Raw genomic sequence first — 56,800 nt, forward strand, 5'->3', positions numbered from 1 at the left:
GGCGAAGCGCCCGTCCCCGCTGTTGTTGGACAGCAGGAGCAGGTCGCGCCCGTTCCAGTTCGGGTCGCTGCGGACCAGCGCCGCGAGGTCCGCCGCGTTCATCGGCCGGTCCCCGACGATCACGCCGTCGCGGTTGCCGTGCGCGTCGAGGACGAACCGGCCCGCCGGGTCGGGCGGCACCATCCCCGCCGCCCCACGCATGTGCGGCTCGTCGGGTCCGTAGAGGGCCCGTCCCGCCGGGGTCTCGGCGCTGTTCCGCCAGGCGTCGTGCAGATGGTCCGGCAGGCCGCTCGGCGCGTCGTGGCGCGGCCGCGGCCCGTCGGCGGGATCGTGCGGCTGCCCGTCCCGCGCCCGCGGCTGCCCTTCATCGGCGCGCGGTTGACCCTCGTTGTCGCTGCGCGGTCGGCCGTCGTCCGTGCGGGGCCGGCCGTCCTCGGTGCGGGGTCGCCCTTCGTCGTCGGTGCGCGGTCGGCCGTCGTCGGTGCGGGGCCGGCCCTCGTCGTCCGTGCGCGGCCGACCATCGTCGGTTCGAGGCTGGCCTTCGTTGTCCGTGCGGGGCCGGCCTTCGTCCGTACGTGGCCGGCCGTCGTCTGCTCGGGGCTGCTCCTCGTCGGTGCGGGGGCGGGTTTCGCCCTCTGCGGGCGTGCGTCCGTCCTCGCCGGGCGGGTTCTCGTCGGTGCGGCCCGGTCCCTCGTCGTTCCGCGTCTGGCCGCCGTTGTCCGCACCCGGCTGGCCTTCGTCCGGGCGGGGCTGAGCCTGGCTGTCCGGGCGCGGCCGTCCGTCCTCACCGAGAGGCTGGTTCTGGTCGGCGGGCGTCCGGCCTTCGTCGGGACGGGGCTGGGTCTCGTCCGAGCCCGGCTGGCTCTCCTTGGGGTGAGGCTGCCCGTCGTTCGTTGAGGTGTTGCCGTCGGGCGCGCCGCCGCCGTCCGGGTTCTGGGACGTGGTGGAGCCGCCACCGTTCGTCGTGCCGTTCGGCGCCTGGGTGCTGTTGGCCCCGAGGTGCTGGTCCATGACCTGGCCGATGGCCTGGGCGAGCGCGCGGGGGTTCTCGGCGAGGCGGTACTCGGTGAACGCCTCCGCCATCATCTCGTGGGGATCGCCGGACCCGTAGCCGGACAGGGCGTTCTCGACGCGCTGCTGCGTGGCCGCGTCGTGCGGCTGCGTCGCGTCGTAAGGGACGCCGAGCGCGTTGGAGACGGCCCGGTTCAGGTCCGCGAGCATCCTCGGGTCGTTGAGCAGCTGCTCCCCGAGGTGGTGCCCGAACTCGTGCGTGAAGACGCCCTCCGTCGAGCCGCCGCCGGGCACGGTGAACCCGGTCGCCTCCTCGTCGGCGCCGTCCTCGGCGCGCGCGGCGTTGTCCCCGAACGCGTCCTCGTTGAGGTAGATGCCGGGGCTGTTGGACTCGGGGGTCGCGTAGGCGAGGACGTCGTCGTTGCCCGGCCCGAGCGACTGGTTGAAGTCCTCCGAACCGATGTGGGTCAGGCCCCGCATCGTGCTCGGGTAGTCCGCCGCGAGCTGCTGGATGGCGTTGTTGACCTCGTGCACCGCGGCCGGGTCGATCGGGCTGGACGTGAAGTCCACGGTGGGCGCGTCGTCGCCGAACTGGGAGAGGATGTCCCGCGTCTGCCGCTCGGCGTCGGAGAGGTCCTGCGACTTGTCGGACGAGCCGTCCTCGTTGGACGAGCCGTCGCCGGAAGTGCCGTCGTCCGGCGTGCTCCCGTCGCCCGCCTCCTTCTTGTGCGGCGCTTCCTCGTCCGGCTGGGAGGTCTCGTCGTGCGGCGGAGTCTGCTCGTTGCGGACGACGCCCTGGTCGTCCACGTTCTCGATCGGCGCCGGCTTCGGCTGCGAGCCCGGATCCGAGGGGTCGTAGGACTCCTGCTTGGGACGCGGGGACTCCAGCGGCGGACCGCCGTCCCCGCCTGGACGCTCGGACGGCCGCGGCGACGACGGGGAGGAGGACGGAGACGAGGACGCGGGCGTCCGCCCCGTCCCACCGCCGCCCGAAGGCGGGCGCACGCCGCCCGGGGATGCCGTCCCGGCCGGTCCGCCCATCGTGCCCATCGGCATGATCGGCATGGCCACGAAGCCGGGCCCTCCGCTGGAACCGTCCTCAGGCCGCGCCATGGCGTCCTGCGGATCGGTGGACCCCTCGGAGGCGCGCGGGTCCGCGCCGGACGCGGTGTTCGTGCCCTCGCCACCGGGCGCCGGGCCATCGCCGGACGGTGTCGCGCCATCGCCGGGCGTCGCACCGCCGCTAGGCGTGGTGCCCTCATGGGGAACGGTGCCGTCGCCAGGTGTGGTGCCCCTCGCCGGGTCGCCGGACGCGGGGTCGCTGCCTGCGGGAGTGCGAGTCTCGCCGCCGGGCGTGCTCGCGTTCCCCTCGGTGCGGGTCGGCGACGGGGTCCCGGTAGGCGTCGGCGCGCTCCCGGCCGTCGGCTCGGGAGAAGCGGAGCTTCCGGAAGGCGGCGTAGGGGCGCCATCGCCAGGAGTGGGCGAGCCGGGAGGCGGCGTGGCCGTCCCGTCACCCGGGCTGGACGCCCCCGGCTGCGGAGTGGTGGAGCCGTCCCCAGGCGTGGAGGTGCCCTCGTGCGGGGTGGTGGAGCCGTCGCCGGGCGTGGGCGAGCCCTCGTGCGGGGTGGTCGAGCCGTCGCCGGGCGTGGATGTGCCGTCGTGCGGTGCTGACGTGCCGTCCCCAGGAGTGGTCGAACCGTCGTGCGGGGTGGTGGAGCCGTCCCCAGGTGTGGAAGTGCCGTCGTGTGGTGCCGACGTGCCGTCTTCGGGGGTGGGCGAGCCCTCGTGCGGAGCGGTCGAGCCGTCGCCGGGCGTGGAAGTGCCGTCGTGGGGTGCCGACGTGCCTTCCCCGGGAGTGGTCGAGGCGTCCCCAGGGGTGGTCGAGCCGTCGCCGGGGGGCGAAGAGGTGGTGTGGGGTGGTGCCGTGTTCTCGCCGGGGCTGGATGACCCGGGGTGCGGCGTGGGCTGCCCTTCACCTGGCGTCGACGAGCCCGCGTGCGGCGATGAACCGCCGTCCGAGGCGCCGCCGTGCAGGGTGGACGAGCCGCCGCCCGGAGAGGACGAGCCGCCGCTCGGGGGCGTGGTGCCGCCGCGGGTGCCGGAGCCCCCGCCCGGTGCGCCGCCCGAACCTGCGCCGCCGCCACTGCTCGAGGACGAGCCGCCGCCACTCGGCGAAGAAGACGAAGAGCCGCCGGCCGAGGAGGAACCGCCGCCGGTCGCGCCGCCGCCGGATGGGCCGCCTCCACCGGGGGACGCGCCGCCGGGAGCCGCGCCGCCCATGGGGGCACCGCCGCCCACGGGGGCCATGCCACCGGGCGCCGCGCCGCCGCCCGCGGGACCGCCGCCGACCGCACCGCCGCCTACAGGACCCCCGCCGGACGAGGACGAGCCGCCGAATCCGGACGGGTTGCCGCCGAGGCCGCCGCCCGAGCCGCCGCCGGGCCCGCCGCCCGAGGACGCCCCGCCGCCGTCGCCGCCGGCGGAGGCCAGGGAAGCCCCGCCGCCGCCTCCGCCGCCGGTGTCGCCGAGAAGCGTGGCGATGCGGTTGCCGCCGCCCCCGCCTCCGCCGCCATCGCCGCCGCCGTAGTGGGAGCCGCCGCCTCCGCCACCGCCGGAGTGCGACCCGCCGCCGCCTCCGCCACCGCCGGAGTGGGATCCACCACCGCCTCCGCCGCCGGAGTTGGAGCCGCCGCCCCCGCCGCCGGAGTTGGAGTGGGAACCGCCGGAGTTGGAGCCGCCGCCCCCGCCGCCGGAGTTGGAGTGGGAACCGCCGGAGTTGGAGCCGCCGTCGCCGCCTCCGCCGCCGTCACCGCCGCCGGTGGACGGCGAGGGGGTGTGGGAGGGCGTGGGGGCCGGGTCGTTCGTCGGGGTCGGCGGGGTGCTCGGGTTCGGCGGGTTGGCGCCGGGAACGTGCGAGTTGTACTCGTTGAGGCCGTCCTTGCCGCCGCCGACGGCGCCGCCGAACGCGCCGGACGTGGCGCCCTTGGCGATGGAGTCCCAGGTCAGCGGGTCGCCGTGCACGGCGGCGGTGGCGACCGTGCCGGCCACGCCGCTGACGGCCTCGGACACGCCGTCGCGCACCATGCCCTTGGCCATGCCGCCGAGCGCGGTGTCGGCGGGGCCGTTCAGGCCGGGGACCTTGCCCATGCCGTGGCCGATGCCGCCGGAGATGGCGCCGCCGATCGCGCCGTCGAGGGTGGCGGAGCCGGTCTTCTTCCAGTCGACGCCGTCGCGGTTGCCCTGCGCGATCTGGACGCCCTGGACGAGCAGGTCGAGCCCGCCGCCCTGGAGCGCGCCGACCACGGCGCCCTTGAGGACGGCGCCGAGGAACCGCTGGCTCAGCCACTCCAGCAGCCGCTGGAAGATGGTCCTGGACGCGACCTGGGCCCCGGCCTCCACGGCGGGGATGGCCGCGGTGGACGCACCGAACGTCGCGAACGCCGCCGCGATCAGGTAGGCGATCTCGATCGCCGTGATGATCAGCAGCGCGATGAACATGTACTTCGCGTACTCGATGTCGAGCGCGCCGCCGTCCAGCGTCTCGCCGAGCTGCCCGCACGACTCGACGAGCTTCGTCAGGATCTGCGGATCGGTGGAGACCCACTGGTCCCACTTCTTGCCGAACTCCTCGGCCGCGCCGCTGTCGAGCGCGGCGCGCACGTCGCCCGCCGTCTGGTTGAGGTCCTCGATCAGCTCGTTGATCTCGGTGCCGGCGGTGCGCCACGCCTCGGCGGCGCGGCGCATGGCCGTCTCGTCGCCCTCAGGCCAGTCGGAACCGATGATCCAGGACAGCCACTGGACCGGTTCTGGGATTTCAAGACCCACGATCAGCTCACTTCAGCCTCGAGGCGTCCTCTGCCTGCTTGTAGGTCTTGGCCATCTGGTCGACACCCTTCTTGATGCCTTCCAGGCCGTCCTTGAGCTTGGGGAACGACTCCAGGACGCTCGTACTCGGCTCCTTGTAGCCCTCGGCGAACGTCTTGCCGGTCTCGTCGGAGCCCCAGCACTCGCCCTCGGCCATCAGCGCGGAGTTGAGCCGGTCGTAGATCGCTTTGAGCTGCGTCGCGCCGTCGTGGAAGCCCTTGCCCGCGCGCTTGAGCTCCTCTGTGTCGACCTCGAGGTACTCGTAGGTCATCGCGGCGGGATTCCGAGCCGCTCGCGGATCGCGTCGAAGTCGTCCGGCCGCTCCGGCAGCAGCTTGCCGAAGTCGACGCCGCCCTCCGCGGCGCCCTCCGGCGCGAGTCCCTGCATCGCCGCGCGCATCTGCTCGACGACCTGCGCCTGCGCGTCCCGGGACGCCTCCATGATCGCTTCGGCGAGCTCCGCGGAGCCGAGCTTGCGCTGCACGCGCGGGTCGAGTTCGAGGGAGGTCAGCCGGCCCTGCCGGTCGACCTTCACCTTCACCATGCCGTCGGCGGCCTCCGCCTCGGCCTCGATCGCCTCCAGCTTGGACTGCATGTCCTGGATCTGCCGGCGCTTCTCCTGGTACGTCTGCAGGAGCTCGTCGATATGCGCCTGCCATTCAGCGCGCACAGGCACCCCTCTGTTCGTCGGGAGCTTGCAAGAGCCCGCGACCGCGCACGATCACAGGTACACACAGGGATTGATCATTTATAGGGGTTTCAATGTGGATTTCGCAACCTGTTCCGGACTGTCCGTGATTGCCATGCAGTGCTCGGACGTCGCACGATGCCGCCGGAAGCCGTCCGCCCTGTGGAACCCTGGCTTGTGGAACACTTCGGGGACCGCGCGGTGCGCCGCGCGATCCCAGAGGACGACCTTGGAGGGGTGTGGCGAACGATGCGCAGGAGGCCGAACATCTGTGACGCGTGCGTGCGCCTGCAGAAGAGGTCCAACCCTGGCGCGCAGACGTCGCTCGACCGCTGGATCCCCTACTGCGACGCCTTCCCCGAGCGGGTGCCGGACGAGATCTACCGCGGTGGGTTCGACCACCGGAACCCCTACGAGGGCGATCGGGGCATCCGGTTCGAGATGCGTCCCGGCGGGGAGCGGATGCTGGCCGCGTACGAGTCGTCCCTCGCCCGCAAGCAGGCGAGGGCCCAGCAGGCTCAGCAGGACGAGAAGGACGGCGAGGAGCCGGGGCAGGGCGGCTGACGCCGAGGCGCGCCGCCCGGCCCGCGATCAGTTGCTCCACAGCAGCGTGTTGGTGACCTCGACGCCGAGCTCCCCGGCGGTCGCGAAGACGCTGCCCGTGCGGCCGCCGGTCGGGCCGCCGTTGGACCAGTACGACTGGGCGTAGACGACCGTGGAGCCCTGCGCCCAGGTCCGCGTCCAGTACGCCGGGTCGGCCTTCGGCTGCGGAAGCCCGCTGGCGTCCGAGGGGGTCAGCAGCTTCGGCCAGCCCTCCTGGTTCGTGTAGCCCTTGACGATGGACGCGTCCGTCGAGGTGGCGAACTTCAGGATCGAGACCGACGTGATGATCTGCTTTGACGGGTTGGCGTAGACGGCCGAGTACATGCTCCCGACGCAGGGGTGCCGGCGCAGCGCGGGCAGCAGCACGGAGTTCGCGCGGGTGGTGCACGACTCGGTGCGGGTCCCCGCCTGCGTGAACACGTTGCCCTTCGCCGTCGTGATCGTCCGGCTCAGCACGCCGGACGGGTCGACCGCCCCGCCGCTGGAGCGGGTGGGCGTCGGCTGCGTCGTCGGTTCCGTCGTCGATTCGAGGGTCGGCAGGCGCGTCGTGGACGGCAGCGAGAGCGTCCTGGCCGGTTCCTTGTCATCGTCGCCGAACACGAGGACGGCGACCGTGCCCACGATGGCCACGGCCAGCACCGAGCCGACGAGGAGCAGCCACACGAGCGTGCTGGCGCCGCCGCGCGGCGGGGGCGGGGGAGGGAAGCCGGGGCCGCCGGGCATCGGCGGCGGGGGCGGGCCGACAGGCCCGCCCGGCGGCGGGTATCCCGGCCCGCCGGACGGCTGACCGGGCCAAGGTGGGGGGTTCATGCTCGCTCCGGGCGGTTCACGTGCGGGGTGCCGACTGAGATCCGGCCAGACTACGGGAGGGGCCTGGGGATTTCATGGCAGATTTCCCATATGCAGGTCTCCGTGCCGATGAAACCCTGATGAGGTATGGCTCCTAGGCTGAGACGGATGGGTCATGCATCCGGTCTCGGTGCGTGCGGTGACGAGTGTCTCGTAGGCTGGCCGGTGAGAGGGGAGGCAGGTGTCCGACTCCAGCTGGCAGCACGCGGTCCTGCGCGAGATCGGCGTATCGCGGCGGGGATTCCAGATGCTCGACGCGACGCCGAACAGCCCGGCCCAGGGGTCCTGGGGGGCGGAGGCGCCGCCCCGTCCCGCGCCTGAGCAGCAGCCGGCAGCCGCGCCCGTCCCGCAACCCGCTCCGCAGCCCGTGCAGGCGGCCTCACCGGCACCCCCCGAGGTGCCGCCGTTCGCCGCGCCCGTCGAGCTGGGGCAGGACGCGCCCGACGGCCCGGCCCCGCTGCTCCCGGAACCGCAGCCCCTGCTCCCGCAGCCGCCCGACCCGTCCCCGCAGCCCGCCGCCCAGCAGCCCGCGGCTCAGCCCGCCGCCCCGCAGCCCTTCGCCCAGCCGATGGCCGCCCAACAAGCGCCCCCTCAGCAAGCCGCTGAGCAAGCAGCCGCTGAGCGTGCGGCAGCCGAGCGTGCGGCAGCCGAGCGTGCGGCAGCCGAGCAGGCCGCTGCGCAACAGGCCGCCGCACAACAAGCGGCGGCGCAGCAAGCCGCTGAGCAAGCAGCGGCCGAGCGCGCCGCGGCCGAGCAGGCGGCGGCTCAGCAGGCCGCCGCGCAGCAAGCGGCAGCGCAACAGGCGGCGGCCCAGCAGGCCGCCGCGCAGCAGGCCGCGGCGGAGCAGCCGACGGCGGAAGGCCAGGGCCACGCCCAGCCCGAGCACCTCGAGCCCCTCATCGGTTCCGACTTCGACTGGGCGGCGGCGGTCAACCCCGTCCTCGGCGCGGTGCCGTCGTCCACCGACGCCGCCGGCCGGCAGGCGGACGCGAACGCCGCCGCTCCCGCACCCCAGGCGCCGGCCCACCCGGTCCCGGCCGAGCAGGCGGGCGGCGGTCACCAGATCCCGGCCCACGACCTCGTCCGCAAGAACCAGCACGGCGACCCCCTCGCCCGCCGCATGGGACGCGGCGTCCGCAACGCCATGGGCGGCGGCGGACGGGAGGCCCGGGAGCGGGCCGCGTTCGCCGACCTGATGCAGCGGCAGGTGCCGAGCTCCCGGCAGATCGCGGTGGCGAGCGTGCGCGGCGGCGCGGGCAAGACGACGATGGCGGCGATGGTCGCGACGGAGCTGGCCCGGCACCGCGTCGACCGGGTGCTGGCCGCCGACGCCGACGCCGAGCTGGGTTCGCTGCCGCTGCGTCTCGGCGTCCGCTCGCAGCTGTCGCTGTTCGACCTGGCGGCGCAGAACCCGCACACGTTCGAGGAGGCGGAGCGCTTCCTCACCCGCACCCCCGACGGCCTCTACGTGCTGTCGTCCACGCGCGACGGACGCATCGCGGGGGAGTTCACCCTGGAGACGTTCCAGACCGCCCTCAGCGCGGTGAGCCGGTACGTCTCCGCGACGGTCGTCGACTGCGGCGCGGGCATCCTCACCGAGGTGAACCGCGGCGTCATCGCGAGCTCGCACGGCCTCGTCCTTGTCACCCCGGGCACGGTCGACGGCGCCCTGAGCGCGCGCGGGGCGCTGGAGTGGTTCTCCTCCAACAACCAGCAGGCGCTGCTGCCGCGCACCGTCATCGCGATGGTGTCGCACGCGCCGCAGGTGGGCGCCGACCTGCAACGCGCGCACCAGATGCTCACCGCATGGGGGCTGCCCGTCGTGTCCGTCCCGTACGACCGGCAGCTCGCCACGGGCAGCTCGGTCGACATGTCCCGCATCTCCGCCGCCGCCCGCGCCGCGGTGACGCGCGTCGTGTACGAGGTGTTCTCGCGCTCGCTGACCGCGGGGGTGACGCGATGAGCAGCGACCTGGTCGCGCTGGTGCGCCGCCGTCCCGACGTGCACGCCGTCGCCGACGGCATGATCGCGATGGGCGAGCCGCTGGAGCTGCGCGGCGGCGAGCCCGAACCCACGCGCCTGCACGACGGCGAGGGACGCCTGCTCGTGTCGATCGAGGACGCCGTGCAGGTGTCGGTGCAGGGCGAGATCGGCCGGCTGCTCGGCCCCGAGTTCGCGGCGCGGGTGGTGGCCCCGGTCTGGTGGGTGGACATCCGCGCGGCCGCCGACGTGCCGGACGCGGTCCGCGTCGCGCGCAAGTTCGCCGACTCCCTCGTCCACTGGCTCGGCGGGATGGTGTACCCGGAGGGCGCGACCGACGCCCCGGCCCGCAGCTGGAAGGCGTCCGGCCAGGGAGGCGCCCAGCCCGGAGGCGGCGCCCAACCGGGAGGCGGCGCTGCGGGCGGCTTCCCGGGCCCGGCGGGCGACGCGGGCGGCGCCGCCTACCAGGGCGGCGTGATCGGCTAGTTCCGTCATCCGGGGCTGGGGCCGCTCCTCGGCGGATACCGCGGCGGTCAGGGCCAGTCGCGGGTGAGGTCCAGGTCCCAGGGGACGAGGTTCCACGGGCTGCGGGGGTCGGTGGCGAGCTCCTCGATGAGCTGCTCGTACTCGGCCTGCGCCTTGCCGCCGCCGCCCGACCACAGGAGCCGTCCCTGCAGGTAGCAGGTCGCCATGTCCCGCCAGGACGTGTACCGGCGCTGGATGTCGAGCGCCAGCGGGAGCATCCGGTCCCAGCAGTACTCCTCGGTCAGCCACCCCACGATGTGGCCCCACCGGTAGAGCATGAGTGCGCGCCCGTAGTCCCAGATGAGGAACCGTCCCACGTTGGCGCGCAGCGCCGGGTCGGCGAGGACCTTCAGCCGGTGCAGCTCCTCCGCCGCGTGGTTGCGGTCGTTGAAGAGCTGGTGGAGGAACAGGGCGAGCTCGGCGCCCTCCTCGCTCGCGTCCGCGCCGGGCTCGTCGCGCAGCAGCGGCGGGACGAGCCGCGCGTACGAGCCGCCCTCGTCCCCGTACCGGACGCGGACGAGCTCGATGAGCCGCTCCACGAACGGGGGCTCCAGCCGGTCGCCGGCGATGAGGCCGTCGACCTCGCGCAGCAGCGCCTCGTACTCGCGCTGCGCGGCGGGGGGCCGGGCGGCGAGGCGGGCGTCCTGCGTGAAGTCGGCGCGGTGCCCGTCCTGGACGAGCCAGTTGACGGCGCCGAGGAGCTGCTCCAGGTCGTAGGCGCCCCAGGGGTCCTGGAGCAAATCCTGCGCGGCGCGCCGGTCGGCGGCCGCGGCGGACGTGCCGGGCGCGGCGCCGAGCCGGTCCACCCGGAAGCCGTTGACGGCGCCGTAGGGGGCGCCCGCCGCGATGATCCAGCGCTGCACGGGCGTGAGGTCGCTGCCATGGGTGAGGACGCCGGTCAGGTCGGGCGCGGAGATCAGCTCCCAGAGCCGCCGCTGGAACTCCTCGGCCTGCCGCTCCTCGCTGCCGAAGAACCCGGCGAGCTGCTTGCGGAGCGCCGGGTGCCGGACGTAGAGGCGCCGGAAGAACCGCCCGTTCTTCCAGACCAGATGCTCGGGGCGCAGCTCGCCGAACGGGATCCGCGTCCGCCGGTGGACCACCGCCTGCTCGGCGAACCGCAGTTCCAGGTCCGACCAGAGCCCGGCCAGCGGGGTGAAGCGCAGCAGCAGGAGGAACCCCCCGATCAGGGCCAGCAGCGCGGCGCCGGGCGCGAGCGCCCACCGGGCGAGGTCCTGCAGGCCGGTCAGGGACAGGACGGCGCCGGTCAGCAGCAGCGACACCCCGCCCGCGCCGAGGCCGAGGAACCAGCTGGTCGTGAGGACGAGCGACCCCTCGATGCGGAGTACCGCCTCGTCGTCGTCGAACTCGAACGACCCCTCGGCGAGCGTCCCTTCGACGGCCCGCTCAAGCGCGTCGAGCTGGCCGGCCTCTCCCATGGGCAGGACCGTACAACATCCCTTACGGGTAGATCATCTCCTTGCTGCCCGGTATGTGGCGGCCTGTCACCACCCGAGGTGAATCAGCCCGATTGGAGGTGCTGCATGAGCATGGCGTGCCGCTGCCAGCCGTCCTGCGAGCGGCCGTCGCCGAGCGGGAAGAACGTCAGCGGCGCGCGCGGCGGGCCGACCTGCTGGCCGGGCAGCCCGTTCGGGCCGGCCACCGCGCCCGCGACGGCGAGCGCGACCGGGGCCGGCGCGCCCGTCCAGCGCGGCTCGGTGGTGAGGTCGGCGCGGCCCGGGGTGAGCTGGACGAAGATCGACGCCACCGGCTGGTCGGCGGCCAGCGCCCCGACCAGGGTCGGCAGGTGCTGCAGGGGCGGCGGGTCCTCCGGCGCGTAGCCGACGGTGACGGTGCTGACCTCGGCGACGCCGCCGCCCTCGCTGGCGGTGAAGTCGCAGATCGCCTGCGCGGGGCGGGGCCCGTCGCCGCCGACGATGAGCCGCGCGGTGGAGCGCCCGCGCGCGTACTCGGTGAGCCGGTCGCGCCGCCACGGGTGCTCCAGCGGCTCGGCCGGGCCGAGGCCCGCGGGGGGCTTGCCGGTGACGAGCTGCAGCAGCCGCTCGACGGGTCCGCCGAGGTCGCCCTCGGCGCCGTGCCTGATCCGGTAGACGAGGGTGAGCTGCGAGCCGACCGGCGCCGTCGGGCGGGTGGTGTAACCGGGCGCGTAGTCGCGGGCCTCCGGGACGGGCACGAACGTGCCGCCGCTCCACTTGAGCGGCCGTCCGGTCAGGCCCTCGTAGTAGCCGTCGCCGTTCCGCACGACCCACTGCACGTCGTTCCCGGACGCCGCGGTGCGCAGCGGCAGCGACAGCCGCGACTCCAGCGGCGTGACGAGCTGGAGGGTGCGGCCGCTGCCGGCGCATTCGCCGAGCGCCCTGTTCAGCCAGGCGCTCAGCGGCACCACCGGACGGTCCTGGAGGACGACCATCGCCTGGTCGGTCAGCGCGTCTACGGTGCTCATCTCGCCCCGGAGTCTAGTGCCGGCCGTCGTGCCCGGGTGCCCGGCGGGACCGGCGCCCGCCGTCCGGCCCGCCGCCCGCGGGCCTGCGTCTTTCCGGTGACGCCCGTGGCGCATGTCCAATCTGTGTTGAAATGTTCCGGATGCAGCGAGCCGTCGCCCCCTCTCCCGTGCTGTACGCGGACAGCGCCCCGCCGCCACCGGAACCGCCGGTGCGGGGGCGCCTGTGGCGCGTGCTCGGCTGGGTGTCGATCGGCCTGTCGGTCGTGCTCGTCGCGGGCAGCCTCACCGCCTACGGGTTCTGGCGGCGGCTGGACGGCCAGATCGACCGCGAGGACGTCGGCGGCAAGCTCGGCGACCACCGCCCGCCCAAGCTGAACAACTCGCTGAACATCCTGCTGATGGGCTCCGACAGCCGCGCCGGGGAGAACGCCCGCTACGGCGCCGAGGCCGGGCAGCGCTCGGACACCACGATCCTGCTGCACATCTCGCCCGGCGGGGAGAGCGCCATCGGCGTCAGCTTCCCGCGCGACTCGATGGTGCGGATGCCGCCGTGCAAGCGCCGCAACGGCACGACCGTCCCGGCCCAGTTCGGGATGATCAACGCGGCGTTCTCCAACGGCGGTCCGGCCTGCACCTGGAAGACGATCGAGTCGCTCACCAAGATCCACATCGACCACTACGTCGAGGTGGACTTCGCCGGGTTCAAGCGGGTCGTGGACGCGCTCGGCGGCGTGGAGATCTGCGTCCCCAAGCGGATCGACGACCCGAAGGCCGAACTGCACCTCAGGGCGGGCCGGCAGGTCGTCCACGGCGACCAGGCCCTCGGCTACGTCCGCACCCGCTACGTCCTCGGCGACGGCTCCGACCTCGACCGGATCAAGCGGCAGCAGGCGTTCATGGCGTCCGTCGTCAAGAAGGCCACGGACAAGGGCATGCTCACCGACCCCGGCCGGACCTACGACTTCCTCTCCGCCTCCACCAAGTCCATCAAGGCCGACAAGGGCCTGTCGCTGTCGGTGATGCAGAAGCTCGCGGGCTCCTTGCGCGGGATGAGCGCCGGCAAGGTTCGGTTCGTCACCGTTCCCGTGGAGGCGTACCCGCAGGACAGGAACCGCGTCCAGTTCGCCCAGGCCGCCGCCGAGCCGCTGTTCCGGTCCATCCGGGAGGACAACAAGCTCCCCGAGCCCGCGCCGGCGCCCGTGCCCGCGCAGAACAAGGTCCCGCCCGTCCCGCCCGCACAGGTCAGGCTCGGCGTCTTCAACGCGTCCGGCACCGGCGGCCTCGCCCAGCGGACCGCCGACCAGCTCGCCGAGCGCGGCTTCCAGATCGTCAAGGTCGGCACCGCCAAGAAGCACTTCGCCCGCACGCAGATCCTCTACGGCGCGGGCGCCGAGCGGCAGGCCGCCCGCCTCGCCATCGCGGTGCTCGGCGTCCAACCGCGCCCGTGGGCGTCCGCCAGACCCGGCTACGTCTACTTGGTCATCGGCAGGGAGGGCGCCAATCTCCGGATGATCAACCCGACGGTGCCGAAAATGGCGGGGGAGATACGCGCGGACCGCGATATCTGCGCACAGACCTGATGTGGCCGTTCCCCACCGGTATCTTGGCCCGCGCAAACCATTCATCGCATCAAAACGTCCCACCTAGGACGGCGCACCCCCGACCCCCCGACCAGGCCCGCCGCCCCGGCCCCCGCACGGTGCTCCACGGCCGCCACGCTCCCCCCGGAACGGACGCATGCAGCCTGAAGCCTTCACCCTGCTGATGACCGTCTACGGCGGTGATCGTGAAGCCCATGTCCGGGACGCCTTCCGCAGCGCCGTCCAACTCCAGACGCTCCGCCCCGACCAGGTCGTCCTCGTGCAGGACGGACCCGTCCCGCCCGCCCTCGCGGCCGTCCTCCACGAACTCGTGAGGACCAGCCCGGTCGAGGTCACCTTCGTGCACCTGGAGCACAACCGCGGTCTCGGTCCCGCCCTCGACGCCGGCCTGCACGCCTCGCGCCACGACATCGTCGCCCGCATGGACGCCGACGACTACTCGATGCCGCACCGCTTCCAGACCCAGGTCCCACTGGTCCGCGCGGGCGCCGACCTGGTGGGCGCGGGGCTGCTGGAGTTCGGCACCGACATCACCGACATCGTCGGCCGCCGCACCCCGCCGAGCGACCCCGCCGACATCGCCCGCTACTCCCGCCTGCACGACCCGTTCAACCACCCGACCGTCGTCTACCGGCGCAGCGCCGTCGTCGCCGCCGGCGGCTACGGCGACCTCCCCCTGATGGAGGACTACTGGCTGTTCGTCCGCATGATCGCGGGCGGCGCGCGGATGGTGAACGTGGCCGAGCCCCTCGTCTACTACCGCGTCGGCGACGGCGCCTACGAGCGCCGCGGCGGCCGCGACCTGCTGCGCTCGGAACTGCGGCTCCAGCGCGAGATGCGCCGCGAGGGCTTCATCTCCCAGCCCCAGTACTGGCGCAACGTCATGGTCCGCGGCGGCTACCGCCTCGTCCCCACCCTGATCCGCAAACCCTTCTACCGCGCCGTCGTGGCCCCCTACGGCGCCCGCCGCAACCGCCTCCGCGACCGCGGCAAGACCCGCGCCACCACCCCGCGCCCCGTCCGCTACGTCCCCCGCCACGCGGCTCCGCCGACGGAGCGCCTACCCGGCTACGACCCCGCCCCACCCCAACACGACCACTGACCCCGCCGCGACCGTTGGTGCGGTCGCGGCGGGGCGTGGCGTTACTCGGCGGGGCGGCTCCACAGGACGGGCTGCTCGCCCGAGCGGGCGACGGTGCGGCCCACTCCCAGCAGCGAGGACTTGAACGGGGCGAGGCCCGTGACCTCCTGGCGGCCCGCTCCGGACAGGACGCCGCCGGGGACCTGCGCCTCCCAGGAGGCGCCGTCGGCGGACGTCCACGACACGACGTCGGAGGTGCCGGTCTCGCCGGCGGTCCCGGCGACGGTGAAGCCGTTCGGCGTCGCCGTCACGGCCGTCACCTGGACCGGGCCGTCCGCGCCGGGCGTCGGGAGCTTGGTCTCGCGCCATGTCCTGCCGCCGTCGGCGGAGACGTAGCCGAGCACGACCGGCCCCGCTGAGCCCAGCGCGTCGCCGACCGCGACCAGGACGTCCCCCTTGGCCGCGACCTGGGTGAAGGAGCCCTGCGTCATCCCGGCCGGCAGCTGGAGCTGCTGGAGCCGCCACTTCTTGCCGTCGGGCGACGTCCACACCCCGGGGCGCCGCGCGCCGTGCGCCCTAGGGTCGAGCAGCCCGCCGACCGCGACGAACCCGAACCGCCCCCCGGCGGCCGACCGGACCCACCGGCTGCCGTTCGGCAGGGCGGTGAGATCGTTGCGGCCCACACCGCCGCCGCGCTGCCACGTCCGCAGATCGGGGGAGAACCAGACCGCGCCGGACGCGCCGTCGTCGCCGACGACGACGTAGCCGGCCGGGCCGGACGCGGCGGCGTACGTCGCGAGCGCCTGCGGACCCCTCTGGTCGAACACGGGGTCGCTGTCGACGGGCTTCCAGATGGTGCCGTCCGCGGAGCTCAGCACCAGCGGGCCGCGCAGCGCGCCGCCGCTGTCGCCGACCGCGAGCCAGCCGGCGCCGCCGCCGGTCACGGAGGTCAGCCGCTGCAGGGCGGGACGGGAGATCCCGCCGGAGAAGCGGGCCCGGTTCCAGGCCGCGCCGTCCGCCGAGGTCCAGATCGCGGCGTCGCCGCCGGTGCTGCCGACCGCGACGGCCTGCGCGCCGTTCGCCGCCACCGCGGTCACCGCCTGGTCCTTGCGGAACGCGCCGGGGATCTTGAACGGGTCGACCGGGACCTCGGCGCCGCCCTGGTCCCGCACCGCGAGCAGCGCGTTCAGGTCGCCGTTGCCGGGATCGCGGCCGACGAGGACGGTCTGCCCGCCGCCCGCGGCCGCCCCGAGCAGCTCGCGGCCGGACGCCTCGGTGAGCGTCCCGGCGTCCTGCCAGGACGCCCCGTCCGCCGAGCGGGAGATCAGCAGATCACGCTCGCGCCGCACGATCCCGGCGTAGCCGGAGTCGGTCGCGATCAGCTGCTGGACCTGCTGGTAGCCGGACGACGCCAGCTTCCCGGCCTTCTTCCAGTCGGCGCCGTCCGCCGACGTGTAGACCTGGCCGTAGCTCGACTTGCCGGACTTGACCTCCCGGACGGCGACCAGCCCCGGCTCACCGCCGCCGACCGCCATCCCGTGGGTGCCCTTCGGGGCCGGGATCTTCGCCGGCGCCCAGGTGCGGCCGCCGTCGGTGGAACGCCACGCGCGGCGGAACGACGCCTTGCCCGGCTTCGGGGTGTGCGCGCTCTCCAGCAGGACAGCGCCGTGGCTGGCGGCGGCCTCTTCCAGCACCACCCGGCCGCGGATCGTGATCCCGACCTGCGCGCCGGTCAGGGCGTTCCAGGCGCGGCCGTCGGACGACAGCCAGGTCGCGGGCACCGCGTCGCTGAAGTCGCCCTTGCGTGAGTGCTCGCCGATGGCGAGGAAGCCCTTGTCCGTGCGGATGACCCGGGTCACGCGGTTCCCCGGTCCGAAGACGTCCCCGGCCGCGTCGGGCTGCCGCTGCCAGGATCTGCCGTCCTCGCTCGTCCACACGACGCCGCCGCCGGGGCGGGAGCCGATCGCGATCCATCCGCCCTGGCCGCCCGCGACGAGCCGGGGCACCTCCGTGGCGCCGGGCTCGCCGCCGTCCGCACCCTCGACCTTCGCGGTCTGGAAGGTGCGGCCGCCGTCCGAGGACACCAGGAACACGCCGCGGTAGTTGCCGGGGTCGGCCTCGCCGCCCACGGCGACGACGGTGGAGCCGGACGCCGCGACGCCGGTGAGCTCCTGGTCGCGGCCGTCGGAGCGGGCCGCCGGATCGGCGGGGAACGACGCGCCGGCGAGCTTCGCGCCCTCGCCGTCGCCGCCGGAGTCGTCACCGCCGCCGAGGACGACGACGGCGCCCGCCGCCACGAGCGCGGCGGCGGCCACACCCCCGATCACGCCGAAGAGCACCTTCTTGTTGATCCCCTTGCGCTTCTTGGACTTGCCCGGCTTGCGCCACGGCTCCTCGACCTGCGGCGGCGGGACGACCGGCGGCGCGGCCGCCAGGGGGTTGCTCGGCATGGGGCCGGCGGACGGCGCGGGCGCGGGGGCGGGGTTCGCGGGCGCACCGGCGCCGGGGATCTCCTGGGCCCACGGGAAGGGCGGAGGCGCGCTGTGCGGTGACTGGCCGGGGATCTCCTGGGCGTAGGGGAAGGGCTCGGGAGCGGGCGCCTTCGGCGTGTCCGGGATCTCCTGCGCGTACGGGAACGGCTCGGCGGCCTTGGGCGATGAGGCCGGAGGCTGCGGTGCCGGAGGCTGGGGCGCCGGAGGCTGGGGCGCCGGGTACTGGGGGGCGGGCGGCTGGGCCGCCGGAGGCTGCGGTGCGGGGGGCTGCGGCGCCGGAGGCTGGGGGGACGCCGCGAACGACGGGGGCGGGGGAGTGCGGTCCGCCGGCGCGCCCGGAACCTGCTGGGCCCACGGGAACGGAGGGGGCGGTGGCGGGAGGTGCGCCTCCTGCCGGCCGGGGCCGGGGTCGGCGCGGGTCCGGTCGAAGCCCTCGTCCTCGTCCGGGTCGTCCTCCTCGACGTCGTCCGCCTCGGCGTCGTCGACCTCCGGCTCGTCCTCGGGCTCGTCCTCCGGCTCGTCTTCGGGGTCGTCCTCCGGGTCGTCCTCGGGCTCGTCGTCCGGGTCCTCGGTGGGCGTGGACCGGGAGAAGTCGGTCATCGTCACGTCGGCGACGCCGCCGGGCGCTCCGGCCGCGGAGCCCGTGCTCCGCGGGAAGGCCTGCGTCTTCATGACCTCGCTGACATTGATGTCGCTGACCGTCTTGTTGGCGTCGACGACCGTCCTGTCGGCGAGGTCCTCCTCGGGCAGGTCGTCCCTGTGCTCGTCGTCCGGGTTCCCCTTCGGAGTCACACCCGCCCTCCCCTTGGCACTGCGTATTCGGCCTTGTGGACGCTCGTCCCGGCCCTGACCGGAGCCGCGTCGTCAGGGATCATATCGACGCACGGCCGTCGAAATGACCTCCGCGGTGGGGCGTGGCCGCCGCCGCAGCCCGTCCCGCACGCCGTGCCGCAGCCCTCTGCGCAACGTCGCCCTGTCCCGCGACCGGACGTAGGTACGCGCCCAGCGCCGGACGGTCGACCCGGCGTACAGCACCCGCTCGGCCGGCGCCAGCCCCCGGCTGCGCGTGAACAGCCAGAGCTTGTTGCGGACCTCGTAGTAGAAGCGGTCACCGGGGTCGGCGTCGGTGCCGCCGAACGTCCTGGTCTTGTGGACGACGACGCTCGCCGGGCAGTAGAGCCCCGTCCGCCCGCGCAGCAGCCGCGTGGTGAACTCGAAGTCGTCGTTCCAGAGGAAGTAGTCCGCGACCGGCAGCCCGCGCTCCCGGACGGCCGCGGCGTCGACGAGCACCGACACGAACGACGCCGACCGGACGGGCGTGCATCCGGCCTCGGCGGCGGCGGCCAGTTCCGCCCGGGACGCGCCGGGCTTGACGCGCGGGGTGTTCATCGGGTGGTCCCGGCCGTCGGTCCACACGACCCGGCTGGCGACCAGGGCGGGCTCGGCGGGGGCCCGCTCGCGGGCGTCGAGCAGGGCCGCGAGGGCGTCCGGCTCGGGGACGGTGTCGTCGTCCATCAGCCAGATCAGTCCGCCGCCGGGACCAAGGGTCTCCAGCGCGCGGGCGATCCCCGCCGCGAAGCCTCCGGCGCCCCCGGTGTTGCTTCCCAGCTCGACCAGGTCGACATGCGGGTACCGGTCGCGGACGAGCGCGGGCGTGCCGTCGGACGACGCGTTGTCCACGACGGTCACCGCGTCCGGCGGCCGGGTCTGGGCGGCGAGCGCGTCGAGCGCCTCCGCCAGCAGTTCCCGCCGGTTGTAGGTGACGACGACCGCGGTCACGCGCGGGCCGCTCCCGCCGGAGCTCATCGCACCCGGGCCCGGCGGGACAGGACGGTGCCGGGCTCGTCGTCGCCGTCGTCCTCTCCCTCATCGGGCGCGGGAGGCGGCTCGATGCCCTTGAGCCGCTCGACGAGATGCCAGTACCCGACGCGCATCTTCCAGACGGCCTGGTTGCGCTCGCTGAGATGCCGGGCCATCAGCTTGGGAAGAGCGGTCTCGTGCTGCTCGCGGCGTTCGTCCCGCAGCACGCCGATCTCCTCGCGGAGCATCTCGATCCGGTCGAGAAGGCCGAGGACGGTGTGGGCGGCCGCGTCGAGCAGCTCGGCGTCCCCGGGCGGTCCGGCGGGCGCCGCGTTCGAGGGCGCCTCGCGGGGCAGCAGCTCGTCCAGGTCGCCGACGACGTCGTAGCCGGCGGAGCGGACCGCGTCGACCAGCTCCTGGGCCTTCTCCGTCGCCCATCCGCGCCGAGCGGGAGGCAGCGGCACCCGGCCGGGCTCGCCCCGTCCGGGAAGCACCTTCAGAGCGAGGACGTCGGTGACCAGCCGGTGGTAGAGCCACATCGGCGCGTCCTCGTCGACGGCCGAGTTCACCTTCCGCAGCAGTTCGGTCTCCGTCCAGCTCAACGAGCTGTTGGTGCGGGCGTCGTCCAGGTCGGCGAGCTCGGGGTCGACTCCCAGCAGTCCCGCGAAGCGCTGCCAGAGCAGCTCGCGGGGGGCGTCCGGGCCGGGCATGGTCAGCACGTGCACGCGCTCGGGCGGGACGTGCGGGGCCCAGCGTCCGAGCACTTCGGGAATGTCGTGCACGCGCCAGAACCATTGTGCGGCGCCGCTGTCGCGGGGGCCGTCGACGACCTCGCGGAGCCAGTGCTCGAAATCGAAGTGGTAGCGGTGCTTGACGTATTCCTGCCATTCGGAAGGCAGGAGACCGGCCAGGTCGCGGGCGGAATAGACGAGGTGGACCTCGCAGGGGGCGAGCGACTCCGCGGCCCGGCGGGCGCCCGCGGCGTCCACCGCGCAGAGCACCTCGTGCGAGACCACGGCGGCGCGGTGCCCGGACTCCTTGATCCGGTCGACCAGCAGGTCCCAGGCGCCGTCCCACGCGGGGCCGGGCTCGTCCGGTTCCGGCTTCACTCCGCGCAGGTCCCGGGTGGCGCGGACGTGCGCGGCGAACGAGCCGCCGGGCACGAGCACGCCGGCCTCGGACAGCGCCTCGGCGTTGTTCCACAGCAGGCCCTGGAGGAACGTCGTGCCGCTCTTGGGTGCGCCGATGTGCAGGTACACGGTCGGCGGGGGACCGCCGGAGACCACTGCCACCAGGTGACTCCTCTGGGAGGTCGCATGGGGGACGCGCAGGGCGCCGTTCCGGATCACAGGAAGGGTACAACCGGCCAACGGGCACCATTCCCGCACAAGCGGATTGTCAGCGCCGGTATCTTGGCCGCGCATGCCCCCCGACCCTGAGACGGACCGTGAACGTTGATCTTGTAGTGGTGGGCTCCGGTTTCTTCGGACTCACCGTCGCCGAACGCTGCGCGGCCGAACTCGGCCTGCGGGTCCTCGTCCTCGAACGCCGCGACCACATCGGCGGCAACGCCTACAGCGAGGACGAGCCCGAGACCGGCATCGAGATCCACCGGTACGGCGCGCACCTGTTCCACACGTCCAACGAGCGCGTGTGGGAGTACGCGGGCCGGTTCACGAGGTTCACCGGCTACCAGCACCGCGTCTACTCCACCTTCAAGGGCCGCGTCTACCCGCTGCCCATCAACCTCGGCACCATCTGCGCCTACTTCGGCCGGGTCTTCACCCCGGACGAGGCGCGGGCGCTGATCGCCGAGCAGGCGGGGGAGACCGCCGGGCGCGAGCCGCGCAACCTGGAGGAGAAGGCGGTGTCGCTGATCGGGCGGCCGCTCTACGAGGCCTTCATCCGCGGCTACACCGCCAAGCAGTGGCAGACCGACCCGCGCGACCTGCCCGCGGAGGTCATCACGCGGCTGCCGGTGCGGTACACCTTCGACAACCGGTACTTCGGCGACACCTACGAGGGACTGCCGGTCGACGGCTACACCGCCTGGCTGGAGCGGATGGCCGACCATCCGAACATCGAGGTCCGGCTGGACACCGACTTCTTCGACCTGCGGGACGACGTCGTCGGCAACGTGCCGGTCGTCTACACCGGCCCCCTCGACCGCTACTTCGGCTTCGCCGAGGGGGAGCTCGGCTGGCGGACGCTCGACTTCGAGACGGAGGTCATGCCGACGGGCGACTTCCAGGGCACCCCCGTGATGAACTACGCCGACGAGGACGTCCCCTACACCCGCGTCCACGAGTTCCGGCACTTCCACCCGGAACGGCGCCACTACCCCGACGACCGCACGGTGATCATGCGGGAGTTCTCCCGGTTCGCCGACCGGGGAGACGAGCCGTACTACCCCATCAACACCCCCGAGGACCGCACGCGCCTGCTCCGCTACCGGGAGATGGCCCGCCGGGAGGACGGCGTGGTGTTCGGCGGACGGCTCGGCACCTACCAGTACCTCGACATGCACATGGCGATCGCCAGCGCCCTGGGCGTGGTCGACAACAGGCTGCGGCCCCACTTCACCCGGGGCGAGCGGCTGACCAGCGGAGGAGTTGACCGATGACCGAGCCGGCCGTCCAGCCCGAGCTCTCCGAGGAGCCCGCGCAGCAGACCGGGGACGGGCGGGCGAGCCGTCGGCCCGGCGAAGGCCTGCGCGTCCTGCACCGGGTCGTGATGCCCGGCGAGCGCGACTTCGACGTCCTGAAGCTGTACGTGGACGGCAACGCGGTGTTCGGCCGCCGCGCCGCCGACCTCCAGAGCGCCGCCGAGCGGGTGCTGGCCGAGCAGGACGGCGAGGCCGCCCGCACCGCCTACCGGCCCTCCTCCCAGGACGACAGCGCCGAGATCATCGGCCGCCGCAGCATCGTCGTCCCGTCCGGGACGCGGGTGTCGTTCTGCAGCTACTTCAACGCGTTCCCCGCCGGGTACTGGCGCCGCTGGAGCACGGTGGAGGAGGTCCGGCTGCGCCTCCGCGTCCGCGGCGAGGCGACGATCCTCATCTACCGCTCCACCGGCAAGGGCCACCTGGAGCGCATCAGGTCGCTGCACGTCGACTCGGACTCACCGGTCGAGGAGACCGTCGACCTGCCGCTAGCCCCCTTCATCGACGGCGGCTGGTACTGGTTCGACATCATCGCCGACGGCCGCACCGCCGTCCTCGACGCCGCGGAGTGGTGCGCGGTCACCGAGCGGACCGAGCCCGGCACCGCGACCATCGGCATCACCACCTTCAACCGGCCGAAGTTCTGCGTCGAGCAGCTCACCGCGCTGGCCGCGGCGGGCGACGTCCTGGACGTCGTCGACGAGATCCTCGTCGTCGACCAGGGGACCGACCGCGTCGAGGACCACCCCGACTTCGCCGCGGCGAAGGACGCCCTCGGCGGCCGGCTGCGCGTCATCGACCAGGCCAACCTGGGCGGCTCAGGCGGCTTCGCCCGCGTCATGCACGAGACCGTCGAGTCGGGCCGCAGCACCTACGCGCTGCTCCTGGACGACGACGTCATCCTGGAACCGGAGGGGATCCTGCGCTCGGTGACGTTCGCCGACCTGGCGCGCGGCCCGATGCTCGTCGGCGGCCACATGCTCGACCTGTACAACCGGTCGGTGCTGCACGTGTTCGGCGAGACGATCGCGCGCTACCGCTGGTGGATGGTCCCCGCCCCGCACACCGAGCTGTCGCACGACCTGGCCGCGCACCCGCTGCGCCACACCCCGTGGCTGCACCGCCGCGCCGACGTCGAGTACAACGCCTGGTGGATGTGCCTCATCCCGGTCGAGGTCATCAAGAAGATCGGGCTCTCGCTGCCGTTCTTCATCAAGTGGGACGACATCGAGTACGGGCTGCGCGCCAAGGCCGCCGGGTTCCCGACGGTGTCGCTGCCCGGCGCGGCGGTGTGGCACGTGCCGTGGCACTCCAAGGACGTCATGACCGACTGGCAGGCGTACTTCACCGAACGGAACAGGATCGTCACCGCGCTCATGTACTCGCCGTACGAGCGCGGCGGCAACATGCTGAAGGAAAGCCTGTTCATCACCATCAAGCACGCGCTGGCCATGCAGTACTCCACGGCCGAGCTCATGCTGCTGGCGCTCGAGGACGCGCTCAAGGGCCCCGAGGACCTGCACCCGTCGATCGTCACGAAGATGGGCGAGCTGCGGGAGCTGCGCGCCCGTTTCGTGGACGCGCAGGCCAAGCCGGACCTGGACGAGTTCCCCGCCGTCCGGCGCCGGAAGCCGCCGCGCAAGGGCCGCGACGTCGTCCCGCCGAAGAACCGCCGCGCGATGTTCCAGACCGCGCTGCTCGGCGCGGCGCGGCAGGTCAAGCCGGTCGGCCCGTACCCGAAGACGCATCCGGAGGCGGTCGTCCCGCACGTCGACCAGACCTGGTGGCTGCTGACCAAGTTCAACAGCGCCCTGGTCTCGTCCGCGGACGGCACGAAGGTGTCCTGGTACCAGCGCGACCCGCAGCGGTTCTGGTCGCTGATCAGGCGTGCGTCGGCGCTGCACGCCCGGCTCGGCAGGGACTGGGCCCCGCTCAGCCGCCGCTACCGGGAGGCGCTGCCCGCTCTGACCTCGCCGGAGGAGTGGCGGGAGACCTTCGACAAGGCGCGGCGGGAGCCGTGACCGCGCCCGCGGGGGCGCCGGCGGTCCCGGACGATCCCGGCCTCGTCGAGCCGGGCCGCGGCGGCGGCCTCGGCGAGGTCTTCCGGCGCCGCTACCTGCTGAAGCTCATCGTGCGGCGGGAGCTGCGCGCCCGCTACCAGGGGTCGCTGCTCGGCCTCGGCTGGTCGTACGTGCGGCCCGCCGCGCACTTCGCGGTCTTCTTCTTCGTGGCCGGGGTCTTCCTCGGGATGAGCAAGCACGTCGAGCACTTCCCGATCTTCATGTTCTCGGCGCTGGTGCTCGTCTCGTTCTTCAACGAGACCCTGATCAACACGACCCACTCGGTGCTCGGCAACGCCCCGCTCGTCCGGAAGGTCTACCTGCCGCGCGAGCTGTTCCCCGTCGCGTCGCTGCTGGTCTCGTGCGTGCACCTGCTGCCGGGGCTGGCGATCGTGCTGACCGTGGCGGTCGCCTGGGGATGGACGCCCTCGGCCGCGGCGGTCGGCTCGGCGCTGCTCGGGTTCGCGCTCGTCGCCACGCTCGGCATCGGCCTCGGGCTGATCTGCTCGGCGCTGCACGTCTTCTACCGCGACACCGACAAGGTCGTGGACATCGCGACGCTGTTCGTCACCTGGTCGGTGCCGATGATCTACCCGTGGACGGTGGTGCGGGACACCGCGCCGGGCTGGGCGCTGGAGGCCTACCTGGCCAACCCCATGGCCGTCGGCGTCCTGCTGTTCGAGCGGGCCTTCTGGTGGCCGACCACCGACGGCGCGTTCGCCTTCCCGCCCGGCCTCACCAGGGACGCCCTCGTCCTGCTGGGGCTGGCCGTCCTGCTGCTCGGCCTCGGCCAGTTCGTCTTCGCCCGACTCCAGCGCCGCTTCGCCGAGGAGCTCTGATGGACGGGCCGCGCGCCGCCGTCGTCGTCGACGGGGTCACCAAGAGGTTCACGCTGCGGCACGCCCGCTCGATCAAGAACATGACCGTCCGGGCGCTGCGCCGGGAGCGGCTCCGCGACCGGTTCACGGCGCTGGACGAGGTGTCGGTCGTCATCGGGGTCGGCGAGGCCGTCGCGCTGGTCGGGGTGAACGGTTCCGGCAAGAGCACCCTCCTGAAGATCATTTCGGGGGTGATGCCGCCGGACGAGGGCACGGTCCGGGTCCGCGGGCGGGTCGCCGGGCTGATCGAGGTCGGCGCCGGCCTGCACCCCGACCTCACCGGGCGGGAGAACGTCTTCCTCAACGGCGCGATCCTCGGCATGGACCGTGCCGAGACGCTCCGCAAGTTCGACTCGATCGTGGAGTTCGCCGACATCGGCCGCTTCCTCGACCAGCCGGTCCGGTTCTACTCGTCCGGCATGTTCATGCGGCTCGCGTTCTCCATCGCCGTGCACACCGACCCCGACGTGTTCCTCATCGACGAGGTCCTCGCCGTCGGGGACCCGCTGTTCCGCCGCAAGTGCATCGAGCGCCTCCACGAGTACCGCGCGAGCGGCCGCACCATGGTGATCGTCGCGCACGACGCCAAGCTCCTGCGGGAGATGTGCACGCGGGGCGTCTTCCTGGAGAACGGCCGCGTCGTGTGGGACGGCGACATCGACACCGCCGCCGACCTGCTGCTGAAGAAGCGCGAGGAGCGCCGCCGCGCGCAGGCGCCGCCGGTCGAGACAAGCCCGTGACCCCGCCCGCCGTCCGCCCGCGGTTGCGCGAACTGGACCTGCTCCGGTTCGTCGCCGCCGTCACGGTGATGTTCCACCACTACGTGGGCCGCATCGCCGGGTGGGGCGTGGAGAACCACCACAACATGCCGGTCCTCGCCCCCGTCGCGCACTTCGGCGGCCTCGGCGTCGACCTGTTCTTCCTCATCAGCGGCTTCGTCATCCTGATGAGCGTGTGGGGACGGGACCTCGGCGAGTTCACCGTCTCGCGGGTCGTGCGGATCTTTCCCGGCTACTGGTTCGGCGTCACCTTCGCCCTGGTGCTCTTCCTCGCCCTCGGCGAGACGCCGATCGCGTCCCGCAGCCCGCTGGTCGCCTACCTCCCGAACATGACGATGCTGCAGGTGGGCATCGGCGTTCCGAACATGGAGGTCGTGTACTGGACGCTCTGGGCGGAACTGCACTTCTACGTGCTGATCGCCCTGCTGGTCTGGCGAGGCGTCACCTACGCCCGCTGCGTGGCCTTCATGGTGGGCTGGCTGCTTCTCGCGGTGTTCGCCCTGGGCTCGCGCGACGTCCTCTTCACGTCCCTGCTGATGCCCGGATGGGCCCCGTACTTCATCGCGGGCATGGCCTTCTTCCTCATCCACAGGTTCGGCCCGAACCTCGTGCTGTGGCTGATCACGGCCGCCTGCTGGGCGCTCGCCGTCCACCACCGGACGACGGTCGTGAACGCCGCGCTCGTCTGGCCGAGCGTGTGGGACGCCGTCGTCACCGGCGTCGTCACCTTCCTGTTCCTGCTCATGGCCATGGTCGCGACCCACCAGTTCGAGATGCTGGAATGGCGGGGCTTCACCGTCCTCGGCGCGCTCACCTACCCGCTCTACCTCGTCCACGAATCGCTCGGCAGGGCGCTGACCGAGCTGATCGGCCTCCGCCTCGGCAGGTGGCCGCTGCTCGGCGTATGCTGCGCGGCGGCCCTCGTCTCGGCCTACCTGGTGTACCGGTTCGTCGAGGCGCCGGCGCAACGCTGGATGCGGCCGCGGCTGAAGGCGGCCCTCCACCGCCTCCGCCTGGAAGGCCCGGCGTCCGGCCGCGCCAAGGCACTGCCCCCCACCCCCGTGGAGATCTCCCGATGACGTCCACGACCGCCGGTCAGGTCACCCCGCCCGCTCCCGCGAGATCGCGGCTGCGCGAGCTGGACCTGCTGCGCTTCGTCGCCGCCGGCGCCGTCATGCTGCACCACTTCGCCGGGGTGCGCAGCACGGTCTTCGGGGGACGCGACGCCCAGAAGGTCTACCCCGAGCTCGCCCCGGTGGGCCATTTCGGATACCTCGGCGTCGAGCTGTTCTTCCTGATCAGCGGGTTCGTCATCCTGATGAGCGCGTGGGGCCGCTCGCCGGGCGACTTCGCCGTCTCCCGGATCGTGCGGATCTACCCGGCGTACTGGTTCAGCGCCGTGCTCAGCGTGGTGCTCTACCTGCTCTGCGATTCAGCGATTCCGTTCCGTCCGGACAACCCGGACCCCGTCCAGCGGCTCCTGCCCAACCTGACCATGCTCCAGGAAGGCGTGCACGTCGAGCCGCTGGAGGTCGTCTACTGGACGCTCTGGGTGGAGCTGCGCTTCTACGTGCTCATCGCGCTGTTCGCTTGCGTGGGCATCACCTACCGCCGCTGCGTCACCCTGATGGTCGTGTGGCTGCTCGCGAGCGTCTACGCCACGCAGGGGAACAGCCAGCTCCTGAAGACGCTGCTCCTTCCGGACCAGGCCCCGTACTTCATCGCCGGAATGGCGTTCTTCCTCATCTACCGGTTCCGCTCCAACATCGCGCTCTGGCTGGTCATCGCGGCGTGCTGGGCGCTGTCGGCGCACTACCTCGTCCAGAACATCAACCCGTTGAACAAGTGGCCGGGCGTCCACGAGACGGTGATCCCGGTCGTCGTCACGGCCCTCTACGCGATCATGGCGCTGGTCGCGCTGGGCAAGCTCAGGTGGCTGAGCTGGCGCGGCTTCACCTTCCTCGGCGCCCTCACCTACCCGCTCTACCTCGTCCACGAGATGGTGGCGCGGGCGATCGTGAAGGCGTTCTTCCCGCATCCGATACTCGACCGGCTGACGATCCTGCCGGTCATCACCGTGTCCTCTTTCGTGACCGCCTATCTGGTCTACAAGCTCGTCGAGGGCCCCTTGCAGCGGCTGATGCGGCCCCGCCTGCTGGCCGCCGTGGCGCAGATCCAGCGGAACGGGGCCGTCCCGCCGCCCGCCTCTCCGGAGCCGTCACCGGACGAGGCCGAGCGGCCGAGGCACGACGCCCCGGCGGCCCCTCCCGCGTCCGTGCCTTAGCCTGATCACCGCGATCCGGTCCGCCGACCGGGTCCGCTGACCCCAGTGAGCCTGGCCGAAGGGTGAGTGATGCTCGGCGTCGAGCCGCGACGACGATGGCGGGCGGCACCGCTCCCGGCGGTGCTGCTGGCGGGCGTCCTCGTGCTGGCCGGATGCGTGCCGGCCGCGTCGAGCGAGGGCAAGGCGGGCGGGGGCGCGAAGGGCGCCAAGGACGGCAAGGCCGCCGCGGCCCCCAAGACCTCGGGCAAGCGGCCCAACATCGTCTACATCCTCACCGACGACCTCTCGTGGGACCTGGTCGACTACATGCCGAACGTCAGAGCGCTCCAGAAGCGCGGCATGACGTTCTCGAACTACTTCGTCGCCGACACGCTGTGCTGCCCGTCCCGCTCCACCATCCTCACCGGCAAGTACCCGCACAACACCGGCGTCCGCAGCAACGACCCGCCGACGGGCGGATTCGACATCTTCAACGCGCGCGGCAACGAGAAGGACACGTTCGCGGTGGCGCTCCAGAAGGCCGGCTACCGCACGGGACTCATGGGCAAGTACCTCAACGGCTACGAGCCCACCGACGAGCAGGGCTCGTCCCGGACCTACGTGCCGCCCGGCTGGACGGAATGGCAGGTCACCGGCCTCGGCTACGCGAACTACAACTACAACCTGAACGGCAACGGCACCCTCACCCACTACGGGCGCTCGCCGAAGGACTACCTGAACACGGTCCTCACCGCCAAGGGCGTCGACTTCGTCAACCGGTCCGCCGACGCGAAGCAGCCGTTCATGCTGGAGATGTCGACGTTCTCGCCGCACGCTCCGGCGACCCCGGCGCCGGAGGACGCGCACAAGTTCGGCGGCGTCAGGGCGCCCCGCACGCCGGGGTTCAACGAGCCCGACATCGGCGACAAGCCCGGCTGGCTGCGCAAGTACCCGCGGATGCGGCCCCGCCAGCTCCGCGCCGTCGACCGGGCGTTCCGCGAACGGGTGCGGGCCGTCCAGTCGGTCGACCGGATGATCGGCGCGCTGGAGGCCGCGGTCAACGCCAAGGGCCAGGGGCAGGACACCTACTTCGTCTTCAACTCCGACAACGGCTACCACCTCGGGCAGCACCGGCTCGTCGAGGGGAAGCTGACCGCCTACGACACCGACATCCGCGTCCCGCTGATCGTGGCGGGGCCGGGCGTCCCGGCCGGGGCGACCGAGAAGCGGTTCGCCCAGAACACCGACATCTGCCCGACGTTCCAGGAGCTCGCCGGGCTCAGGCCGGCGGAGTCGGCGGACGGGCGGTCCCTGGCGCCGCTGCTGCACGGGCGGCCCGTGCCCGCCTGGCGGACGAGCGCGTTCATCGAGCATCTCGGACCCAACTACAGTCACGACGACCCCGACCTCCCGAAGAAGTACGGGGGCAACCCGCCGACGTACTACGCCGTCCGCACGGCGAACGAGCTGTACGTCGAGTACGAGAACGGCGACCGCGAGTACTACGACCTCGCCCGCGACCCCTGGGAGCTCGGGAACATGTGGGGGCAGGCGCCCGAGGCGCGGAAGGCCGAACTGAAGTCCCTGGTCGCCTCGTACCGCAACTGCGCCGGAGGCAACTGCCGCGACCTGTGATCCCGCCGGTTCACGATCTGGTCTGCGGACCGGTCGCCGTCAGGGGGAGAGGCACGGCCGCCGCGTAGGCCCGGCATGTGCCGTCCTTATCCCGCTGTGTCGCCACTTCCAGCAGCCCCTTGCCGTCGCTCGTCGGCAGCAGCGTGGAGCTGTAGTTCGAACAGACGATGTCGGGATGCTCGGGGTCGGCAGGGAACGGTACGCGGACCGGGGCGGACGCCTCCTGCCAGGCGCCGTCTCCGTTACGGGCACTGGTGAGGATCGTGGCGCCGCTGGCCTCCTGGACGAGCCCGCCGCCGGAGTCGCGCACGAGGCCGCCGACGAGCAGGACCGTGCCGTTCGCGCCTCCGCCGGGAACCCATGCGGCTGTGGGCGCGTGGTAGAGGCTCCGGCCCCCGTCGGTGCGCGGCGCCGTTCCGCGCCATGCGGGGTCGCCCCACGTCCAGCCGTCCGCCGACCTGCGGAAGCGGACCTCGCAGCCGGCGGAGGGACCGCACACCTCGTACACCATGAGGTAGGCGCCGTCCGGGAGCCGCCGCACCACGGGCATGCCGGGCCGGTCGCGGCGGCCTCCTGTGACGACCACCCTTGCGGGGCTCCAGGTCGCCCCGCCGTCCGTGGACGAGGCCTCGGCGATGACCTGGTCATGGCCGGGCCTCGTCTCGTCGGAGTAGTAGCAGACCAGGCGGCCCTGCCTGTCGATGCCCAGCTCGGGTTCCCAGAGGCCGCGGTTCCACGGCGTCCCCTCGGCTCCGGTCGCGCAGCTCGAAAGGTAGGACCAGTGGCGGCCCCCGTCGCCGCTGCGCCACACGCGCAGCTCCGGACGGCGCCCCGGCGCGTGGTTCTTCATGCCGGCGGTACCGGCCCACAGCAGCGTCCCGGCGGGCTGGTCGCCATGGGGCCAGGGCAGTTCGAACAGGCTGCCGCAGCAGGAGCCGCGTCCCTGGGCCGCGGCGGGATCGCGGATCTCCGAGAGTGTCCGGAAGGTGCGGCCGCCGTCGGCGCTCTCATAGAAGCGGGCCATGTCGGTGATGCCGTCGCCTGTGGACGTGGCGACGCTGAGGATGATCCGGCCGTCCCGCAACCGCACCAGCCTCGGATACATCGCCTCGCGGTGGTCCACCTGGCGTGCGGTGAAGGGGGAGAACCCGGGAACGCGGTGCGCTCGGTCCGCTGTGCCGGGCTCCACCTTGCGCGACCCGGCGACGGTGCAGCCCGCGAGCGCCAGGACGGCGGAGAGCGAGACGGCCGCGGCGTTCACCAGCCGCCCGCACGGCCTCATCGCCCGCTCGTCGTCCGGTCGCGTGCGGCCGCCCGTTTCATACGGTCAGGCCTTGGCTCATCCAGCGCAGTACCTGCGGCAGGATGCGCTTCCACGTCTGGAAGTTATGGCCCCCGCTTTCCAGGACCAGCGACGACGCCCGCATCGGCGGTTTGACCAGGGAGAGGAACCGCTGCGTCCCGTCCTTGTTCTTCTCACCGACCTTGCTCGTCGTGAGCAGCACGGAGATGGGCGGCTGCGGCCGGTGCCGCAGGCGCCAGAACAGGTCGTTCTCGTTGCGGACGGCCTGGCTGCCGCCGTAGAGGTCGCCCGTGGTGATGTCCTTGATGGCGCCGTAGTAGCCGGAGAGGGACGCGGCCTTGGAGAACACGTTCGAGTACGTCATGGCGAGCTTGAGGGAGCAGTAGCCGCCCGTCGACAGGCCGAACACGCCCCACCCTCTGCGGTCGCCCGACACGCGGTAGGCGGACCGCACGGCCTCGGGCATGTCCTGGGTGAAGAAGGTCGCGGTCTGCGGTCCGCCCGGGATGTCCAGGCACTCGGTGTCGCGTCCCTTCACCATCGAGGGGCGCATCAACACGTACACCATGGGCTGGACGCGTCCGGCCCCGGTCTCGTCGCGCGCCGTCTGCGGCACCCTGATCTGCGTGACGAGGTTGCGCTGCGCGCCCGGGTAGCCGCTGAAGACCACCGAGACGGGGAACCGGCGCCGGCTCCCGCCCGGCTGGAAGTACTGCGGCGGGAGGTAGATGTAGGCGCGGGCGTGCAGGCCCGACCTGAGCCCCCGGATGTCGACGGTGTCCAGCCTGCCGTCGCGTTTCGGCGTGCCGCCGATCGACACCTCAGGCTCGCGCCGGATCAGAGTGGCGGCGACGTCGTCCCCGCCGCGCTCCTGGTTCTGGACGAGGTGCCCGTTGCCGACGCCCGCGGCCCCGACCAACTCGCCCCACGTCCCGTAGAACCCGAAGTGCCCGTTGATCACGACGAGCACGGACAGCGTTACCAGCGCTTGGCAGAGGGCGAGCGCGACCAGGCGGGCGGCGAGCATCCGGGCCCCCGGCCCCGCGAGACGTCCCCAGCCCCACACCGTCGCCGCCAGCACGGCGACCACGGCCACGAACAACAGGCACGCCAGCGGCCAGCCGGTCAGCGACACACGGGCTCCTCACCTTGGGTCGGCGACTGCGACGACATCGGACATTACCGCTCTCATCGATCATCGGGTGAGGTTCGCCGCCGTACACCGCTGGAGGAGGCCTGGGAGCCGGCCGAGCGGCCGGAGAGCACGGATGGCCGGGTGTGGCCATTTTCCTGGGCGGCTTGTCCGATCTTCGCCGCAGGTGGGCGTGGTGACCGAATTGATGGCGGATCTCGGGCGTCCGTGCCGCTGTTCCGTTGAACGAGGCGCGGGAACGCGGGAACCTCTTTACCCTGTGCTGTGTAAGAAACCGACCGTAGTAACCCAACCCGGCCACCTCCAGGCGTTCCCTCCATTCCCGCGAATCCAGGGGTCTCTCGACGTGACGGACATGGCGAGCGGGTCCGCGATGGCGCGGCTCACACAGGCCGACCGCGTCTATGTGGGCTGGCGCTACGCGCAGGTGCACCCCGACCCGGGGCCGCCCCCGGAGCGGCCTGCCGAGCCGGCCAGGGCGCCGCTGGCGCCGCCCGCGCGGCGGCCCGGCGAGCACATGGCCGGGCGGCCGCTGCGCACCGCGTTCGCCGGGACGCTCGTGTTCGTCGTCCTGTTCATCGCGTGCGGCATCACCGGCGTGATCCCGTGGGCGTTCGCCGGGGTCGCGCTGCTGGCGTGCTGCGTCGTCCTCGCCATCACCGGCGGCGGGCTGTGGCGGGACGAGCGGGGCGTCCGCGAAAGGCTCGCCCAGGAGCGCGACGCCGAGGCGCGCGAGCGGGCCGCACGCGACCGGGCGCGCGACGCCGCCGAGAAGGCCTACGCCAAGGAGCGGGCCGAGTGGGAGCGCCGCCACTCGGCGTACGAGAGCCAGCGCGAGTGGTACCCGGTGGCCGTCCCGCCCGGCGTCGACCGGGTGGACATCGTGGGCGGCACGCTCGCCGGCTGGTCCGCGGCCGTCACGACGATGGGCGCGGCCAGGCTGGCGGTGGGCGCGCGGCTGACCGTCATCGACCTGTCCGAAGGTGCGGTCGCGCACGACCTCCTCCGGCTCGCGGCCGACCGCGGCGACGACCCGCTCGTCTGGGTTCTGCCCGCGGACCTGCCGCGCCTGGACGCCACCCGCGGCCTGAACCCCGAGGCCCTCGCCGACGTGCTGTCGCTGGTGGTCAGCGCGGGCGAGGAGGAGGGCGGCACCCGCGACTTGTCGTTCGACAACTCCATCCTGGAACGGCTCATCGAGGTCCTCGGCCCCGACACCACGATCCCCCGGATCACCGCCGCCCTGCGCGTCCTCGCCCAGGTCGGCGACCCCCGCGACGACCTGCGCAAGGGCCTCCTCACCGACGAGCAGCACGAGCGCATCGCGACACTCTTCGGACGCGACGCAACCGACCGCATCGTCGTCCGCCGCGCATGGGCCTTGGAGGCGCAGCTCCGCAAGCTGGAGAAGCTCGCCACGGAACCCGTCCGGCTGCCACCCTCCCGGCTCCACGTCGTGTCGATGGACCGGCGCGCGGGCGTCCTCACCAACCGCATCCTCGGTACCTACGTGACGACCGCCCTCACCCACCGGATCCGGGAGGCCCCGCCCGGCGGCCGCTGGGACCACACGCTCTTCCTGTGCGGCGCCGAGAAGCTGCGCGGGGACGTCCTGGACCGCCTCATCGACGCCTGCGAGGCCACCGGTACCGGGCTCGTCCTGATGTACCGGTCGATCCCCGGCCACGTCCGCGAGCGCCTGGGCCGTCGCGGTCACGCCGCCGTGGGCTTCATGCGTCTCGGCAACCCCGAGGACGCCCGCGTCGCCGCCGAGCACATCGGCGCCGGGCAGCCGCTGCTCGTCGCCGAGATCACCGATTCGGCCGCCGAGACCCTGTTCGACGTCGCGGGGGAGACCTACGCCAGCACGGTCGCCTACGCCCGCCCGCGCGGCGACGGCCTCACCGACCCCGTCTGGTCGCCGCTGCCGGCTCCCGCCGCCGACGACTCCGTCCTGGTGGAGGGCATCAGCTCCGCGACCGCCTGGGGCCGCACGGTCGCCGCCCGCCGCCGTCCCGACAAGCAGCGCTTCCGCGAACTCCTCATCGAGCCCCCGCAGCTCCAGGAGCTCCCGCCGACCGCCATGGTCTTCACCCACTCGGGCGCCACGGGCCGCCGCACCCTCCTGGTGGACGCGAACCCGGGCATCATCACCCTGCCGACCGCCCACTCGATGGAGTTCGAGGAGTACCTCCGCGAGCAGGCCCAGACCCCGGAACAGCCCGAGGCAGACCCGCCCGAGCCCCCGAAACCACCCGAGGCCGCGGCGGCACGCCTCCCCAAGGCCCGCCACGCCCTCCCCAGAGGCGCAGGCTCTCGCCCGCCCCGCATAGTCCCACCCCTGAAACCCAACGGCCGCCACAAAGCCGACCCCCCGTCCTGAAGACGGCCGCGGTGGGTCAGCGGGTCACGAGTGCGGACTCCACGGCGGTACGCAGGGCCGCGCGCCTCAGCAGCAGGACGGGCCCGTCCGGGTCCTTGCTGTCCCGCACCGCCACCGCCCCGTCCGCGTCCGCCAACTCGACGCAGTTGCCACCGTTGGAGCCGGTGTAGCTGCTCTTCCGCCACTTCGCGTTCGTCAGGTCCATCTCTCCTGAATGACCTTTCTCATCAGGCCGCGTGGCGTGTCTTCCGTGACGGGACGGTCGGGGGTTGGCTCAGCGGGTGGTGGGAGTGGAGTTCACGGCGGTGCGCAGGGCCGTGCGGCTCAGCAGAAGGACGGGCCCGTCCGGGTCCTTGCTGTCCCGCACCGCCACCGCTCCGGCCGCGTCCGCCAGCTCGACGCAGTTGCCGCCGTTGGACGTCGTGTAGGTGCTCTTGCGCCACTTGGCGTTTGTCAGGTCCATTTTTCTGCGATGACCTTCCTGATCAGCTCGCGGGACATCTCTTCCGTGAGTGCACGAGAACGAAGGGCGACAAGGGTCCGAGCCAGGACGGACAAGTCCGCGGGAGCGTCCGTCGTGATGGCTCGTATTGCCGTCTCGACGTACGCGATCTCGCTCCGGTCCTCCATCGTCGCGACCATGAAGCCTCCCGAGTTGCCATCATGCTCGCCGTTTGCCAACACTACTTGAATCGTGACATTCGGCAACGTGCTTATCTCGATGAGGTGCTCAAGCTGTTCCCTCATCGTCTCGGTACTGCCGACGAACCGGTGAAGCGCCTGTTCATCGATCAGAAGGACCAGGATCGGTGAAGCCTTGTCCTCGTCCCGAGTAAGGATGTCTTGACGGCTGAGCCTGGCCTTCACAGCCTCCTCGGCCCCCTTCAGGAGAGCCGATGCGTAAGCCGGGGTCTGGGCGAGGCCAGCGATCAGCATGGGCTCCCAGGAGACCAGCATCGCCGCGTCTGCTTCGATCTTGGGCCAGTCGAACCAGATCGGGACGGGGTGGCCGTCCTTGTTCAGGTCTTCCCAGAGGTTAATGAGCGCACCACCAGCATCAAGGTGATCATCCACGATCTCCACGAAGGAGCGGGTCGCTCGCCTCTTCCCGTTCTCGATTCGGCTGATCTGGGCGCCGCTCATCGTTGTCAGTTGCGCGATGGTCTCTTGCTTGGCCCCTTTGGCCTCGCGCATCCGGCGCATCTGGCGGCCGAAAGCGATTAAGGCGGGGGATTCACGGGGGCGCTGACGCCGTGGGGGCATGGCTCTTACCTCTCGAAGGAAGCTGCCAAAAAGGATCACGCGCTTCCCAAGGCCTACCAGTAGGACTTGGTAAGCCAAATCATAGCCCGGATAGTGGCTCAATGTGTGGAGTTCATCACACACGGTGAGGAGAAGGATCATGGGCGAGGCGGGGCGTCACGAGAACGAGTTGGTGGTGAAGAACGACCTCAAGGTCGTCGCCGAGGTACGGCGGTTCGTGCGTCTGGTCACCGGCCAATGGGACATGGACGACTTCGTCCCCTGCCTGGTGGCAAGCGAACTGGTCACCAACGCTCTCCGCTACGCCTCCGCGTCCGACGACGACGTGACCTTCCGCATCGGCCGCACCGACGACGGTGCACTCTGGCTGGAGGTCCAGGACGCGACGTATGACCTGCCGCGCATGCAGGAGACCGACACGATCAGCGAAGCGGGCCGGGGCCTGTTCATCGTCGACCAATTCGCCCGCTGCTGGGGCATACGTCCCCTGGCCGACAACGCCGGCAAGGTAGTCTTCGCCGTCCTCGACCCCTCATGAAGGCCCAGCGGTGGGGTCTGGCATGTGCTTTGGTGGCAGAGGATCTTTTCTGCGGAGGCAAACATGAAGTGGCGGCCTATCTCTCAACAGGCAGGCTGATCTTGCCTTCCGTTCGCAACCGGCCGGAGGACCGGGCTCGGTAGGCGGTCGTCCTGAACGGGCATTGCCTCGGGGGTGGGGACGCGTAAGGATGCTGGGGTGACCACGGCCTCGGGGAAAGCTCTGCGGAGGCTGATCAAGACCGCCTATCCTGTGCTGGGCCATTCTCTTGATAGAAGAATCGGAGTTTGTAAATATTGACGTTTCATCTCATTTTGGAGGGACCGGTGAGTGGCGTGATATTCGGCCCTTCGCAGGTAGTGCCAGAAGAGATGGATTGCCCAGACGTACTCATCATGCATGGGTGCAATCTCCTTGCGGAGGCAGGTGCGCAGTTCCATGTCGGCGGGTTCGGACAAGATGACTGGAACCTTGACGTGAATTATGATCTACCTATCTTCATTGAGCAGGTACCTCCGCTCATGGATGCGCTTGCAGTTAACGAAGAGTATGAGCTATGGCTGTATTCTCAGGGGGTGGAGCGGGTGCTTGCGTTCTGCCCGGATCCTGAGAAAGTGAAGATTCGATGCAGGTCGAAGACGGAATGGAGGCCTGTGCCGGAGGTGGAAGTCGTAGAGCGCTTTGCGTTTGAGGCGCTTTTGGCGGGGCTGGTTGGCAACTTTCTGAGTTCGCTTCAGATCGTGGATCCCTTTCTTGTGCAGTTGGAGCCTTTTGCTAGTTGGCGCCGCCGGTGGTGAGTCTGGAGTATCTGTCATGCTGAATGGGTGGTGAGGGAAATGAGCGTTGAATTCGCGAGTGAAGGGGTTCCGGTCAGCGTTCGCGAGCTGAACGAGTTGGAGCGGCGACTTGGCGTGGCGTTGCCATCCGACTACCGAAACTTCCTGCTCCGGCGAAATGGCGGTCGTGTGCGCGACAATGATCTGGCCACCCCTGAGGGGGAGGAAATCGGTATCGCAGTTCAGTCCTTCCTGTCGGTCGGAAGTGGGATGGCTGATTCCATGGATGAGTTCCTTGGAATGTATAGTGGAAGATATCCTGGGGAGTTGCTTCCGATAGCCGAAGCGGTCGGAGGGAACCTAATTCTGATAAGAGTGAAAGGAGATAGAAAGGGCGAAGTATTTTTTTGGGACCATGAACTGGAGGGTGATGAAGAGCCGGTATGGAGCAATCTCACTCTTCTTGCTCCTTCGTTCGATCAATTTATGGAAGCCCTGGTTCCGTACGTCGACTGATCACGCTGTGAAGTCGGCTCCTCCGGCACCTCCCAGGGGCGGCTCAGGACCGGCAGCGGGAGAAGTGAGTCAGGCGGCGTCAGTGTCTGCGCCGCGCAGGATGTACTGGTCGTCGCCTGGGGGTGGGCGCGGAAGGATGCTGGGGTGACTACGCCTCCTGGTTCTTCTGGTGCTGGCATGCCGCCCCTCGAGTGGGGCGGCGGGGTGCCGCAGGGTGGGCCGCTGGCGGAGGGTGAGAGGATGCCACCGCACGAGCCTTCGGCGACGGAAAAGGTTGTCTCGATGGACGGGGAGCGCGGCAGGAGGCTGGCCGGCATCAAGGCGAAGCTGGATCTGCTCAAGCGCGTGGAGGCCGAGCACGGCTACGGCGCCATCATCGAGGAGCCGGAGGAGTTGGAACCCATCCCCGTGCTCCCGGTGGGGGTGACGGAGACGTTCGGTCTGTTCCGTCGGCTGGGTGGAGACTACTTCCGCTTCCAGCAGCCCTCTGCGATCGTCGGCCCGCAGGCCTGGAGCGACCGCCACATCGATCCGAACTGCCCGCTGGGCAATCCTCTTTCGATCGGGTGTGAACGCTACGGCGCCCCTGCGGATATCGAGTGCGGCAGCGGCATTTACCTCGACTTGCAGGAGGGGGATGTCTACTTCTGTGACGGGGACGACTACGTCTTCGCCTACAAGCACATTGACGTCGAAATGGTCGAGACCGCGGAACTGTCGCCCGACATCGTCACGTTCTTCGACTTCCACGTTCTGGGAGAAGGGTATCCCCAGCTCATCGCATCCGTCCTCGGGCCGCGTGCCGTCGGACGCCGTGATCGGAGGGGCCGGCACCGGGACCGTTGGATGAGGCTTCTGGAAAAGGCCGGCCTGGCGTCGGCGGAGGTTTGATGCGAGCGCTCCTGCTGGTCGTAGGGCTGGTCGTCACTGTGGCGCTTCTCGGGGGCGGCGTGGTGTTGTACGGGTCTCCGGCGTTCGTCGGGTGGGCGCTCGGCGTGGTGGCATTGGGGGCCGGACTGCAGGTCGCCGTTCGCCGTGGGGACCTGCCTCAACGACAGGATTCGGAGCGGCGGGAGACTTTCGGGCAGGTCCTCCGGAGCGGATCGTTTCTGCGCCTTTATCCGCCGCTGCCTGCGGCGGCGGCGTTCGTGGTGATGGCGGTCGTCGTCAACACGGGGCCGCCGAGTCTTGTCCTGGTGCCGCTCCCGGTCGTTATGGCGTGCTCGGCGATCTGGCGGCGGAGGGCGTCCGCCCGTGCGGGGAGCGCCGGACGTTCAGGGCGGGACGGCTGATCCCGGGTCGGTGGTCTTCCTGGAAGGGCATTGGCGTGGGGGTCGGTGGCGCGTAAGGATGCTGGGGTGACTATGCCCCCTGGTTCTTCTGGTCCTGGTCGGCCGCCCCACGGGTGGGGTGGTGGGGTTCAGCAGGGTGGGCCGCCGGTCACCATGCAGGGGAGGCCGTTCGTGTTGCCGGGGCCCTGGTATCGGATTCAGGCGATTCCGGCGCCGCAGCGGGAGGGGTCTGCGGAGTGGGACTTCGTGAGTGTGCTGCCTGCGGCGTTGTCGGCGGCGCGGCTTGGGAGGCCGTTCGTCGTCGGGTGGTTGTCGGCGGGGGGCGGGGCGCCGCTGGAGCTGATCACCAATGCGGGGCCGATCGGGGCGCCTGAGGCCGGGGCCGAGACGCACGGGCTGCTGTTTCCGAGTGGTGCTCGGGGTGTGCCGATCGGGGACGGGTGGTTGCGGCAGGCCGAGCGGATGGCGTGGACGCGGTGTCCCGGACGGCTCGCGCCACAGGGGTCCGGTGGTGGCCCGGGGCTGTTCGAGGCGACGCTCGTGACGTTGATGGAGCGGCCGTTCGGGTGGTTCGTGGTCGCCGATCCGTGCGACGAGCGCCTGATCGACACCGAGATGCGCGAGCTGCACCACGAGTTGCGGATGCTGCGGCGGGGTGAGGACGAGCACGCTCGGCTCGCCGTCGCGCGGGCCGATCGGCGGCTCGCCGAGCTGGACGCGTTCCGCGAGGCCGGGCTCTGGCAGGTCCGGGTGGTCGCGGGGGCGGCGTCGCAGGCGGAGCTGGGCCAGATCGCGCCCGTCCTGGTCGGGTCGATGGAGCTGGGGCACCATCCGTACCGGCTGCGGTCGGGGCAGGGGAGCGGGACGTTCGCGGAGATGCTGGCACCGGGGGCGGCGCCCGCACCGGTGCGGGCGGCGGCCGAGCCGGAGCAGCGGTTCCCGTTCGTCGCGACGGCGGGGGCGCTCGCGGCGCTGGCGGGGCTGCCGCGGCGGGAGGTGCCCGGCCTGCGGGTGCTGGACGCCGGCTACTTCGACGTGACGTCCGAGACCGCGCCGGCGAGCGGGGAGGCGCAGATCGAGCTCGGCGCCATCCTGGACGGCCAGGACCGCGAGGTCGGGCGGTTCACCGTGCCGCGCTCGACCATCAACCGGCACGTGTTCGTCACGGGCGCGACGGGTGCGGGCAAGTCGCAGACCGTCCGGCACCTGCTGGAGCAGCTCACCCGGGCCGGCGTGCCGTGGCTCGCGATCGAGCCGGCGAAGTCGGAGTACGCGGCGATGGCGGGCCGCATCCAGGACCTCGGCGGGCCGGTCACGGTCGTCAACCCCTCGGACCCGGACTCGGTGCCGCTGTCGGTGAACCCGCTCGCGCCGGAGCCCGGCTATCCCGTCCAGGCGCACATCGACATGGTGCGGGCGCTGTTCCAGGCCGCGTTCGACGCCGAGGAGCCGTTCCCGCAGATCATGGCGCAGGCGCTCCAGCGCGTCTACGAGAACAACGGGTGGGACGTGGTGACGGGCGGGGGCGTGCCCGGGTCGCTCATCGAGCCCGCCGTGCCGACGCTGGAGCAGTTGCAGAACGCGGCGCTCCAGGTCATCCAGGACGTGGGCTACGGGCGCGAGCTGATGGCCGACGTCCAGGGGTTCGTGGACGTCCGGCTGCGGTCGCTGCGCATCGGGTCGGCCGGACGGTTCTTCGAGGGCGGCCACCCGGCCGACATCGGCGGGATGCTCCGCGACAACATCGTGCTCGCCATCGAGGACGTCGCGAACGACGAGGACAAGGCGTTCCTCATGGGGACGCTCATCATCCGCATCGTCGAGCACCTGCGGATGCGCGAGCGCAAGCGCGACCGCGCCTCGGGCGCCGCGCTGCGGCACGTCATCGTGATCGAGGAGGCGCACCGGCTGCTGCGCAACCGCGGGCCGGAGCGGGGCAGCTCCCACGCCGTCGAGCTGTTCGCCGGGATGCTCGCCGAGATCCGCGCGTACGGCGAGGGCATCATCGTCGCCGAGCAGATCCCGACGAAGCTCGTGCCGGACGTCATCAAGAACACCGCGCTGAAGGTCGTGCACCGGCTGCCCGCGTTCGACGACCGGCACCAGGTCGGCGCGGCGATGAACCTGGACGGAGACCAGTCACGCGAGGTGGTGTCGCTGCGTCCGGGCGTCGCCGCCGTGTTCGCGGACGGCATGGACCGCCCCCTGCGCGTGCGGGTGCCGCTGGGGGAGGGGCGCGAGGCGGAGCTGCCCGGCCCGCCACCGCCCGTGGACGGGCGGCGCTCGGCCGCCTGCGGGTGCGAGTGCCGGTCGGGGCGCGCCTGCACCCTGTACGAGCTGCGCGAGGCGGACCTGATCGCGGGCCATGCCGACTGGGCGTGGCTGCGCCTGTGGGCCGACACGCTCGTCCTGGCGCATGTGGTGAACCGCCCGGTCCCGGCCGTCCCGCCGGAACTGGCGCGTTCCTGGTCGCGGCTCACGCCGCGGCTCCGCGAGTGCGCGCTGGCGACCGTCCTCGAACGGGCGGTGACCCGGCGGTCGCGGGGGCTGCGCACCGCCTACCCGCCGTCCGACCTCACCGCCGCGGCCGCCGAGGCCGCGCAGCGCCTGCTCGGCGGCGGCGCGCCGGGCGCGGCCCCCGGGCCGCACTGGGTGGTTCCGCAGGTCAGGTGGCTGCACGAGCTAGACAGGCTGTTCCCCTACGGCGGCAGCGCGCCTGACAAGCACGCCCCCGCGCCGCCGCTGGACTACCAGCTGCCCGGCCTCAAGCAGCAGCCGGACGCCAAGCTCGGCCACCGGCTCCGCGCCCTGCGCCGCCACCCGCTGTCGATGGAGCTGGAACGCAACCGCCCCATCGCCGGGACCGCCCTCTACGGCGACGACGACCAGGCGGGCTTCTTCCGGGACCTGGCCGTCGTCGCCCTCGGCCTCGACGAGGACGAGCAGATCGAGCACGTCGCCGGGACGATGCGCGTCACCGCATGGCTGGAGCCCGTCCTGAGCTGGTACGACCGCTTCATCACACCGTTCGAGGACCCGGACAAGGGTCTTCCCTTCCTCAACCCGCAGTCCGAGTGACTCAGATGTCGCTCTCGCCGCGGGCGGGGAGGCCCGCCTTCTCCGCGACCGGGTTCCAGTAGCCGATGAACTCGCTCTTGGCGGAGCTGGCGCGCTGGTTGACGTCGGCGACCTCGCCCTCGGACGGGCAGCCGGGCGCGGCGGCCAGGTAGCGCTGGTTCGACTCCGTCGACGCTTCGAGGGCGCGGACGAGCGCGGCCTTCATCTCCTCGCCGTTGAGGAGCGCGCCCACCTCCAGGCCCCGCGCCTTCGCCAGCTGGCCGCGGCGCTGGTCGAGGACGCGCCGCACGCCGTCGACGGGGCAGCCCTGGGTGACGACGGTGCCGAGCTCGGAGCGGGTGCCGCCCATGTCGTCCAGCAGGCCGTTCACGGCGGCCGCCTGCGCGTCGAGGTCGCCGCCGCTCGAGGGGCTGTCGGACGCGGACGCCACGCCCTGGCTCTGCCCCGTGGACGGCCCGGAAGCCGCGGGCGGCGAAGAGTCCGACCCGCTCGGCCAGAACACGATGCCCAGCGCCAGCCCGATGAGCAGGACGACACCCGCCGCGCCCAGGAAGTAGGGCAGCGTGCTGCGCTTCGGCGGCGCCGGCGGCTGCCAGATGGCGGGCTCGGCCCAAGGGTCGGCCCACGGTTCGGGAGAGAGGTGGGTGGTCCGCTCCTCGGCGGGCGGCATGTGGAGCGTGTGGTCGGGCTGCGCCTCCCACTGGACGGGGTTCTGGCCTTCCCACGGCGGCGGCACCGGCTCGCGCGGAACGGGCACACCCCCCGCCGCCGGGCTTTCCCCCGGAAGCCCCCCGCCCGCCGAATACCCACCCGGCGAGGCACCGCCGAAGACGCCGCCGCCCGCTGGAGCGCCGCTGCTGGGACTCCCGCCCGGTGGCCCCTCTCCCGCGGGGGCGCCACCGAACGGGGCGCCGCCGTAGGGGGCGCGGAGGGTCTCGTCCTGGGTGGTCGCGTCGTCCGCGCTCGGCGGGGCGCCGAACGGGTCGCGGGACGTGTGGTCCTGGACGGTCGCGTCGGCGCCCGGCGGGGCGTCGAGGGGCGCTCCGCAACGCACGCAACTGGGCGACGACGAAGCGGAGTCGGTTCCGCAATTCGGACACCGCATGACGGCCCCCTGCCCCGTGAGAACGAACGGTCAGACAATACTGCGTGACCGACCGTTACACCCGTTTCCAGCTACGCTGCGGCTGATCGGTCTTCTTCGCGACCGGGTTCCACAGGACGACGAACTGCCTCTTCGCCAGCGTCGCGCGCCGCTCGGCGGCCGCCCGTCCGGGAACCTGCGCGGCGCTCGGGCGCGGCTTGCCCTTGCACTTGCGCTGGTTCGCCTGCGCCCACTGGAGCAGCACCTGGTCGACCTGGAGGGACGCCCCCAGCGCCTGGTTCAGCGAGCTGCGCAGCCGCTCCCCGTTCGCCAGCTTGTCGACCTTGAGGCCCTGCGTGCGGCGCATCTGGTTCGTGCGGCGCTGCGCGACCGTCTGGAACCCCTGGATCGCCTGCGGCAGCGTCTTGCACTTGCCGGCCCGGCCGAGCGCCCCGGCGAGGATCCGGCGGGTGTCGACGCTGTCGTTCAGGATCCCGTTGAGGGCCGCGGCCTGCTGCTTCATCTCGGGCGGGATCGCGTTCTTCTGCGCGACCTGCTTCTGGGACGCCGCCGGGGACGGGCCCGGGCCCGACGGCGAGTCGTCGCCGGACGGCCACACGACGAACGCGACGGTGCCGACCGCGACGGTGACGAGCGCGGCGACGGCGGCGATCAGCGGCTTGCTCGTCCCGCTCTTGCCCTGCCCCTGGCCCTGCGGGAACTGGCCCGGCGGGTATCCGCCGAACGCGGGGTCGCCCGGACCCATCGGGCCCATGGGCTGCATCCCGGGGCCCATCGGGCCCTGCTGCATCGGGCCCGGCTGCATGGGCCCCTGCTGCATCGGCCCCGGGCCCACGCCGCCCATGCCGCCCATCGGGGCAGGGCCGCCCATGGGGTAGCCGGGGTCCATCCGCGTCTGGTCGAAGTCTCCGCCGAAGCCCTGGTCGCCGGGCATGGCGAGAGCCGCTCCCGGGCCGGGGGCGAGCTGCGTCGCCTCGGGGTCAGGGAAGGCCGGAGGCTGGGCGGCGCCGGGCGGCTGCTGCCCCCATACCTGCGTGGCGTCGGCGTCGCCCTCGGGCTTGCGCGGCTGCGCGAACCACGAGTCCGGGACGATCGACTCCGTCGGCGGGGCCTGCTCCTGGAGCCCGAACGGGTTCGACCCGCCCGCGGCGGGCGGGGCGGGGTCGTTCGCGGGCGGAGCCTGCTGCCCGCCCGCCCACGCGGGCGGCGGGGGCGGGGTGCTGAAGCCGCCGGACGCGTCGTCGTCCTCGTTGGGATCGAACGTCCAGGCCGCGGTGTCCTCGGGGCCGGGGGACGGCAGCGGGGACGCGACGGCGGGCGTCGGAGCCGACGCGGTCGCCGGCGGCTCGGCGTAAAGCTGGAGCGGCGGCTGCGCCGGAGGCTCGGGGGCGCCCAGCGGACCGGGGTCGGGCATGCCCTGCGGGCCGGTCTGGGGCATGCCCTGCGGGCCGGGCTGCATCCCCAGGTCGGGCGCCGCGGGCGGCTGCGGGCTCGGGGCCCAGGACGGCGTGGGCGGCGGCACCATCATCGTCCGGTCGCCGAGCGCCTCGGCGCCCCCCGCCGCGGGAGCCTCCGCGACCGGGGCCGCCAGCGTGACGGCGGGCCCGACCGAGTACACGTCGATCGGCGCCTCGCAGTGCGAACACTTGCCGAGCGTCCCAGGCGTGTCATTCCCGCACGTCGGACACTGCATCGCTCAGACCTCGCCTTATAGCCGCTTGCCCACGCTTGCGATCCAGGCCCGCCGCCCGGGGCGGGCACCGCTCCCCGCGATCATCAGCGGGGCTCCCGACAAAAGTAGTGGGTGATGCCGTTCTTGGACGCGTGGTTGGGAATCCGGCACACCGCAGTCGGAGGTCGCACGCAATCACGACATGTCGGTACTGGTCAAGATTGCCGCCAGTGGTTTACCGCCATCCCTGTGATGCTCCTCACATTGTGCACGGGTGGTGGGGAGCGCGTCCCCCGAACCGCCCGGCGCGCCGCGAAAGCCCCACTCAACGGCTAGGCTCGGAGCGGTTTCCCGGCGCATCCAGAGAAGACGGAGTCCATGAGCGATCTTCCGCTGCGTTCGCAGCTGGCCGTCGCGCTCGGTCGTACGGCCGCCAAGATGTCCCGAATGGCGGGCCGCGGGGACGGCTCGGTGATCGGCGGCCGGGTCGGCCTCCGGCTCGACCCGGAGCTGCTGACCAGGCTCGCCAAGGACCGCAAGCTCGTCCTCGTCAGCGCCACCAACGGCAAGACGACGACGACCCGGCTGATCACCTCGGCGATGACGCCGCTCGGCGAGGTCGCCACCAACGCGTTCGGCGCCAACATGCCGACCGGGCACGTGTCGGCGCTGGCGTCCGCGCCGTCCGCCCGCTACGGCGTGCTGGAGTGCGACGAGAAGTACGTCCCGATGGTCCTGAAGGAGACCGGGGCGAACGTCGTCGCGCTGATGAACCTCAGCCGCGACCAGATGGACCGCGCCGCCGAGATCTGGCTGCTGGCCGGCAAGTGGCGGCGCGCGCTGGAGGCGTCCCCGACCAGCCACGTCATCGCCAACTGCGACGACCCGCTGGTCACCTGGGGCGCGTCCACCGCCAAGAGCGTCACGTGGGTCGCCGCGGGCCAGCACTGGCGCGAGGACTCCTGGTGCTGCCCCGAGTGCGGTGGCCCCCTCGACCGGCAGGACACCGACGAGGACAGCGACTGGCGCTGCCGGCAGTGCCACTTCTCCCGCCCCCGCCCCGACTGGGCGCTGAAGGGCGACACGATCACCGCCCCGGACGGCCGGGCGTACTCCCTCACCGGGCTGTCCCTGCCCGGCCGCGCGAACCGCTCGAACGCGCTGATCGCCCTCGCGGTCGTGGCGCAGTTCGGCGTCCCGCCCGAGCAGGCCCTGCCGCTGCTGTCGCAGGTCACCTCCGTCGCCGGGCGCTACACGACGGTCGAGCACCAGGGCCGCTCGATCCGGCTGCTGCTGTCGAAGAACCCCGCCGGATGGCTGGAGGCGTTCGACGTCCTGCAGCCCGCGCCCGGCCCGGTCGCGCTGTCGATCAACGCGCAGGGCCCCGACGGCCGCGACACGTCCTGGCTGTGGGACGTCGACTACCGCATCCTGCGGGGCCGCCCCGTCTGGGTCACCGGCGAGCGCCGCATCGACCTCGCCGCCCGGCTGGAGGCCGCCGAGGTCTCCTTCACGGTGGTGGACGACATCGACCAGGCGGTCATGGCCGTCCCGCCCGGGCACCTGGACGTGATCGCCAACTACACCGCCTTCCAGACCATCCGAACGAGGTACGGCCGTGTCGTCTGACCGCATCAAAATCGTCTGGATCTACCCGGACCTGCTCAGCACCTACGGCGACCAGGGCAACACGATCGTCCTGGAGCGGCGCGCGGCGCTGCGCGGCATCCCCACCGAGACCGTCAGCCTCCGGTCGGACGAGCACGTCCCCGCCGACGGCGACATCTACCTGCTCGGCGGCGGCGAGGACCGGCCGCAGATCCTCGCGGCGCAGCGGCTGCGGGGCGACGGCGGCCTCGCGCGGGCCGTCCAGTCCGGCGCGGTCGTGTTCGCGGTCTGCGCGGGCTACCAACTGCTCGGCCACGAGTTCGGCGGCGAGGAGGGCCAGCCCGTGCCGGGCCTCGGCCTGCTCGACATCCGCTCGGGCCGCGGCGAGCAGCGCGCGGTCGGCGAGATCGTCGGCGACGTCGCGGCGGAGCTGAACGTCCCGCGCATCACCGGCTTCGAGAACCACCAGGGCGTCACGCAGATCGGCCCGAACGCGCGCCCGTTCGCGAAGGTGGTGCACGGCATCGGCAACGGCGACGGGAACGGCTTCGAGGGCGCCTACAGCGGCCGGGTCCTCGGCACCTACATGCACGGCCCGGCGCTCGTCCGCAACCCCGGCCTCGCCGACCTGCTTCTCACCTGGGCCGTCGGCAGGGAGCTGCCGCCGCTGGACGACTCGTGGGCCGGGCGCCTGCGCGAGGAGCGCCTCCAGGCGGTCATGGGCTGACCCCGCGTTCACAGGCCGAAGCGACCCGGCCGTTTCCGGGTGGCTCGCCACTCGACGGCCGGGTTCATCGGGCCTTGTCCGTTTGGGTCTGGTGCGGGGGACCGGGCGCTGCCACCGTAGCGATCGTGATCTGCTGCCGGCCTTCCCGCCGGGCGCTCCTGCGCTGGAGTGCCGTCGTCGCGGGCGCCTCGCTCCTTCCCACCGTCGAGCCGTCGCCCGCGCGCGCTTCGGACGACGTCCAGCCGGTGAACCTCGAACTGGTCACCGTCACTGAGACGACGGCCGTCCTCACCTGGTACACGGGCGTCCCGGGGACGGACGACGGCCTGGGGCGGATGCAGCCCGCGCCGTCCGACGCCGAGGTCCTCTACGGGACGCACCCGTCGCGCCTCGACCGCGTCGCCCATGGACCGTCCGGCACCCCGTACCACTACGTCGAGCTGACCGATCTGGAGCCGGGCCGCACGTATTACTACAGGGCCCGCTCCCGAGGACGGGACGCCGCCCCCACCTGGCTGGCCGCAGGTCAGGCGGCGGGCACTCCCTACGGGGACGTCTTCGCGTTCACGACCCCGCAACCGCCCCCGGGCCGCCACCTCTTCTCCGTCGCCCTCTGCAACGACCTCCACCTGGGCGAGACCGTGGCCGGGCTGGTGGGCCAGCTTCCCTGGATCAAGGGCATCGAGCAGGTGCCCGGCCACCCGCCGTATCCCGAGGTGATGGCGAAGGCCCTGATCGCCGACGCGCGGGCCAGGGGCGCCGAGTACCTGCTCGCCGCCGGGGACATATCGAGCGAGGCGGCGCCCGCCGACCTCGCGAGCGCCAAGAGCATCCTCGACACCTTCGGGACCCTGGGCGGCGACTACCTGATCGCCCGCGGCAACCATGACCGCGCCCATTCCGGGGAGCGGTACGGCGAGTGCAGCCCCGGCGAGCACCAGGGCAACGACTGCTTCAAGGACGCCTTCTCCCCGTCCGGGCGGACGTACTTCTCCCACGACCTGCGGGGCCTGCGCGTGATCGGCCTCGACACCTACGACAAGCCGGGCGACGGCGGCGACTCCGGCGGCCTCTCCGCCGAGCAGCACGCCTGGTTCGAGGCGGAGCTGAGGAAGGAGCCCGAGCGCCCCACCCTCGTCTTCGGCCACCACCCGCTCTTCACGGAGAACGACCCGCTCTCCGTCACCGGCGCCCACTCCCTCGACGCGGGCCAGTCCCTGCGGATCCTCACCGCCTACAACCGGGCGCCCGGCGTGTTCCTCCACCACGCGGGCCACACCCACCGCAACCAGCGGTCCGTGTTCCCGCTCGCTCCCCGGGTCGTCCAGCAGGAGGTCGGGGCGGTGAAGGAGTACCCGGGCGGTTTCACGCTGCTGCGCGTCCACACCGGCGGCTACGCCCTGAACTTCTACAAGACCCGCGCCGACGAGGCCCGCGCCTGGAGCGAGCGCAGCCGCCAGGAACTCTCCGGCCAATGGCCCCAGCTGTCGCTCGGAAACCGCCCCACCGACCGCAACACGGTCGTCAGCCGCGACCTGTCCGGCCTTTCCGGAGCCTGAGGATCACCGCAGGGCGGTGAGGCCCGTCAGCCGTCGTAGGGAACGTGCGGTGTCCAGTCATCGTCGGGACGGGTGACGGCCTGCCACATGGCGTCGGCGATCGGGGGCGGCGAGAAGGGCCCCTCCTTGGCGAGCACGCCGTTGACCTGCACCGCGACCGCGCGGATGCCGTCGGGCGCCAGGGTGGCGTCGAGGCTGGTGACGAGATTCCGCACGGCGGCCTTCTGCACACCGAGCGACGCGGCCCTGTGCGCGGGGTGGTCCGCCGCCGCCGACCCGGTGACGAGCACACGGGCGCCCGACCGCATGAACGGCCGCGCGGCCTGGGCGGCGGGCAGCAGCGCGCCGGCCCCGAACGCCACGTCCTCCAGGAGTTCGGCGACGCTGAGGTGCAGCGGATCCTTCTCCCGCCACGCGCTGGGGTTGAAGTGCAGGACGTCGATCCGCCCATGGCGTTCGCCCACGCCGCCGATCACGTTGCCGACGTCCGCCGGGTCGGTCAGGTCCACGCCGGCGCCCTCGGCCTCGTACCCCTCTCCCCTGAGGGTCGAGGCCAGGGACTCGGCGTGGTCGGCCGAGTGCGTGACCAGCACGGCGGTGTGACCCTCGCGGGCGAAACGGCGGGCCACCGAAAGCCCCAGGCCGGGACCGGCGCCAAGGACGACACAAACGGGTGTGGTCATACCGAGGATTCTCCTACGGACTCGAGGATCAGCGGCGAGCGGCCCGCCCCACCGACCGGACCCACGGATTTCCCGCACACCGCTGAAACGCCGTCAGCGGGGGATGTGGGAGTCGAGGAAGGGGGCCAGCTCTCGGGCAACTGTGCGCAGGGGGCGGGTGCTCTGCTCGGCTCGGGCCAGGATGATGGCGCCTTCCAGGGAGCTGACCATCAGGGTCGCGAGGGCCGTCGCCTTGCGGGACGGGACGCCCATCGCGGCCAGCTCGCGGGCGATCGGCTGCCGCCAGGCGGTGAAGGCGGCGGCCGCGGCCGCGCGGGTGGACTCCACCGACTCCGCGCAGTCGACCGTGGCGGCGGCCACGGGGCAGCCGCGGTCGAACCCCGCCGCCTCGAACTCGTCGGTCCACTGGCGGACCATCGCCGCGAAGAGCCGCCCCGGGGTGGGGCGCGCCATGGCGGCCATGAAGCGGGCGACGCGGTCGCTCGCGTAGCGTCCGGCCCACTCCACGGCCTCGTTGACCAGCTGCTCCTTGCCGCCGGGGAAGTAGTGCTGCAGCGATCCGCGCGGCGCCCCGGCGTGCTCGGCGACCTCGCGCAGGCCGGTCGCCGTGACGCCGTCGCGGCGGATGAGCTGCGCCGCGCTGAAGACCATCCGCTCCCGCGGACCCCGCTCACCGGTCGCCACGGCCACCCTCCGAAGAAAATTTCACAGGCTATTGCCCTATCTACCTGGATCATTATCATGACCACTGTCATAACTCGCAAGGGTGCGGAGGCGATGGTGGACAAGGACGTCGGTTTCATCGGCCTCGGTGTCATGGGACGGCCCATGGCGCTCAACCTCGTCCGGGCGGGGACCGGCCTCGTCGTCTGGAACCGCACGGCCGCCAAGTGCGAGCCCCTGCGCGCGGCGGGGGCGACGGTGGCGGACGACCCCGCCGACGTCTTCCGCCGTACGCGCGTGGTGTTCCTCATGCTGGCCGACGGTCCCGCCATCGACTCGGCTCTGGGGCGCGGTACGCCGGCTTTCGCGGCGAACGTCCGGGGCCGGGTCGTCGTCCACATGGGGACGACCTCGCCGGGCTACTCGCACGGCCTCGAAGCGGACGTCAGGGCCGCCGGCGGGCGGTACGTCGAGGCGCCCGTGTCCGGTTCGCGGGGGCCCGCGGAGTCCGGGGAGCTCATCGCGATGCTGGCCGGGGAGGCGCCGGCGGTGGACGAGGTCCGCCCCCTCATGGGCCCGATGTGCGCCGAGGTGTTCGTCTGCGGGCCGGTTCCGCAGGCGCTCCAGATGAAGCTCGCCGTCAACCTGTACCTGATCACCATGGTCACCGGGCTGGCCGAGGCGTTCCACTTCGCCGAGCGGCACGGCCTGGACCGGCGGCGGCTGCTGGACGTGCTCGACGCCGGTCCGATGGCCAGCACCGTGTCGCGCGCCAAGGGCCGCAAGCTGCTCGACCGCGACTTCGCCGTCCAGGCGTCCATCCTCAACGTCCTGGACAACAACCGCCTCATCGCGGAGGCCGCCCGCGCCGCGCGGCTCGCCTCGCCGCTGCTGGACGTGTGCCACGCCCTCTACGGCGAGACCGCCGCGCTGGGCCACGGCGACGCCGACATGGCCGCGGTCGTGCGCGCCCTGGAGGCCCGGACGGCCGCACCGGCGACCGCCGTCTAGGGCGCCCGAATTCGCTTGTCCGCCGTTCCGGCCCGGCATTACCGTGCCGAAAGTGGACCACTTCTCACGCTCGTGGACGGCACTGCTCGCGGCGGTCGCCGGCCTGCCGGACGAGGACTTCGAACGGCCGTCCGGCTGCGCCGGCTGGCTCGTGCGGGACCTGGTGTGCCACCTGGTCATCGACGCCCAGGACGTCCTGATCACGCTGGCCACGCCCGCCGACACCGAGCCGACCGTCGACGCGGTCACCTACTGGAAGCTCGTCGAGCCGCCGACCGGCGACGACCCGCTGGACGCGCTGATCCCCCGGCTGGCCGCCGCCTACGGTGAGCCGCGGCTGCTCAAGTTCCACCTCGACGACGTCGGCCAGGCCGCGGGCCGCGCGGCGCGGCTCGCCGACCCCGCCGTCCGCGTCGGCACCCAGGACGAGGTCCTGACGGTCGGCGACTACCTGTCCGCCTACGTGGTCGAGTGGACGCTGCACCACCTCGACCTGGTCGCGCACCTGCCGGCGGGACCCGAGCCGCCCGCCGGGACCCTCGCGGCCGCGCGTGCGCTGCTGGAGAAGATCGCCGGAAGCGCGTTCCCCGCCTCGTTCTCCGACAGGGACGCGCTGCTGGTCGGCACCGGCCGCCGCGCGCCGACCGGCGAAGAGAAGGCCGAACTGGGCGATCTCGCCGCGAGAGTGCCGTTCGTCCTCGGCTGAGCGGCGCACCGGCTCGATCTCATACCGGCAGACGGTGCGAAGCAGGTCAGGACATGACCGCCATGGTTCCTAGCGTGGACGTGTACGGGGAACGACACGACCGAAGGCGGAGACCATGGACGTCAAGAACGCACAGAACGTGACGGGGGAGCGGGCCGACCTGCTGGCGGAACTCGCCAAGGCGCGCCACTTCCTGCGGTTCACCACCCGGGACCTCACGGACGAGCAGGCCGGGATGCGGACCACGGCGAGCGAGCTGTGCCTGGGCGGTCTCGTCAAGCACGTCACGTCCTGCGAGCGGGGCTGGGTGGACTTCATCCTCGAAGGCCCCTCCGCGATGGGGGACTTCACCCAGATGACCGAGGAGGACTTCGCGCGGCGCGCCGACGAGTTCAAGATGCTGCCCGGCGACACCCTGGCCGGTGTGCTGGACGCCTACGCCGAGGTGGCGCGCCGGACGGACGAACTGATCCCGGCCCTTCCCGACCTCGACGCCGTCCACGAACTGCCCAAGGCCCCGTGGAACACCGAGACGCACTGGTCGACCCGCAGGGTGCTCCTGCACATCATGGCCGAGACGGCCCAGCACGCGGGCCACGCCGACATCATCCGGGAGTCGCTGGACGGCGCCAAGAGCATGGGCTGAGCCCGGGTCAGCGGGCGGCCGGTTCCTCCTCGCGGGGCTTCTTCTCGCGGCGCTTGCGCAGGGAACCGGCCTTCGCCTTCTCCTCCGGGTGGTGATGGACGCGGACCAGGCTCGCCCCGGTGGTGAAGAGCAGGATCACCAGGATCACGCCCAGGGAGAGCGTCGTCGGGATCTCGGGGACCGACTTGGTGACGTCCTCGTGGAGGAACTGCAGGATCAGCTTCACCCCGATGAACGCGAGGATCACCGAGAGGCCGATCGACAGGTAGACGAGGCGTTCGAGCAGGCCCTCGATGAGGAAGTAGAGGGCCCGCAGCCCGAGCAGGGCGAACGCGTTGGCGGTGAAGACGAGGAACGGGTCCTTGGTCACGCCGAACACGGCCGGGATGGAGTCCAGCGCGAACAGCACGTCCGTGCTGCCGATGGCGACGAAGACCACCAGCAGCGGGGTCATCACGCGCTGGCCGTCCTCGTGGGCGAGCATGCGCCCGCCGTGGAAGTCCTGGCTCACCGGCAGGATCCGGCGGGCGCGGCGGACCAGGAAGGTGTCCTCGACGTCGGGCTCCTCGTTGCGGTGCCGGATGAGCTGCACCGCCGTCCAGATCAGGATCAGCCCGAAGATCAGGAAGGTGAAGGAGAACAGGCTGATCGCCGCGGCGCCGATCGCGATCAGGACGGCCCGCAGCAGCAGCGCGGCGGCGATGCCGAACAGCAGCGTCTTCTGCTGGTACTCCTGGGGCACCGCGAACTTCGCCATGATGATCACGAAGACGAAGAGGTTGTCGACCGACAGGCTCTTCTCCACGATCCATCCGGAGAAGTACTCGGTGCCCGCGGTCGACCCGGCGATGAGCCACACCGCCCCGCCGAACAGGACCGCGACGGCGATGTAGAACACCGACCAGAACGTCGCCTCCCTGAGCCCCACGGCGTGCGGCCGCCGGACGGCGACCAGCAGGTCGAAGACGAAGAGGGCGACGATCAGTGCGATCGTCGCGCCCCAGGCCCATAGGGGTATGTCGACCATCCGGCGGCTCCAGTCTCGGGGGTGCGTCGGCAGTCCTATTTCCGTTCTCCGGCCGTTCTACCGCCACGGCCCCCTGCCGCGGGCGCGACGAAGCGGCTCCGGAGCCGGGTACTCAGACCCTCCTGAGTACCCGCGCCGATGCCGCCGGAACCGGCGGGCGGCCATGCTTCCGCCATGGACACCTCCCGCTGGCGCCCGCCGGCCCTCGCCGCCAAGGCGGCCCTCCTCGCGCTGCTGGCCCTCGCGGTCGCCTTCCCCGAATGGGACCGGTTCGCGGACAAGGCGATGGGCGTGCGGGTGGCCGCGTATCCCGCCGCCGTCATGGTCGTCACGCTCGTCTGGGCGCTGCGCGGCCGCGGGCGGCCCTTCCCGTGGGACGTCGACCTCCTCGTCACCGCCCCCTTCGTCGTGGACGTCGCCGGGAACGCCGCCGACCTCTACGACACGGTCGGCTGGTTCGACGACGCCTGCCACTTCGGGAACTGGGCCCTGCTGAGCGCCGCCGCCGGCACCGCCCTGCGCCGCTGGGCCGGCCTCAGGGCGTGGACGCTGGCCCTGACCTGCACCGGCCTGGGCGCCATCGCCGCCATCCTGTGGGAGTTCTTCGAGTACGGCGTCTTCATCCTCGACACCCCCGAGACCGTCACGATCTACCGCGACACCATCGGCGACCTCATGCTCGGACTCGCCGGTTCCGCCGTCGCGGGGGTCGGGCCGGCCCTGCGCGGCGCCCTTCCGCGGAAGGCCCGCAAAGAGGGCCCGCGCCCGGACGTCCGCCTCGTGTCAGTACACGAGCGCCTGGACGTCCGGGAGGGTGATCTCCTCGACGAAGGTCGGGGCGCCGGCGATGCGGATGCCGGGCAGGACGTCGTCCGGGCCGATCTCCCGGCGGGCGGCGCACTGGGTGCAGAGCGTGACCCGGCCCGCGGCGAGGACGACGCCGAGAAGGTCGTCCAGGGGAGTGGCGTGGGGCAGTGAGAACTCGGCGGCCCGCCCCGGCAGCGCGAACCACGCGGACTCCCCGGTCAGCCACAGGGAGATCGGGACCCCGCTCGCCGCGGCGGCCGCCGCGACCGTGAACGCCTGGTTGCAGCGCTCGGGGGCGTCCGCGCCAGCCGTCACCTTGATGACCAGTGGTCTCGCCATGGGGGGCACTCTAGTCCGGTGTTCCGCGTAGCATCCTGCGATGTGGTCGGGTTGGTGAACGCCGGGATCCTCGTCGTCGTGCTCGGGTTGACGGCGGCCGCCGCCGTCCTGCTCGTGATCAAGCTGGGCAGGCTCAGGTAGGCCGGGCGCGTCAGTCGAAGTAGAGGTGGTCGACGGCGACGACCGCGGCGCACGCGAGGACGATCGCCGCGCCGCCGCCGTACCCGACGCCCATGAACATCACGGCGCGGCGCCGGTACTCGCGGCGCGTCCGCGTGGTGATGGCGTACTGGCCGGTCTCCTTGTCCTTGCCGACGGAGCCGCCGGTCGCGGTGCCTAGGACGTAGAGCGGCTGGTCGGCCGGCAGGATCCACTCCTCGTACCGGTACTCCGCGACCTCTCCCTCCACGCCGGGGAGCTCCCCGTTGGAGGGGCGGCGCTCGTCCATCGTCCGGACGGCGCCGTCGACGGCCGCGGTGGCGGGGTCGATGACGGCGTGCCCGCTCCCGTCCCGCAGGTAGAAGGGCGTCTTCGACGTCTCGTCGATGAAGACCCGCTTGCCCGACTTCGTGTGGGCCGTCGCCTTCGTCTTGTACCAGGCGCAGGGCCGGCCGGAGAACGGGGCGGGCCGGACGGCGACGGCCGTCCCGCTGACCTGGCACGGGACGCCGTCGGGGACCCCGGCCAGGCCGGCGCAGTCCGTCTCGGCGGCGCGGTGCAGGTTGCGGAACCGGATCCGCCATACCCAGCCGACGGCCAGCAGACCGGCGGCGATGATCAGGGGGACCACCATGAGCGCGGTGAGCTTCGACACGCTCCCATGATCGGTCCGTCTTCCGGCGCCGGAAAGGGACGCCGGTCCCGGAGCGGAGGGGACGGGGCGCACGGGGACGCGGGCGGCGGGCGCGAAGGGGGCGCGGACGCCGCTACGCTCGGTGCCCATGGACCCTGAGCTGCACCCCGACCTTGAGCCGCTGAAGTTCCTGCTCGGCACCTGGGAAGGCGCCGGCGTGGGCGGCTATCCGACGATCGAGTCGTTCAACTTCGGCCAGGAGGTCTCGTTCACGCACATCGGGAAGCCCTTCCTGGTCTACGCGAGCCGGACCTGGAAGATCGAGGAGGACGGCACGCTCGGGCGTCCGCTGGCCATGGAGACGGGGTACTGGCGGCCCCGGCCCGACCACCAGGTCGAGGTGACACTGGCCCACCCGACCGGCATCGTCGAGATCTACGTGGGGAACGTGGCGTTCAACCGGGTGGAGCTGCACACCGACGTCGTCGCCCGGACGGAGTCGGCCAAGGAGGTCACCGGCGGCCACCGCCTCTACGGGCTGATCGGCGAGGACCTCGGCTGGGCCTACGACATGGCGGCGATGGGCCAGAAGCTCCAGTCGCACCTGTCGGCCCAGTTGAAGAAGGTCTCCTGAGCGGGGCCGAGGCGGCCACCCCCGGACATTGAGAACCCCCGGACATGAACGATCCCCGGACCTTCCCGCCGGGTGGCGGGACGATGGACAGGACGGGTCCATCGGTCCGGGGACCGGGTAACTGCCTGGTATTCGCCGGTCACCGTCGCGACCGGCTACCCCGCCCTGAGGCGGGGGCTCCGAGGCGGAACGGCGACTAGCGGACAGTCACCTCGCGAGTCCTACAAGAAACCATTGTTTAGGACCACCTCCTTTCGCGCGTACACCGAACGTATGCGACGCCCGCGCGACGAGGCAAGCGGGTTTTCCCAGGGCTGAAACCGGACGCCGGGAGCGCGGCGGTCGCCCGGGATTTAGACTCGGTGCATGGTCGAGTCGTGGCAGGAGGAGCTGCGGGCGAAGGGGTACCGGGTGACCCCGCAGCGCCAGCTGGTGCTCGAAGCGGTCACCAACCTGGAGCACGCGACCCCCGAGGAGATCTGCACGGAGGTGCAGCGCACCGCCCGCGGCGTGAACATCTCCACCGTCTACCGGACGCTCGAACTCCTCGAGGAACTCGGGCTCGTCAAGCACGCCCACCTCGGGCACGGCCCGCCGAACTACCATCTCGCCGCCGAGGCCGAGCACATCCACCTCGTCTGCCGGGGCTGCCACACCGTGGAGGACGTCGACCCGCGCGCGGCGGCCGGCCTGGCCGACGTCCTGGCGCGCGACTTCGGCTTCGAGACCGACGTCCACCACCTCACCGTGTACGGGCGCTGCAAGGACTGCCGCGAGGCGTAGCCCGGGGCGCGATCCGGGAACCCGCGACATAGTCTGGACGGCATGGAGAGCCCTCTGCTGAAGTCGCCCGGAGCCGTCGCCGCCGACGCGCCCGACCAGGAGGTCGCCGCGCACTACGGGGACCCGGCCCGGGAGCAACGCGCCCTGGAGGAGGGGGCGGCGTTCGTCGACCGGAGCAACCGGGGCGTCGTCCGCGTCTCGGGGCCGGACCGGCTGAGCTGGCTGCACAGCCTGCTGAGCCAGCACCTGGACGGGCTGAAGCCGTCCGAGCCGACCGAGGCGCTGCTGCTCAGCCCGAACGGGCACATCGAGCACCACCTCTTCCTCGTCGACGACGGCGAGGCGGTCTGGGCGCACGTCGAGCCGGGCACGGCCCCCTCGCTGGTGGAGTTCCTCGACCGGATGCGGTTCATGCTGCGCGTCGAGGTCGCCGACGTGTCGGACGCGTACATGGTGGTCACCGGGCCGTCCGGTCCCGCCGACGGCCGCCCCGCCTGGCCGGAC

At 72.2% G+C, this 56,800-nt stretch carries 48 protein-coding genes and 1 pseudogene (2 of these 49 only partly in view); 28 read left to right on the forward strand and 21 right to left on the reverse strand.

Features of this window, described 5'->3' with window-relative positions:
• The 3 genes in view from AB0C21_RS31265 to AB0C21_RS31275 are tightly spaced (at most 7 nt apart) and all read right to left on the reverse strand, a layout consistent with a single transcriptional unit that may run on beyond the window.
• A protein-coding gene (locus tag AB0C21_RS31265) for a DUF8616 domain-containing protein (RefSeq protein ID WP_500209061.1) crosses the window boundary here: on the reverse strand, positions 1-4,836 show its 5' end (the start). The gene continues 7,092 nt to the left of window position 1, outside the view; only the first 4,836 of its 11,928 coding nucleotides appear in the window; the start codon lies at positions 4,834-4,836; the stop codon falls past the left edge of the window.
• A gap of 7 nt (positions 4,837-4,843) precedes the next feature.
• Positions 4,844-5,146, reverse strand: coding sequence for a WXG100 family type VII secretion target (locus AB0C21_RS31270; RefSeq protein ID WP_149263088.1), 303 nt, complete (start codon positions 5,144-5,146; stop codon positions 4,844-4,846).
• Positions 5,143-5,544, reverse strand: coding sequence for a YbaB/EbfC family nucleoid-associated protein (locus tag AB0C21_RS31275; RefSeq protein WP_500209062.1), 402 nt, complete (start codon positions 5,542-5,544; stop codon positions 5,143-5,145). Before AB0C21_RS31275 ends, AB0C21_RS31270 begins: the two co-directional genes overlap by 4 nt.
• A gap of 300 nt (positions 5,545-5,844) precedes the next feature.
• On the opposite strand from AB0C21_RS31275, the gene AB0C21_RS31280 reads away from it, so the two are divergent.
• Entirely contained in the window at positions 5,845-6,126 is a 282-nt protein-coding gene (locus tag AB0C21_RS31280; protein WP_500209064.1) for a hypothetical protein, read from the forward strand.
• Between the two features lie 27 nt (positions 6,127-6,153).
• Here AB0C21_RS31280 and AB0C21_RS31285 read toward each other — a convergent pair whose 3' ends face one another.
• Entirely contained in the window at positions 6,154-6,975 is an 822-nt protein-coding gene (locus AB0C21_RS31285; RefSeq protein ID WP_500209065.1) for a hypothetical protein, read from the reverse strand.
• Positions 6,976-7,195: 220 nt separating this feature from the next.
• On the opposite strand from AB0C21_RS31285, the gene AB0C21_RS31290 reads away from it, so the two are divergent.
• Both AB0C21_RS31290 and AB0C21_RS31295 read left to right on the forward strand, forming a co-directional pair.
• Positions 7,196-8,977 carry a CpaE/TadZ family protein gene (locus AB0C21_RS31290; protein ID WP_500209066.1) on the forward strand — a complete coding sequence of 594 codons (1,782 nt, stop codon included), beginning with the start codon at positions 7,196-7,198 and terminating at the stop codon, positions 8,975-8,977.
• Positions 8,974-9,480 (forward strand): hypothetical protein, encoded by a 507-nt coding sequence (locus AB0C21_RS31295; protein ID WP_500209068.1) that lies wholly within the window; start codon positions 8,974-8,976, stop codon positions 9,478-9,480. Before AB0C21_RS31290 ends, AB0C21_RS31295 begins: the two co-directional genes overlap by 4 nt.
• A 47-nt stretch (positions 9,481-9,527) precedes the next feature.
• Here the strand turns inward: AB0C21_RS31295 and AB0C21_RS31300 are convergent, their stop codons facing one another.
• Together AB0C21_RS31300 and AB0C21_RS31305 are read right to left on the reverse strand one after the other, a co-directional pair.
• Positions 9,528-10,955: a DUF1266 domain-containing protein gene (locus AB0C21_RS31300; RefSeq protein ID WP_500209070.1), complete on the reverse strand. Its 1,428-nt coding sequence runs from the start codon at positions 10,953-10,955 to the stop codon at positions 9,528-9,530.
• Between the two features lie 83 nt (positions 10,956-11,038).
• Positions 11,039-11,980: a DUF6177 family protein gene (locus tag AB0C21_RS31305; protein ID WP_353819243.1), complete on the reverse strand. Its 942-nt coding sequence runs from the start codon at positions 11,978-11,980 to the stop codon at positions 11,039-11,041.
• A 140-nt stretch (positions 11,981-12,120) separates the two neighbouring features.
• On the opposite strand from AB0C21_RS31305, the gene AB0C21_RS31310 reads away from it, so the two are divergent.
• On the forward strand, positions 12,121-13,560 hold the full coding sequence (locus AB0C21_RS31310) for an LCP family protein (RefSeq protein WP_500209072.1): 1,440 nt from the start codon (positions 12,121-12,123) through the stop codon (positions 13,558-13,560).
• A gap of 157 nt (positions 13,561-13,717) precedes the next feature.
• The gene (locus AB0C21_RS31315; RefSeq protein ID WP_500209074.1) at positions 13,718-14,683 is read left to right on the forward strand and encodes a glycosyltransferase; all 966 of its coding nucleotides are present in this window, start codon (positions 13,718-13,720) and stop codon (positions 14,681-14,683) included.
• Positions 14,684-14,724: 41 nt separating this feature from the next.
• Here the strand turns inward: AB0C21_RS31315 and AB0C21_RS31320 are convergent, their stop codons facing one another.
• From AB0C21_RS31320 to AB0C21_RS31330, 3 genes are all read right to left on the reverse strand, one after another.
• Positions 14,725-17,946, reverse strand: coding sequence for a hypothetical protein (locus tag AB0C21_RS31320; RefSeq protein ID WP_500209076.1), 3,222 nt, complete (start codon positions 17,944-17,946; stop codon positions 14,725-14,727).
• Between the two features lie 72 nt (positions 17,947-18,018).
• Positions 18,019-18,933 (reverse strand): glycosyltransferase, encoded by a 915-nt coding sequence (locus AB0C21_RS31325; RefSeq protein ID WP_500209078.1) that lies wholly within the window; start codon positions 18,931-18,933, stop codon positions 18,019-18,021.
• A 23-nt stretch (positions 18,934-18,956) separates the two neighbouring features.
• A complete protein-coding gene (locus AB0C21_RS31330; RefSeq protein WP_500209079.1) occupies positions 18,957-20,246 on the reverse strand; it encodes a hypothetical protein in 1,290 nt (429 codons plus the stop codon).
• Between the two features lie 176 nt (positions 20,247-20,422).
• Here AB0C21_RS31330 and glf point away from each other — a divergent pair, with 176 nt between their 5' ends.
• The 7 genes from glf to AB0C21_RS31365 all read left to right on the forward strand — a co-directional run bounded on the left by glf (position 20,423) and on the right by AB0C21_RS31365 (position 29,231).
• Positions 20,423-21,577, forward strand: a complete 1,155-nt coding sequence (glf, locus tag AB0C21_RS31335; protein ID WP_500209080.1) for a UDP-galactopyranose mutase — start codon at positions 20,423-20,425, stop codon at positions 21,575-21,577.
• Positions 21,574-23,637, forward strand: a complete 2,064-nt coding sequence (locus AB0C21_RS31340; RefSeq protein ID WP_500209081.1) for a glycosyltransferase — start codon at positions 21,574-21,576, stop codon at positions 23,635-23,637. The genes glf and AB0C21_RS31340 overlap by 4 nt, the downstream gene beginning before the upstream one ends.
• Positions 23,634-24,515: an ABC transporter permease gene (locus tag AB0C21_RS31345; protein ID WP_500209083.1), complete on the forward strand. Its 882-nt coding sequence runs from the start codon at positions 23,634-23,636 to the stop codon at positions 24,513-24,515. Before AB0C21_RS31340 ends, AB0C21_RS31345 begins: the two co-directional genes overlap by 4 nt.
• Positions 24,515-25,294, forward strand: coding sequence for an ABC transporter ATP-binding protein (locus AB0C21_RS31350; protein WP_500209084.1), 780 nt, complete (start codon positions 24,515-24,517; stop codon positions 25,292-25,294). The genes AB0C21_RS31345 and AB0C21_RS31350 overlap by 1 nt, the downstream gene beginning before the upstream one ends.
• Complete coding sequence (locus AB0C21_RS31355; protein ID WP_500209085.1) at positions 25,291-26,412, forward strand: acyltransferase family protein; 1,122 nt, start codon at positions 25,291-25,293, stop codon at positions 26,410-26,412. Before AB0C21_RS31350 ends, AB0C21_RS31355 begins: the two co-directional genes overlap by 4 nt.
• Positions 26,409-27,617 carry an acyltransferase family protein gene (locus tag AB0C21_RS31360; protein WP_500209086.1) on the forward strand — a complete coding sequence of 403 codons (1,209 nt, stop codon included), beginning with the start codon at positions 26,409-26,411 and terminating at the stop codon, positions 27,615-27,617. The genes AB0C21_RS31355 and AB0C21_RS31360 overlap by 4 nt, the downstream gene beginning before the upstream one ends.
• A gap of 69 nt (positions 27,618-27,686) precedes the next feature.
• The gene (locus AB0C21_RS31365) at positions 27,687-29,231 is read left to right on the forward strand and encodes a sulfatase family protein (protein WP_500209087.1); all 1,545 of its coding nucleotides are present in this window, start codon (positions 27,687-27,689) and stop codon (positions 29,229-29,231) included.
• A 10-nt stretch (positions 29,232-29,241) separates the two neighbouring features.
• On the opposite strand, the gene AB0C21_RS31370 is transcribed toward AB0C21_RS31365, so the two are convergent.
• Together AB0C21_RS31370 and AB0C21_RS31375 are read right to left on the reverse strand one after the other, a co-directional pair.
• Positions 29,242-30,513 carry a sialidase family protein gene (locus tag AB0C21_RS31370; protein ID WP_500209088.1) on the reverse strand — a complete coding sequence of 424 codons (1,272 nt, stop codon included), beginning with the start codon at positions 30,511-30,513 and terminating at the stop codon, positions 29,242-29,244.
• A gap of 37 nt (positions 30,514-30,550) precedes the next feature.
• Positions 30,551-31,669 carry an alpha/beta hydrolase gene (locus tag AB0C21_RS31375; protein WP_500209089.1) on the reverse strand — a complete coding sequence of 373 codons (1,119 nt, stop codon included), beginning with the start codon at positions 31,667-31,669 and terminating at the stop codon, positions 30,551-30,553.
• 373 nt (positions 31,670-32,042) lie between these two features.
• Between AB0C21_RS31375 and AB0C21_RS31380 the strand changes: the two genes are divergently transcribed.
• Positions 32,043-34,070: a hypothetical protein gene (locus AB0C21_RS31380; RefSeq protein WP_500209091.1), complete on the forward strand. Its 2,028-nt coding sequence runs from the start codon at positions 32,043-32,045 to the stop codon at positions 34,068-34,070.
• A gap of 16 nt (positions 34,071-34,086) precedes the next feature.
• On the opposite strand, the gene AB0C21_RS31385 is transcribed toward AB0C21_RS31380, so the two are convergent.
• From AB0C21_RS31385 to AB0C21_RS31395, 3 genes are all read right to left on the reverse strand, one after another.
• On the reverse strand, positions 34,087-34,275 hold the full coding sequence (locus tag AB0C21_RS31385) for a DUF397 domain-containing protein (protein WP_500209092.1): 189 nt from the start codon (positions 34,273-34,275) through the stop codon (positions 34,087-34,089).
• A gap of 69 nt (positions 34,276-34,344) precedes the next feature.
• Complete coding sequence (locus AB0C21_RS31390; RefSeq protein WP_500209094.1) at positions 34,345-34,533, reverse strand: DUF397 domain-containing protein; 189 nt, start codon at positions 34,531-34,533, stop codon at positions 34,345-34,347.
• Positions 34,524-35,474, reverse strand: coding sequence for a helix-turn-helix domain-containing protein (locus AB0C21_RS31395; protein WP_500209096.1), 951 nt, complete (start codon positions 35,472-35,474; stop codon positions 34,524-34,526). The genes AB0C21_RS31390 and AB0C21_RS31395 overlap by 10 nt, the downstream gene beginning before the upstream one ends.
• Here AB0C21_RS31395 and AB0C21_RS31400 point away from each other — a divergent pair.
• The 5 genes from AB0C21_RS31400 to AB0C21_RS31420 all read left to right on the forward strand — a co-directional run bounded on the left by AB0C21_RS31400 (position 35,473) and on the right by AB0C21_RS31420 (position 41,533).
• Positions 35,473-35,871 (forward strand): ATP-binding protein, encoded by a 399-nt coding sequence (locus tag AB0C21_RS31400; protein WP_500209097.1) that lies wholly within the window; start codon positions 35,473-35,475, stop codon positions 35,869-35,871. The two genes, AB0C21_RS31395 and AB0C21_RS31400, sit on opposite strands and share 2 nt — an antisense overlap.
• Before the next feature lie 326 nt (positions 35,872-36,197).
• The gene (locus AB0C21_RS31405; RefSeq protein ID WP_500209098.1) at positions 36,198-36,668 is read left to right on the forward strand and encodes a hypothetical protein; all 471 of its coding nucleotides are present in this window, start codon (positions 36,198-36,200) and stop codon (positions 36,666-36,668) included.
• A 39-nt stretch (positions 36,669-36,707) separates the two neighbouring features.
• Entirely contained in the window at positions 36,708-37,163 is a 456-nt protein-coding gene (locus AB0C21_RS31410; protein WP_500209099.1) for an SMI1/KNR4 family protein, read from the forward strand.
• A gap of 177 nt (positions 37,164-37,340) precedes the next feature.
• On the forward strand, positions 37,341-38,054 hold the full coding sequence (locus AB0C21_RS31415) for a hypothetical protein (protein WP_500209100.1): 714 nt from the start codon (positions 37,341-37,343) through the stop codon (positions 38,052-38,054).
• Positions 38,055-39,004: 950 nt separating this feature from the next.
• Positions 39,005-41,533 (forward strand): ATP-binding protein, encoded by a 2,529-nt coding sequence (locus AB0C21_RS31420; RefSeq protein ID WP_500209227.1) that lies wholly within the window; start codon positions 39,005-39,007, stop codon positions 41,531-41,533.
• Between the two features lies 1 nt (position 41,534).
• Here AB0C21_RS31420 and AB0C21_RS31425 read toward each other — a convergent pair whose 3' ends face one another.
• Positions 41,535-42,587, reverse strand: a complete 1,053-nt coding sequence (locus AB0C21_RS31425; RefSeq protein WP_500209102.1) for a hypothetical protein — start codon at positions 42,585-42,587, stop codon at positions 41,535-41,537.
• A 106-nt stretch (positions 42,588-42,693) separates the two neighbouring features.
• Entirely contained in the window at positions 42,694-44,331 is a 1,638-nt protein-coding gene (locus tag AB0C21_RS31430; RefSeq protein WP_500209103.1) for a hypothetical protein, read from the reverse strand.
• A gap of 357 nt (positions 44,332-44,688) precedes the next feature.
• On the opposite strand from AB0C21_RS31430, the gene AB0C21_RS31435 reads away from it, so the two are divergent.
• The 3 genes from AB0C21_RS31435 (at position 44,689) to AB0C21_RS31445 (ending at position 48,204) form a co-directional block, all read left to right on the forward strand.
• Complete coding sequence (locus AB0C21_RS31435) at positions 44,689-45,939, forward strand: Mur ligase family protein (protein WP_149263053.1); 1,251 nt, start codon at positions 44,689-44,691, stop codon at positions 45,937-45,939.
• Positions 45,929-46,645 carry a type 1 glutamine amidotransferase gene (locus AB0C21_RS31440; RefSeq protein WP_500209105.1) on the forward strand — a complete coding sequence of 239 codons (717 nt, stop codon included), beginning with the start codon at positions 45,929-45,931 and terminating at the stop codon, positions 46,643-46,645. The genes AB0C21_RS31435 and AB0C21_RS31440 overlap by 11 nt, the downstream gene beginning before the upstream one ends.
• Before the next feature lie 125 nt (positions 46,646-46,770).
• Positions 46,771-48,204 (forward strand): purple acid phosphatase family protein, encoded by a 1,434-nt coding sequence (locus AB0C21_RS31445; RefSeq protein ID WP_500209107.1) that lies wholly within the window; start codon positions 46,771-46,773, stop codon positions 48,202-48,204.
• A 26-nt stretch (positions 48,205-48,230) separates the two neighbouring features.
• On the opposite strand, the gene AB0C21_RS31450 is transcribed toward AB0C21_RS31445, so the two are convergent.
• Positions 48,231-48,887 (reverse strand): SDR family NAD(P)-dependent oxidoreductase, encoded by a 657-nt coding sequence (locus AB0C21_RS31450; RefSeq protein ID WP_500209109.1) that lies wholly within the window; start codon positions 48,885-48,887, stop codon positions 48,231-48,233.
• 93 nt (positions 48,888-48,980) lie between these two features.
• A complete protein-coding gene (locus AB0C21_RS31455; RefSeq protein ID WP_500209110.1) occupies positions 48,981-49,571 on the reverse strand; it encodes a TetR/AcrR family transcriptional regulator in 591 nt (196 codons plus the stop codon).
• 57 nt (positions 49,572-49,628) lie between these two features.
• Here AB0C21_RS31455 and AB0C21_RS31460 point away from each other — a divergent pair, with 57 nt between their 5' ends.
• From AB0C21_RS31460 to AB0C21_RS31470, 3 genes are all read left to right on the forward strand, one after another.
• The gene (locus AB0C21_RS31460; protein WP_500209112.1) at positions 49,629-50,561 is read left to right on the forward strand and encodes an NAD(P)-dependent oxidoreductase; all 933 of its coding nucleotides are present in this window, start codon (positions 49,629-49,631) and stop codon (positions 50,559-50,561) included.
• A 52-nt stretch (positions 50,562-50,613) separates the two neighbouring features.
• Positions 50,614-51,267, forward strand: coding sequence for a maleylpyruvate isomerase N-terminal domain-containing protein (locus AB0C21_RS31465; RefSeq protein ID WP_500209114.1), 654 nt, complete (start codon positions 50,614-50,616; stop codon positions 51,265-51,267).
• 115 nt (positions 51,268-51,382) lie between these two features.
• Positions 51,383-51,913 carry a DinB family protein gene (locus AB0C21_RS31470; protein ID WP_500209115.1) on the forward strand — a complete coding sequence of 177 codons (531 nt, stop codon included), beginning with the start codon at positions 51,383-51,385 and terminating at the stop codon, positions 51,911-51,913.
• A 7-nt stretch (positions 51,914-51,920) separates the two neighbouring features.
• On the opposite strand, the gene AB0C21_RS31475 is transcribed toward AB0C21_RS31470, so the two are convergent.
• On the reverse strand, positions 51,921-52,940 hold the full coding sequence (locus AB0C21_RS31475) for a TerC family protein (protein ID WP_500209117.1): 1,020 nt from the start codon (positions 52,938-52,940) through the stop codon (positions 51,921-51,923).
• 174 nt (positions 52,941-53,114) lie between these two features.
• On the opposite strand from AB0C21_RS31475, the pseudogene AB0C21_RS31480 reads away from it, so the two are divergent.
• Positions 53,115-53,633 (forward strand): annotated as a pseudogene (locus tag AB0C21_RS31480) (DUF2238 domain-containing protein); the annotation flags it as partial.
• Positions 53,634-53,723: 90 nt separating this feature from the next.
• Here the strand turns inward: AB0C21_RS31480 and AB0C21_RS31485 are convergent.
• Positions 53,724-54,086, reverse strand: coding sequence for a DsrE family protein (locus tag AB0C21_RS31485; RefSeq protein WP_149263047.1), 363 nt, complete (start codon positions 54,084-54,086; stop codon positions 53,724-53,726).
• A gap of 151 nt (positions 54,087-54,237) precedes the next feature.
• Entirely contained in the window at positions 54,238-54,900 is a 663-nt protein-coding gene (locus AB0C21_RS31490; RefSeq protein ID WP_500209119.1) for a GIDE domain-containing protein, read from the reverse strand.
• A 127-nt stretch (positions 54,901-55,027) separates the two neighbouring features.
• On the opposite strand from AB0C21_RS31490, the gene AB0C21_RS31495 reads away from it, so the two are divergent.
• From AB0C21_RS31495 to ygfZ, 3 genes are all read left to right on the forward strand, one after another.
• A complete protein-coding gene (locus tag AB0C21_RS31495) occupies positions 55,028-55,513 on the forward strand; it encodes a heme-binding beta-barrel domain-containing protein (RefSeq protein ID WP_149263045.1) in 486 nt (161 codons plus the stop codon).
• A gap of 366 nt (positions 55,514-55,879) precedes the next feature.
• Positions 55,880-56,296: a Fur family transcriptional regulator gene (locus AB0C21_RS31500; RefSeq protein ID WP_141578642.1), complete on the forward strand. Its 417-nt coding sequence runs from the start codon at positions 55,880-55,882 to the stop codon at positions 56,294-56,296.
• Positions 56,297-56,338: 42 nt separating this feature from the next.
• Positions 56,339-56,800, forward strand: the start of a protein-coding gene (ygfZ, locus tag AB0C21_RS31505; protein WP_500209122.1) for a CAF17-like 4Fe-4S cluster assembly/insertion protein YgfZ. It continues 525 nt past the right edge of the window; 462 of the gene's 987 nt are visible here — the first part of the coding sequence; its start codon is at positions 56,339-56,341; the stop codon falls past the right edge of the window.

Origin of the sequence: Spirillospora sp. NPDC049024 (assembly GCF_040649235.1) — a bacterium.
Taxonomy (GTDB): domain Bacteria; phylum Actinomycetota; class Actinomycetes; order Streptosporangiales; family Streptosporangiaceae; genus Spirillospora.

Coding starts and splice junctions, on each gene's coding strand:
- AB0C21_RS31270 (WP_149263088.1), bottom strand. CDS start 5,146: ATGACCTACGAGTACCTCGAGGTCGACACAGAGGAGCTCAAGCGCGCG.
- AB0C21_RS31285 (WP_500209065.1), bottom strand. CDS start 6,975: ATGAACCCCCCACCTTGGCCCGGTCAGCCGTCCGGCGGGCCGGGATAC.
- AB0C21_RS31295 (WP_500209068.1), top strand. CDS start 8,974: ATGAGCAGCGACCTGGTCGCGCTGGTGCGCCGCCGTCCCGACGTGCAC.
- AB0C21_RS31300 (WP_500209070.1), bottom strand. CDS start 10,955: ATGGGAGAGGCCGGCCAGCTCGACGCGCTTGAGCGGGCCGTCGAAGGG.
- AB0C21_RS31305 (WP_353819243.1), bottom strand. CDS start 11,980: ATGAGCACCGTAGACGCGCTGACCGACCAGGCGATGGTCGTCCTCCAG.
- AB0C21_RS31310 (WP_500209072.1), top strand. CDS start 12,121: ATGCAGCGAGCCGTCGCCCCCTCTCCCGTGCTGTACGCGGACAGCGCC.
- AB0C21_RS31315 (WP_500209074.1), top strand. CDS start 13,718: ATGCAGCCTGAAGCCTTCACCCTGCTGATGACCGTCTACGGCGGTGAT.
- AB0C21_RS31340 (WP_500209081.1), top strand. CDS start 21,574: ATGACCGAGCCGGCCGTCCAGCCCGAGCTCTCCGAGGAGCCCGCGCAG.
- AB0C21_RS31350 (WP_500209084.1), top strand. CDS start 24,515: ATGGACGGGCCGCGCGCCGCCGTCGTCGTCGACGGGGTCACCAAGAGG.
- AB0C21_RS31360 (WP_500209086.1), top strand. CDS start 26,409: ATGACGTCCACGACCGCCGGTCAGGTCACCCCGCCCGCTCCCGCGAGA.
- AB0C21_RS31365 (WP_500209087.1), top strand. CDS start 27,687: ATGCTCGGCGTCGAGCCGCGACGACGATGGCGGGCGGCACCGCTCCCG.
- AB0C21_RS31370 (WP_500209088.1), bottom strand. CDS start 30,513: ATGAGGCCGTGCGGGCGGCTGGTGAACGCCGCGGCCGTCTCGCTCTCC.
- AB0C21_RS31380 (WP_500209091.1), top strand. CDS start 32,043: ATGGCGAGCGGGTCCGCGATGGCGCGGCTCACACAGGCCGACCGCGTC.
- AB0C21_RS31385 (WP_500209092.1), bottom strand. CDS start 34,275: ATGGACCTGACGAACGCGAAGTGGCGGAAGAGCAGCTACACCGGCTCC.
- AB0C21_RS31390 (WP_500209094.1), bottom strand. CDS start 34,533: ATGGACCTGACAAACGCCAAGTGGCGCAAGAGCACCTACACGACGTCC.
- AB0C21_RS31400 (WP_500209097.1), top strand. CDS start 35,473: ATGGGCGAGGCGGGGCGTCACGAGAACGAGTTGGTGGTGAAGAACGAC.
- AB0C21_RS31395 (WP_500209096.1), bottom strand. CDS start 35,474: ATGATCCTTCTCCTCACCGTGTGTGATGAACTCCACACATTGAGCCAC.
- AB0C21_RS31410 (WP_500209099.1), top strand. CDS start 36,708: ATGAGCGTTGAATTCGCGAGTGAAGGGGTTCCGGTCAGCGTTCGCGAG.
- AB0C21_RS31415 (WP_500209100.1), top strand. CDS start 37,341: ATGCCGCCCCTCGAGTGGGGCGGCGGGGTGCCGCAGGGTGGGCCGCTG.
- AB0C21_RS31420 (WP_500209227.1), top strand. CDS start 39,005: ATGGAGCGGCCGTTCGGGTGGTTCGTGGTCGCCGATCCGTGCGACGAG.
- AB0C21_RS31430 (WP_500209103.1), bottom strand. CDS start 44,331: ATGCAGTGTCCGACGTGCGGGAATGACACGCCTGGGACGCTCGGCAAG.
- AB0C21_RS31435 (WP_149263053.1), top strand. CDS start 44,689: ATGAGCGATCTTCCGCTGCGTTCGCAGCTGGCCGTCGCGCTCGGTCGT.
- AB0C21_RS31450 (WP_500209109.1), bottom strand. CDS start 48,887: ATGACCACACCCGTTTGTGTCGTCCTTGGCGCCGGTCCCGGCCTGGGG.
- AB0C21_RS31460 (WP_500209112.1), top strand. CDS start 49,629: ATGACCACTGTCATAACTCGCAAGGGTGCGGAGGCGATGGTGGACAAG.
- AB0C21_RS31470 (WP_500209115.1), top strand. CDS start 51,383: ATGGACGTCAAGAACGCACAGAACGTGACGGGGGAGCGGGCCGACCTG.
- AB0C21_RS31475 (WP_500209117.1), bottom strand. CDS start 52,940: ATGGTCGACATACCCCTATGGGCCTGGGGCGCGACGATCGCACTGATC.
- AB0C21_RS31485 (WP_149263047.1), bottom strand. CDS start 54,086: ATGGCGAGACCACTGGTCATCAAGGTGACGGCTGGCGCGGACGCCCCC.
- AB0C21_RS31495 (WP_149263045.1), top strand. CDS start 55,028: ATGGACCCTGAGCTGCACCCCGACCTTGAGCCGCTGAAGTTCCTGCTC.
- AB0C21_RS31500 (WP_141578642.1), top strand. CDS start 55,880: ATGGTCGAGTCGTGGCAGGAGGAGCTGCGGGCGAAGGGGTACCGGGTG.